The following is a 57,671-nucleotide window of genomic DNA, read 5'->3' as shown; positions in this document are numbered from 1 at the left end:
AGCCTCCTGTCGCGGCAGGTCACCTACTGGCGGGAGACGCTCGCGGGTGCTCCCGAGGAGTTGAGCTTGCCGACTGATCGGCCGCGGCCGGTGGTGGCCAGTCATCGGGGTCACACGGTGCCGTGGCGGGTTCCTGCGGAGGTGCATCGCCGGGTCGCCGTGCTGGCGCGTGATGAGGGCGTCACGGTGGTGATGGTGTTGCAGGCGGCGTTGATGGTGCTGTTGTCGCGGCTGGGTGCGGGTACCGATGTGCCGATCGGTTCGCCGACGGCGGGGCGTACGGATGAGGCTCTGGATGATCTGGTTGGTTGTTTCGTCAATATGTTGGTGATCCGGGCGGATCTGTCGGGGGATCCGGAGTTCCGGCGGGTGCTGGGTCGGGTGCGTGAGGCGAGTCTGGGTGCGATGGCGCATCAGGATGTGCCGTTCGAGCGGTTGGTGGAGGAGTTGGCGCCGTCGCGGTCGATGGCGCGGCATCCGTTGGTGCAGGTCGTGATGACCGACACCGGCCGCACCAGGGATACGACGGCCGGCTCCGCGGAGCTCGACGACCCGGCGCAGACGATGGTCAAGTTCGACCTCTACGTGCCCGTCAACGAGCTGTTCGACGAGCAGGGCGGCCCGGCCGGGATCCGCGGTGCGGTGACGGTGGCCGCGGACCTGTTCGACGCCGCGACGGCGGAGCGCGCGGCCGGTTGGTTCGTGCGGGTGCTGTCGGCAGTCACCGACGATCCCGGCGTACGGCTGCACGAAGTGCCCGTGGCAGACGACGCCGAACGGGATCTGGTGCTGCACCGGTGGAACGACACCGCGACCGAGGCGCCGGACTCCAGTGTGGTCGGGCTCTTCGAACGGCAGGCCGCACTCGCTCCGGACGCCGTGGCGCTGGTGGCCGATGGCGTGCCGGTGACGTATGCGGAGTTGGATGCTCGGGCGAGCCGGCTGGCGCGGTACTTGAGTCGTAGCGGTGTGGGTGCGGAGTCGGTGGTCGGGCTGTGCTTGCCGCGGGGTGAGCAGATGGTCGCGGCGATTCTGGGGGTGTGGAAGGCCGGGGCGGCGTATCTGCCGGTGGATCAGAAGATGCCGGTGGAGCGGATCGCGTTCCTGCTGGCGGACAGCCGTGCGTCGCTGCTGGTCGGTGATCAGGACGTGTTGGACGACCTGCCGGCGGGCCGGGTCCGGATGATCGCGGTCGATGACCCGATGGTGCTGGCCCACCCGGACTCGACGCTGGTGGCGCCGCCGCTGGCAGCCGACCGGCTGGCTTACGTGATTTACACGTCCGGGTCGACGGGTGTGCCCAAGGGCGTGGCCGTCACTCAGGGGTCGCTGGCCAACTATGTCGTCTCGGTGTCGCAGCGGTTGGGTTGGAGTTCGCCGGGGATGCGGTATGCGTTGTTGCAGCCGCAGGTGACCGACCTGGGTAACACGGTGTTGTTCGCGGCGCTGGCCACTGGTGGTCAGGTGCACGTTCTTGACTCGGACATGGTCGTGGACGCTGAGGCGGTCGGCGCGTATCTGGACCGTGAGCGCATTGATGCGGTGAAGGTGGTGCCGTCGCACGTGATGGCGCTTGGCGGTTTGCGTCCGAGGCGTTCGTTGGTGCTTGGTGGTGAGGCGGCTCCGGCGGGCCTGGTGGAGGAGCTGGCCGCCGACGGGTTGCGGGTGTTCAACCATTACGGGCCGACCGAGACCACGGTCGGCGTGGCCACGACTGAGGTGACGGGTGGCGTCATCCCGGTCGGGCGACCCTTGGCGAACACCCGTCTGTTCGTGTTGGACGATGCGTTGCAGCCGGTGCCGCCGGGTGTGACCGGTGAGCTGTATGTAGCCGGTGCGCAGGTCGCACGCGGCTATGTCAGCCGTCCCGGGCTGACCGCGCAGCGGTTCACAGCGTGCCCGTGGGGCGGGCGGATGTACCGTACCGGCGACCTCGCCAAGTGGACCGCCGACGGACAGGTCGTCTTCGCCGGCCGCGCGGACGACCAGGTGAAGGTGCGCGGGTACCGGATCGAGCCCGGCGAGGTGCAGGCCGTGCTCACCGCCCACCCAGCGGTGACGCAGGCCGCCGTCATCGCACGGGACGACCGGTTGATCGCCTACGTCGTCGCCTCCGACACCGACGGCTTGCGCGAGTACGTCGCCGAGCGGCTGCCGGAGTACATGGTGCCGGCCACCGTCGTCGCGCTGGACGCCCTGCCGTTGACCGGCAACGGCAAGCTCGACCGCAAGGCGCTGCCCGAGCCGGACTACGCCGCGGCCGCTGCCGCCACGAAACGAGCGCCCGGCACCCCCGAGGAAGCCGCTCTCTGCGACGCCTTCGGCCACGTCCTCGGCCTCGACGAGGTCGGTGCCGACGACAACTTCTTCGACCTCGGCGGGCACTCCCTGCTCGCCGTCCGCCTCGTCTCGCGCATCCGGGCCGCCCTCGGCGTCGATGTCGAGATCCGCACCGTGTTCGAGGCGCCCACGCCGGCTCTGCTCGCGGAGAGGCTCGGCACCCGCAAGACAGCTCGACCGACGTTGCGCCCGATGCGTAAGGAGACCAACTGATGATCCCGTTGTCGTTCGCGCAGCGTCGGCTGTGGTTCCTCAGCCGGCTGGAGGGGCCCAACCCCACCTACAACCTGCCCCAGACCGTCCGGCTCAGCGGCGACCTCGACGTCGCGGCCCTCGGCCTGGCGCTGCGCGACGTGCTGGAGCGCCACGAGTCGCTGCGGACCGTGTTCGCGGTCGCCGACGGCGAGCCGTACCAGCGGATCCTCGCGCCGGACGAGCTGGACTGGGAGCTCGAGGTGCGGCAGGTGCCGGCGGCGGAGCTGGGCGCGGCCATCGACGAGGCGGCCTGGTACGCGTTCGACCTGGCGGCCGAGATCCCCATCCGCACGACGCTGTTCCGGACGCCGGCGGACGAGGACGGGCCGGGGGAGAACATCCTGCTGCTGGTGGTGCACCACATCGCCGGCGACGGCTGGTCGTGGGCGCCGCTGAGCCGGGACCTGTCGACCGCGTACGCCGCGCGCGCCCGCGGCGAGGCCCCGGGCTGGACCCCGCTGCCGGTGCAGTACGCCGACTACACGCTCTGGCAGCGCGAGCTCCTCGGCGACGAGGCGGACCCGGCGAGCCTGCTGCGGACCCAGGTGGACTACTGGCGGCGGACCCTCGCCGGGGTCCCCGAGGAGCTGAGCCTTCCGGTGGACCGTCCCCGGCCGCCCGCGGCCAGCTACCGCGGCCGCCGGGTCACGCTGTCCGCGCCCGCCGACGTGCACCGGCGGCTCGCCCGCCTCGCCCGGCAGGAGGGCGCGAGCCCCTTCATGGTGTTGCAGGCCGCGCTGGCGGTGCTGCTGTCCCGGCTCGGCGGCGGCACCGACATCCCGATCGGCGCGCCGGTGGCGGGCCGCACCGACGAGGGCCTCAGCGACCTCGTCGGGTTCTTCGTCAACACCCTCGTCATCCGGACGGACCTCTCCGGCGACCCGTCGTTCCGGCAGGTGCTGCGGCGCGTGCGGGAGGCGAGCTTCGGCGCGTTCGAGCACCAGGACGTGCCGTTCGAGCGGCTCGTGGAAGAGCTTGCCCCGGCCCGGTCGCTGGCCCGGCACCCGCTGTTCCAGGTGCTGCTGACCGTCCAGAACAACCAGCGCGGCACGCTCGAGATGCCGGGCCTGCGTACCGGTGGAGGGCGGGCGGGTGACCAGCGCGAGCCGATGGTCCCGGCCCGCTTCGATCTCGACGTGTCCGTGCGGGAGCTGTTCGACGAGCGGGGACGACCGGCCGGGCTGCGCGGCTCGATGACCGCCGCCGCAGACCTGTTCGACCTCGACTCGGTGGAGGCACTGGCGGAGCGGTGGGTGCGCGTGCTCGCGGCGGTGGTCGCCGAGCCGGATGTTCCCGTACGCGCCGTGCCGGTGCTGGACGACGCCGAGCGGGAGCAGGTGCTGCACGGCTGGAACGCCACGGCCGCCGAGGTTCCGCCCGACAGCGTCGTCGACCTGTTCGAGCGTCACGTGCTGGCCCGCCCGGACGCGGCGGCGGTGCTCGCCGACGGGCAGTCGCTGACCTACGCCGAGCTCGCCGGTCAGGCGGACCGGATCGCCGGGTATCTGCGCGGCGCGGGTGTGGGCGCGGAGTCGGTGGTCGGCCTGTGCCTGCCGCGCGGCGCGCGGATGGTGGCCGCGATCCTGGGTGTGTGGAAGGCGGGTGCTGCCTACGTACCGTTGGATCCGCAGTTGCCGGCCGACCGCCTGGAGTTCCTGATCGCCGACAGCGGGGCCGGCCTGGTCCTGGCCGACGGTGCGCAGCGGCTGGCGGTGTCGGTGGTGGCCGTCGACGAGGCGCTGGCGGCCGCCCCCGCCGGTCCGGTGCCGGTGCTGCCGGGCCAGCTGGCCTACGTCATCTACACGTCCGGGTCGACCGGTGTGCCCAAGGGCGTGGCCGTCTCGCACGGCTCGCTGGCGAACCTGGCCGCGGTCTTCGCCGTGGAACCCGGCGTCGGGGTGCTGCAGTTCGCGTCGTTCAGCTTCGACGCCTCGGTGCTCGACGTGGCCGTGGCGCTGACCTCGGGCGCCACGCTGGTGATCGCGGCCGAGCGGGAGCGGCAGGAGCCCGGTCTGCTGGCCGGGCTGCCGGTCCAGGCGGCGAGCGTGGTGCCGTCGCTGCTGCGGGTGCTCGACCCGTCGGATCTGACCGACGTGCGCCGGCTGCTGGTCGGCGCGGAAGCCATCGACGAGGCGACGGCGCGGGCCTGGGCGCAGGGCCGCGAGCTGGTCAACACGTACGGTCCGACGGAGGCGACCGTGATGGTGGCCTCCGGCGTCGTGGAGGCGGACCGGGCCGGCGCCGTGCCGTTCGGCCGTCCGGTCGCCAACACCAGCCTCTTCGTGCTCGACGACGCGTTGCAGCCGGTGCCGCCCGGCGTCGTGGGCGAGCTGTACGTGGCCGGCGTCCAGGTGGCGCGCGGATACGCCGGCCGGTCCGGGCTGACCGGCGAACGGTTCGTGGCCTGCCCGTACGCGGCCGGGAAGCGGATGTACCGCACCGGCGACCGGGTGAAGTGGACCTCCGACGGGCAGCTGGTGTTCGCCGGGCGCGCCGACGAGCAGGTCAAGATCCGCGGGTTCCGGGTGGAGCCGGGCGAGGTCGAGGCGGTCCTCGCGGGGCATCCGGCGGTGGCGCAGGCGGTGGTGATCGTCCGCGACGAGCGGCTGGTGGCTTACGTGGTGCCGGCGGGTGACACGGTGCCGGACCTGCGGGAGTTCGCCGCCGAGCGGCTGCCGGAGTACATGGTGCCCGCCGCGGTGGTGACGCTGGCGGCCATTCCGCTGACGGCCAACGGGAAGCTGGACCGGTCGGCGCTGCCGGCTCCGGAGTACGCCGGCACCCGCAGCCGGGGGCCGGAGACGATTCAGGAGGAGATCCTCTGCCGGGTCTTCGCGGAGGTGCTGGGTCGCGAGTCGGTCGGCGTCGACGACAACTTCTTCGAGCTCGGCGGGCACTCACTGCTGGCGGTGACGCTGGTGGAGCGCCTGCGGGCGGCGGGCGTCTCCGTGCCCGTACGCGCCCTGTTCGAGTCGCCGACGCCCGCCGGTCTGGCCGGCCGTACGGCACCGGACGCCGTGCCGGTGCCCGAGAACGCCATCCCCGAGGGCGCGCAGCACATCACGCCGGAGATGCTGCCGATGGTGTCGCTGACGCAGCCCGAGATCGACCGGGTGGTGGCGGCCGTCGAGGGCGGCGCGGCGAACGTTGCGGACATGTATCCGCTGGCGCCGCTGCAGGAGGGCCTGCTCTTCCACCACCTGCTCGCCGCCGGTGGCGCCGACGCGTACGTGACGATGCGGGTGCTCGAGTTCGACTCGCGCGAACGGCTGGACGCGTTCGTGACCGCGTTGCAGCTCGTCGTCGACCGGCACGACATTCTGCGTACGGCGGTGGTGTGGGAGGGGTTGTCCGAGCCGGTTCAGGTCGTGTGGCGGCGCGCGCGGGTGTCGGTGAGCGAGGTGGAGCCGGTCGGCCCGGGTGCCGGCCGGTTCGGTGAGCTGATCGCGGCCGTCGGGTCCGGGATGGACCTCGGCCGGGCACCGCTGATGGATCTGCACGTCGCCGAGGCCGGCGACGGGCGCCTGCTGGGCCTGGTCCGGATGCACCACATGACCCAGGACCACCTGGGCATGGACGTGCTGATGGCCGAGCTGCGGGCGGTGCTGGCCGGACGGGAGGCCGAGCTGGCCCCGGCGAAGCCGTTCCGCAACTTCGTGGCGCAGGCGCGCGGCGGCGTGTCGCGGGAGGAGCACGAGCGCTACTTCGCCGAGCTGCTGGGCGACGTGACGGAGACGACGGCCCCGTTCGGGCTCACCGACGTCCACGGCGACGGCATGCAGGTGGACCAGGTGGTCGTCCCGCTCACGGCGGCCTTGGCGACGGAGGTACGCGACGTCGCCCGCTCGCTCGGGGTCAGTCCGGCCACCGTGTTCCACGTGATGTGGGCACGCGTCCTCGGCGTGCTGGCGGGCCGCGACGACGTCGTGTTCGGGACGGTGCTGTTCGGCCGGATGAACGCCGGCGAGGGCGCCGACCGGGTGCTCGGCCCGTTCATCAACACACTGCCGGTGCGCGCCGGCACCCGGCTGAGCGTGCGCGCCGCGGTGGAGGGCATGCGCGGGCAGCTGGCGGCCCTCCTGGAACACGAGCACGCCCCGCTCGCGGTGGCGCAGCAGGCCTCCGGGCTGGCCGGGAGCACGCCCCTGTTCACCTCGCTGTTCAACTACCGCTACCACCTCCGCGGCAAGCCGGGTGAGACCGGCCGCCCGACCGGTGACGCGGGCGGCATCCGTGCCGTGTACACCCGGGGCTACACCAGCTACCCGGTCGCCGTCGCCGTCAACGACCACGGCGGCGACGAGCTGAGCTTCACCGTGGAGGCGGTCGACTCGGTCGACCCGCGCGCGATCGGCCGGATGATGCTGACCGCCACCGAGCATCTCGTCGCGGCCCTGCGCCAGGACGGCGACGTCGCCCTGGACAGGGTCGCCGTGCTGGGCGAGGCGGAGCAGGACCAGCTGCTGCACGCCGGGAACGGGACGACGGCCGAGCCTGCGGGCGGCAGTGTCGTCGAGCTGTTCGAGCGCCGGGTCGCGGCTGCGCCGGACGCTCCCGCCGTCCTCGCCGACGGGGTGTCGCTGTCCTACCGGGAGCTCGACGCCCGCGCGAACCAGCTCGCCGGCTACCTGCGCCGCTTCGGTGTGGGCGCGGAGTCGCTGGTCGCGGTGGCGATGCCGCGCGGCGTGGATCTGGTCGTGTCGCTGCTGGGTGTGCTGAAGGCCGGCGCCGCCTACCTGCCGGTCGATGTGCGGCAGCCCGCGGACCGCATCGCGTTCATCATCGGCGACAGCCGCGCGATCGTGGTGCTGGGTACCGAAGAGGTGCTCGACGACCTGCCGCTGCGCGGGGTGCTGACGGTCGATGTCGCCGACGTGTCGGGGCCATCGGACAAGCCGGACGCGATCGTGCGCCCTGATGGCCTGGCGTATGTCATCTACACGTCGGGGTCGACGGGAGTGCCCAAGGGTGTGGCGGTCTCCCATCGCGGTGCGGTGAACCTGGTGACGGCACAGGCGGACCGGTTCGAGGTCGGTGGCGGCGACCGGGTGCTGCAGTTCGCGTCGCCGAGCTTCGACGCGGCGGTCTCCGAGGTGCTGGTCACCTGGTGCGCCGGTGCCGCGCTGGTGCTGGCTGAGGCGGATCGGTTGCTGCCGGGCAACGGCCTGGTCGAGGTGCTGCAGCACTTCGACGTGTCGCACGTGACGCTCCCGCCGGCGGTTCTGGCGGTGCTCGAACCCGAGGCGTTGAGCACCGTGCGGACTTTGGTGTCCGCCGGTGAGGCACTCCCGCAAGCGGTTCTGTCGCGGTGGGCGGGCGGCCGGCGGTTGATCAACGCGTACGGGCCGACGGAGACGACGGTGTGCGCGTCGATGTCGGCGCCCCTCACCGCGGGCGATGCGCCGGTCATCGGCCGGCCCCTGCCGAACACCCGCGTGTTCGTGCTCGACGACACCCTGAAGCCGGTGCCGGCCGGCGTCGCCGGAGAGCTGTACGTGGCCGGTGCGCAGCTGGCGCGCGGGTACACGGGCCGGGCCGGGCTCACCGGTGAGCGGTTCGTGGCCTGCCCGTACGGGTCCGGCGAACGCATGTACCGCACCGGCGACGTGGCCAAGTGGACCCCGGACGGCGAGCTCGTCTACGCCGGCCGGGCCGACGACCAGGTGAAGGTCCGCGGCTACCGGATCGAACCCGGCGAGATCGAGGGCGTCCTCACCGAGCATCCGGTGGTGGGCCAGGCCGCCGTGATCGCGCGTGAGGACAGCCCCGGGGACCTCCGACTCGTCGCCTACGTCGTGCCGTCCCGCGACCTGCCGTCCGCCGGCGACGAGCTGCCGCTGGACGACATCCGGGCGTACGTGGCCGCGCGGCTGCCGGACTACATGCTTCCCGCGGCGATCGTCGTCCTGGACGCCCTTCCCCTGACGGTCAGCGGGAAGCTCGACCGCAAGGCCCTGCCGGCGCCCGACTACGCCGGCCAGGGCGGTGCGGGCACCGGCCGCGCGCCCGGTACGGCCGAGGAATCCCTGCTGTGCGACGCGTTCGCGTGGGTCCTGGGCGTCCCGGCGGTCGGCATCGACGACAACTTCTTCGAGCTGGGCGGGCACTCCCTGCTGGCCGTGCGCCTGGTCTCGCGGGTCCGTGCGGCCCTCGGAGTCGACCTCGAGATCCGTACGCTGTTCGAAGCGCCCACCGTGGCCGAGCTGGCGGCACGCCTCGCCGAGGCGCGTGCGGGCGGGGCCCGGCCGGCGATCGGCACGGCGGAGCGCCCGGAGCGGATCCCGCTGTCGTTCGCCCAGCGCCGGCTGTGGTTCCTGGCGGAGCTCGAGGGCCCCAACGCGACCTACAACAACCCGGTGACCGTACGCCTGAACGGCGCGGTGGACGTCGAGGCCCTGCAGGCGGCGGTGCGCGACGTGCTCGGCCGGCATGAATCCCTGCGGACGGTGTTCCCGGCGGTCGACGGCGAGCCGTACCAGCGCATCCTCGACCCCGCCGAGCTCGACTGGGCCGTCGAGGAGGTCGAGGTCGGCGCCGGCGAGCTGCCCGGACGGGTGGCCGAGGCGTCGGCGTACCGGTTCGACCTGTCGCGCGAGGTGCCGGTCCGGGCGTGGCTGTTCCGCGCCGGCGCGGACGAGTGCGTCCTGCTGCTGGTGCTGCACCACATCGCGACCGACGGCTGGTCGACGGGCGCGCTGAACCGGGACCTGACGGTCGCGTACGCGGCCCGCAAACGCGGCGAGACCCCCGACTGGGCACCGCTGCCCGTGCAGTACGCGGACTACGCGATCTGGCAGCGGGAGCTGCTGGGCGCGGACTCCGATCCGGACAGCCTGCTGTCGCGGCAGGTGGCGTACTGGCGGGAAGCGCTGGAGGGCGCCCCGGAGGAGCTGGCGTTGCCGGTGGACCGGCCCCGCCCGGCGGTCGCGTCGCATCGGGGCTACCGGGCGCCGCTGCGCGTGCCGGCCGAGGTGCATCAGCGGCTCGTGGACCTGGCCCAGGCCGAGGGCGTCACCACGTTCATGGTGCTGCAGGCCGCGCTGGCCGTGACGTTGTCGCGGCTCGGCGCCGGCACGGACATCCCGATCGGGTCCGCGGTGGCCGGTCGCTCGGACGAGGCCCTGAACGACCTGGTCGGGTTCTTCGTCAACACGTTGGTGATCCGTACGGATCTGTCGGGTGACCCGGAGTTCCGGGAGATCCTCGGGCGGGTGCGGGAGACGACGCTGGGTGCGCTGGCGAACCAGGACGTGCCGTTCGAGCGGCTGGTGGAGGAGCTGGCGCCGTCGCGGTCGCTGGCGCGGCACCCGCTGTTCCAGGTGATGCTCACCGTGCAGAACCTTGAACGGCAGGGTGGAACCGCCCCGGCCGAGGACGTCACCACGGGAGCGGCCCGGTTCGACCTGGACCTCGCCGTCACCGAGATGGTCGGCGAGGACGGCCGCCCGGCCGGTCTGCGCGGCATGGTGATGGTCAGCGCGGACCTGTTCGACGCCGGCTCGGCCGAGACCCTGGCGCGGCGGTTCGCCCGGGTGCTCGACGTCGTGACGGCATCGCCGGAGACTCCGGCCCACGCGGTGCCTGTGCTGGACGCGGTCGAGCGGGCACGGGCGCTGCACGAGTGGAACACGCCTGTTGTAGATGTTCCGGATGTCACGATCCCGGAGTTGTTCGCGCGTCAGGTGGCGGCGAGGCCGGGTGCGGTGGCGGTGGTGGCTGACGGGTTGTCGTTGTCTTATGCGGAGCTGGACCGGCTGTCGAACCGGGTGGCCCGGCACCTGATCGGGCAGGGGGTGGGTGTCGGTTCGTTCGTCGGGGTGCTGCTCGAGCGTGGCGCTGATGTGGTGGTGGCGTTGCTGGCGGTGTTGAAGACCGGCGCCGCTTACGTGCCGATCGACCCGCGGACCCCCGCCGGGCGGGTGGACGTGATCCTGTCGGACGCGTCGGTGGCGGCAGTCCTGACCAGCGTGTCGTTCGAGGAATCCGATGCCCCGCTGCCGGTGGTCGGGGTGCCGGATCAACCGGCGTATGTGATCTACACGTCGGGTTCGACGGGCACGCCCAAGGGTGTCGTGGTGTCGCACCGCAACGTGCTCGGACTGCTGTCGGCGGCTCAGGACTTGTTCGGGTTGGACGCGGGGGATGTGTGGTCGTGTTTCCATTCGTTCGCGTTCGACGTGTCGGTGTGGGAGTTGTGGGGTGCGCTGTTGCACGGCGCCCGCGTGGTGGTGGTGCCGTTCGACGTTTCCCGCAGTCCGCAGGAGTTCGCGGAGCTGCTGGAGCGGGAGCGGGTGACGGTGCTGAGTCAGACACCGTCGGCGTTCTATCAGCTGACGGCGGTGCCGGATTCGGTGCGTCTGGTCGTGTTCGCCGGCGAGGCGTTGGAGCCGTCGCGGGTGTCCGGCTGGTTGTCTGAGGGCGGCCCGCGGTTGGTGAACATGTATGGCATCACCGAGACGACTGTGCATTCCACGCATTGGGAGCTGACCGGAGTCGAGGTCGGCAGTGTCGTCGGTCGTGGCCTTGCGGGCACGCAGATGCTGGTTCTGGATGAGGCGTTGCAGCCGGTGCCGCCGGGGGTGGTCGGTGAGTTGTATGTGGCCGGGGTGCAGGTGTCGCAGGGCTATCTGGGCCGGCCGGGGTTGACCGGGCAACGGTTCGTGGCGAACCCGTTCGCTGTCGGGCAGCGCATGTACCGCTCGGGGGACTTGGCGAAGTGGAACGCGGACGGGCAGCTGGTGTTCGCCGGTCGGGCGGATCAACAGATCAAGATCCGTGGGTTCCGCATCGAGCCGGGTGAGGTCGAGGCCGTCCTGACGGCGCATCCGGCGGTGGCGCAGGCCGCGGTCATCGTGCGTGATGATCGGCTGGTCGCTTATGTTGTGGCCTCGCGAACCGATGGGTTGCGGGAGTATGCGGCGCAGCGGTTGCCGGAGTACATGGTGCCGGCAGCGGTGGTTGCCCTGCCGGTGCTGCCGCTGACCGTCAACGGCAAGCTCGACCGGCGCGCGCTGCCCGACCCCGAGTACGCCGGGAGTGCCGGCCGGGAACCCGCGACGGTGCAGGAAGAGCTGCTGTGCGGCGTGTTCGCGCAGGTTCTCGGCGTCGAGTCGGTCGGCGTCGAGGACAGCTTCTTCGACCTGGGCGGGCACTCGCTGCTCGCCGTACGGCTCATCTCCCGGGTTCGGGCGGTGTTCGGCGTGGAGCTGCCGCTGCGAGCGCTGTTCGAGGCACCGACCGTGGCGCAGCTGGCCGCCCGGCTGACCGGGCCCGGCGTCGACACCCGGGTGCGCCTCGGCCTGCGCGCCGTCGAGCGCCCCGAGCGGGTGCCGCTGTCGTTCGCGCAGCGCCGGCTGTGGTTCCTGACCGAGCTGGAAGGCCCGAGCACCACCTACAACCAGCCGCTCGTGCTGCGGCTGCCCGCCGACCTGGATGTGGCGGCGCTGCAGGCGGCGTTCCGGGACGTGATCGGCCGGCACGAGTCGCTGCGTACCGTGTTCCCGGCGGTCGACGGCGAGCCGTACCAGCGGATCCTCGCCGTGGACGACCTCGACTGGGACGTCGAGGTCGTCGAGGTCACGAAGGACGGCCTGGCCGCGGCGGTCGCCGAGGTCACGGCGTACGCGTTCGACCTGGCGAGGGAGGTGCCGGTCCGGGCGTGGCTGTTCCGCGCGGGCGGGGACGAATGCGTGCTCGTGCTGCTGCTGCACCACATCGCCACGGACGGCTGGTCGTCGGCGCCGCTGACCCGCGACCTGTCGGCGGCATTCACGGCACGCTCGCGCGGCGAGGCCCCGGTGTGGGAGCCGCTGCCGGTGCAGTACGCCGACTACGCGATCTGGCAGCGGCAGCTGCTGGGGGAGGAGTCCGACCCGGAGAGTCTGCTGTCGCGGCAGGTGGCGTACTGGCGGGAGGCGCTGGCGGGTGCGCCCGAGGAGCTGGCGTTGCCGGTGGATCGGCCGCGTCCGGCGGTGGCCTCGCATCGGGGCCACCGAGCGCCACTGACCGTGCCGGCGGAGGTGCACGAGCGGCTCGTCGAGCTGGCCCGCGCCGAAGGCGTCACGACGTTCATGGTGTTGCAGGCGGCTCTGGCCATCACCTTGTCGCGGTGGGGTGCGGGCACGGACATCCCGATCGGCTCGGGTGTGGCGGGGCGTTCGGACGAGGCGCTCAACGACCTGGTCGGGTTCTTCGTGAACTCGCTGGTCATCCGCACGGATCTGTCGGGTGACCCGGACTTCCGCCAGGTACTGGCTCGGGTACGGGAGACGAGCCTGGGCGCGCTGGCGCATGCGGATGTGCCGTTCGAGCGCCTGGTCGAGGAGCTGGCGCCGTCGCGGTCGTTGTCGCGGCACCCGATCTACCAGGTCGTGCTCACCCTGCACAACAACGAGCGGGCTGTCCTGGACCTGCCGGGCGCGCGGGCCGGGAACGTGTCGGCGATGCTCGACGCGGTGGTCCGGTGCGACCTCGATGTGATGGTCGGCGAGGTGTTCGACGCGGACGGTCGCCCGGCCGGCCTGCGGGGCTCGATCACCGTCGCCGCCGATCTGTTCGACGGGCCCATGGCGCAGCGGGTGGCGGGCTGGCTCGCGCAGGTGCTCGCCGCTGTGACCGAGGCGCCGGAGCTGCCGGTCCGCGCCGTGCGGCTGCTGCAGACGGCCGAACGGGACCTGGTGCTGCGCGAGTGGAACGACACCGGCGCTGACGTGGAGGCCGGCAGTGTGGTGGAGCTGTTCGAGCGTCGGGTGGCGGCTGCGCCGGACGCTTTGGCGGTTCTGGCCGAGGGTGTGTCGCTGACCTACCGGGAGCTGGACGCCCGTGCAGACCAGCTCGCGGGTTACTTGCGCCGCTTCGGCGTCGGGGCGGAGTCGTTGGTGGCGGTGGCGATGCCGCGCGGTGTGGATCTGGTGGTGTCGCTGCTGGGTGTGTTGAAGGCGGGCGCTGCCTACCTGCCGCTCGACGTCAAGCAGCCCGCCGAACGGATCGCGTTCATGATTGCCGACAGCCGCGCGATCGTGGTGCTGGGGACCGAAGAGGTGCTCGACGACCTGCCGCTGCGCGGGGTGTTGACGGTCGACATCGCGGATGTGGACGGGCCCGCGGACAAACCGGACACGGTTGTGCGCCCTGATGGCCTGGCGTATGTCATCTACACGTCGGGGTCGACGGGTGTGCCCAAGGGTGTGGCGGTCTCCCATCGCGGTGCGGTGAACCTGGTGACGGCACAGGCGGACCGGTTCGAGGTCGGTAGCGGTGACCGGGTGCTGCAGTTCGCATCGCCGAGCTTCGACGCGGCGGTCTCCGAGGTGCTGGTCACCTGGTGCGCCGGCGCCGCGCTGGTGCTGGCTGAGGCGGACCGGTTGCTGCCGGGCAACGGCCTGGTCGAGGTGCTGCAGGACTTCCAGGTGTCCCATGTGACGTTGCCGCCTGCGGTGCTGGCGGTGCTCGACCCGGCGACGCTGGGCACTGTGCGGACGTTGGTGTCCGCTGGTGAGGCGCTCCCGCAGGCGGTTGTGTCGCGGTGGGCGGCGGGTCGTCGGTTGATCAACGCGTACGGGCCGACGGAGACGACGGTGTGCGCCTCGATGTCGGCACCGCTCCTGGCCGGGGATGCCCCGGTGATCGGTCGGGCGATCGCGAACGGCCGGGTGTTCGTGCTGGACGGTGCGTTGCAGCCGGTGCCGGTTGGTGTCCCGGGTGATGTGTATGTGGCGGGTGTGCCGCTGGCTCGTGGTTATGTGGGTCGGGCCGCGCTGACGGGTGAGCGGTTCGTGGCGTGCCCGTGGGGTTCCGGCGAGCGCATGTACCGCACGGGTGATGTGGCGAAGTGGACCGCCGAGGGGCAGCTGCTGTTCATCGGCCGCGCCGACGACCAGGTGAAGCTGCGTGGCTACCGGATCGAGCCGGGTGAGGTCGAGGCGGTGCTCACCGGGCATCCGGCGGTGGTGCAGGCGGCGGTGGTCGTCCACGACGAGCGGCTGGTCGCCTATGTGGTGGGTGAACAGGCCGACGGGTTCCGCGAGTTCGTCGCGCAGCGGTTGCCGGAGTACATGGTGCCGGCCGTGATCGTCCCGCTGGACGACCTGCCGCTGACGGCCAACGGCAAGGTGGACCGCAAGGCGCTGCCTGCCCCGGACTTCGCCGCCGGTGGAGGAGATGCGGCAGCTCGGCGCGCGCCGGTCACCGAGCAGGAAGTACTGCTGTGTGACGCCTTTGCGCAGATCCTGGGTGTCGAGGCGGTCGGTGTGGACGACAGTTTCTTCGACCTGGGTGGGCACTCGCTGCTCGCGGCCCGGCTGGTGTCGCGGATCCGGGCCACCCTTGGCGTCGACCTGGAGATCCGCACTCTGTTCGAGGCGCCGACGGTGGCTGGGCTGGCTGCCCGGCTGGCGGAAGCGGGAGCGGAGCAGGCCCGGGCGGCGCTGCGGGCGGTGGAGCGGCCCGAGCGGGTCCCGTTGTCGTTCGCGCAGCGGCGGTTGTGGTTCTTGGCCCAGCTCGAAGGACCGAACGCGAACTACAACGGTCCGCTCACGCTGAAGCTGGGCGACGCCGTCGACGTCACGGCCCTCGACGCGGCACTGCGGGACGTGGTCGGCCGGCACGAGTCGCTGCGTACCGTGTTCCCGGCCGTCGACGGTGAGCCGTACCAGCGGATCCTCGGCATGGACGAGCTCGACTGGGGTCTCGAGGTGACCGACGTCGCCGCCGAGGAGCTGGCCGGCGCGGTGGTCCGGGCGTCGACGCACGCCTTCGACCTGTCGTGCGAGGTGCCGTTCCGGGCGTGGCTGTTCCGGGCCGGTCCGGGCGAGTCGGTGCTCGTACTCCTGCTGCACCACATCGCCACCGACGGCTGGTCGACGGCACCGCTGGCCCGGGACCTGTCGGCCGCGTACGCGGCACGCTCGCGCGGGGAGGCCCCGGTGTGGGAGCCGCTGCCGGTGCAGTACGCCGACTACGCGATCTGGCAGCGGCAGCTGCTGGGGGAGGAGTCCGACCCGGAGAGTCTGCTGTCGCGGCAGGTGGCGTACTGGCGCGAGACGCTCGCGGGCGCGCCGGAAGAGCTCGCCTTCCCCGTCGACCGGCCGCGGCCGGCCGAAGCGAGCCACCGCGGCTACCGGGCATCGTTGAACGTGCCCGCCGAGGTGCACCAGCGTCTCGTCGACCTGGCCCGCGCCGAAGGTGTCACGACGTTCATGGTGTTGCAGGCCGCCCTGGCCATCACGCTCTCGCGGCTCGGTGCCGGCACCGACATTCCGATCGGGTCGGGTGTGGCCGGGCGTGCCGACGAGGCGCTCAACGACCTGGTCGGGTTCTTCGTCAACTCGCTGGTCATCCGCACGGATCTGTCGGGTGACCCGGACTTCCGCCAGGTCCTGGCCCGGGTACGGGAGACTACTCTCGGAGCGCTGGCGCACCAGGACGTACCGTTCGAGCGCCTCGTCGAGGAGCTGGCGCCGTCGCGGTCGCTGGCGCGGCACCCGATCTACCAGGTCGTGCTCACCCTGCAGAACACCGAACGGGCCGCCGTCGAGCTACCGGGTGCGCGGGCCGGGAACGTGTGGGCGATGCTCGACGTGGCGGTCCGGTGCGACCTCGACGTGATGGTCGGCGAGGTGTTCGACGAGGACGGCCGCCCGGCCGGGCTCCGCGGCACACTGACGGTCGCCGCGGATCTGTTCGACGCCCCGATGGCCGAGCGGTTCGCCGACTGGCTCACCCTCGTGCTGGCCGGCGTCACCGAGGCTCCGGAGCTACCCGTCCACGCGGTTGCGCTGATGGACGACGCGGAGACCGACCGGCTGCTCCTGCGGTGGAACGAGACCGCGGCCGAGGTCGAGGCCGGCAGCGTCGTGGACCTGTTCGACCGCCGGGTCGCGGCTGCTCCGGATGCGCCTGCGGTTCTGGCCGACGGGGTGTCGCTGACCTACCGGGAGCTGGACGCCCGAGCGAACCGGCTCGCCGGCTACCTGCGCCGCTTCGGTGTGGGCGCGGAGTCGCTGGTCGCGGTGGCGATGCCGCGCGGCGTGGATCTGGTGGTGTCGCTGCTGGGTGTCTTGAAGGCCGGCGCCGCTTACCTGCCGCTCGACGTCAAGCAGCCCGCCGAACGGATCGCGTTCATGATCTCCGACAGCCGCGCGATCGTGGTGCTGGGGACCGAAGAGGTGCTCGACGACCTGCCGCTGCGCGGGGTGTTGACGGTCGACATCGCGGATGTGGACGGGCCCGCGGACAAACCGGACACGGTTGTGCGCCCTGATGGCCTGGCGTATGTCATCTACACGTCGGGGTCGACGGGTGTGCCCAAGGGTGTGGCGGTCTCCCATCGCGGTGCGGTGAACCTGGTGTCTGCGCAGGCGGACCGGTTCGAGGTCGGTAGCGGTGACCGGGTGCTGCAGTTCGCGTCGCCGAGCTTCGACGCGGCGGTCTCCGAGGTGCTGGTCACCTGGTGCGCCGGCGCCGCGCTGGTGCTCGCTGACGCGGACCGGTTGCTGCCGGGCAACGGCCTGGTCGAGGTGCTGCAGGACTTCGAGGTGTCCCATGTGACGTTGCCGCCGGCGGTGCTGACGGTGCTCGACCCGGCGGCGCTGGGGTCGGTGCGGACTCTGGTATCGGCTGGTGAGGCCTTGCCGCAGGGCGTGCTGTCGCGGTGGGCGGGCGGCCGGCGGTTGATCAACGCGTACGGGCCGACGGAGACGACGGTGTGCGCGTCGATGTCGATGCCGCTCGCCGCGGACGACAAGCCGGTGATCGGCGGCCCGATCAGCAACGGCCGGGTCTATGTGCTCGACGAGGCGCTCCGGCCGGTTCCCGCCGGGGTGGCCGGCGAGCTGTACGTGGCCGGCGTCCAGGTGGCTCGCGGATACGTGGGTCGCGCCGCGCTGACGGGCCAGCGGTTCGTCGCGTGCCCGTGGGGTTCCGGCGAGCGCATGTACCGCACCGGTGACCTGGCCAAGTGGACGGGCGACGGGCAGCTGAGCTTCCTCGGCCGCGCCGACGACCAGGTGAAGGTCCGTGGCTACCGGATCGAGCCGGGTGAGGTCGAGGCGGTGCTCACCGAGCATCCGGCGGTCGTGCAGGCGGCGGTGGTCGTCCACGACGAGCGGCTGGTCGCCTACGTGGTGGCCTCGGACACCGGTGGCTTGCGGGAGTTCGTTGCGCAGCGGCTGCCGGAGTACATGGTGCCGGCGATGATCGCCCCGCTGGAAAACCTGCCGCTGACGGCCAACGGCAAGCTGGACCGCAAGGCGCTGCCTGCCCCGGACTTCGCGGCGAGCGGCTCTGATGCGGGTGCGCGGCGCGTGCCGGCCACGCCGCAGGAGGAGCTGCTGTGTGACGCCTTCGCGCAGATCCTGGGTGTCGAGTCGGTCGGTGTGGACGACAGTTTCTTCGACCTGGGCGGGCACTCGCTGCTCGCGGCCCGGCTGGTGTCGCGGATCCGGGCCACCATGGGCGTGGACCTCGAGATCCGCACCCTGTTCGAGACCCCGACGGTGGCCGGGCTCGCAGCCCGGCTGGCGGGAGCCGAAGGGGAGCAGGCGCGGACCGCGCTGCGGGCGGTCGAGCGGCCCGAGCGGGTCCCGTTGTCGTTCGCGCAGCGTCGACTGTGGTTCCTGGCCCAGCTCGAAGGGCCCAGCGCGACGTACAACCAGCCGATGATCCTGCGGCTGAGCGGGCAGCTGGACGTCGCCGCGCTGCGGGCGGCGCTGCGGGACGTGATCACGCGGCAGGAGTCGCTGCGGACGGTGTTCCCCACGGTCGACGGCGAGCCGTACCAGCGCATCCTCGACCCGCGCGAGCTGGACTGGGACCTGGAGGTCGCCGACGTCGCGGTGCAGGACCTGCCGGCGGCGGTGGCCGAGGCGTCCCGTCATGCCTTCGACCTGGCGGTTCAGGTGCCGATCCGGGCATGGCTGTTCCGGGCGGGCGCGGCCGAGTCGGTGCTGGTGCTGCTGCTGCACCACATCGCCACCGACGGCTGGTCGATGGGGCCGCTCGCCGGCGACCTCTCGGCGGCGTACGCGGCGCGCCGCCAGGGCGACGCCCCGGCGTGGGAGCCGCTGCCCGTGCAGTACGCCGACTACGCCATCTGGCAGCGCGACCTGCTCGGCGCGGAGGACGACCCGGACAGCCTGCTGTCCCGCCAGGTGGCCTACTGGCGTGACGCCCTGGCCGGCGCCCCCGAGGAGCTGGAGCTGCCCGTCGACCGGCCGCGTCCGGTGGATTCGAGCCGCCGCGGCTACGGCGCGCCGCTGCACGTGCCCGCCGACGTGCACGAGCGGCTCGTCGAGCTGGCCCGCGCCGAGGGCGTCACCACCTTCATGGTGCTGCAGGCCGCGCTGGCCGTCACCCTGTCGCGGCTCGGCGCCGGCACCGACATCCCGATCGGGTCCGCGGTGGCCGGTCGTTCCGACGAGGCCTTGAACGACCTCGTCGGGTTCTTCGTCAACACCCTGGTCATCCGTACGGATCTGGCGGGTGACCCGGACCTCCGGCAAGTTCTGGCGCGAGTGCGGGAGACGACGCTGGGTGCGCTGGCGAACCAGGACGTACCGTTCGAGCGGCTGGTCGAGGAGCTGGCGCCGTCGCGGTCGCTGGCGCGGCACCCGCTGTTCCAGGTGATGCTCACCGTGCAGAACAACCAGCGGGCGAGCGTCCAGCTCTCCGGCGCCCGGGCCGACGGCGTGCCGACACCCGCGACCGGCGACTCGGCGGCCGTGTCGGCGCGCTTCGACCTGGAGATGGTCCTCGGCGAGCGGTTCGACGAGCAGGGTCGCCCGGCCGGGCTACAGGGTTCCGTCACGGCCAGCGCCGACCTGTTCGACGCCGCCTCGGCCCAGACCTTCGCAGGGCGGCTGGTCCGGGTGCTGCGGACGGTGACCGCGACCCCGGACCTTCCGGTACGCGCGGTGCCGCTGCTGGACGACGCCGAGCGGGAGCAGGTGCTGCACGGCTGGAACGACACGGCGGCCGAGCTGCCGGCCGGCAGCGTCGTGGAGCTGTTCGACCGGCAGGTGGCCTCGAACCCGGCCGCGGTGGCGGTGCTCGCCGACGGCGTACCGCTGACCTATGCCGAGTTGGGGGAGCGGTCTGCGCGTATCGCGGGTCATCTGCATGGGTCCGGCGTGGGCGCGGAGTCGGTGGTGGGGCTGCGTCTGCCGCGAGGTGCGGCGATGGTGGCCGCGATCCTGGGCGTGTGGAAGGCGGGGGCGGCGTACGTGCCGCTGGATCCGCAGCTGCCCGAGTCACGCCTGGAGATCCTTGCCGGCGCGACGTGCCTGGTTCTCGACGACGACACCCTCCAAGAGGCGCTGCACAGCGATCCGGCGGCGACCGGGCCGGTACTGCCGGGGCAGCTGGCCTACGTGATCTACACGTCCGGGTCGACCGGTGAGCCCAAGGGCGTGGCGGTCTCCCACGGCTCGCTGACGAACCTCATCGGGGTGTTCGCCCCCTGGCTGGGCACCGCGCCCGGTGTGGGGATGCTGCAGTTCGCGTCGTTCAGCTTCGACGCGTCCGTGCTCGACGTCGCGGTGGCGTTGAGCTCCGGCGCCACGCTCGTGGTGGCCACCGAGCGGGAGCGCCAGGAGCCCGAGCTGCTGGCCGGCCTGCCCGTCCAGGTGGCCAGCGTCGTGCCGTCACTGCTGCGGGTGCTCGACCCCGCCGCCCTGCCCGGCGTGCACGACATGGTGGTCGGCGCGGAAGCCATCGACGAGACCACCGCGCGGTCCTGGGCCCGCGACCGCCGGCTGCGGCACGCGTACGGCCCGACCGAGGCCACGGTCATCGTCGCCGCCGGCGAGGTCGACGCGGACCGGCCCGGAGCCGTGCCGTTCGGCGGCCCGCTGGCCAACACCCGGGTGTACGTACTGGACGACGCGCTGCAGCCGGTGCCCGCCGGTGTCGTCGGCGAGCTGTACGTGGCCGGCGTGCAGCTGGCCCGCGGGTACGCCGACCGGCCGGGCCTCACGAGCGAGCGGTTCGTGGCCTGCCCGTACGCGGCCGGGGAGCGGATGTACCGCACCGGCGACCTGGCGAAATGGACCGCCGACGGGCAGCTCGTCTTCGCCGGCCGGGCCGACCAGCAGGTGAAGATCCGCGGGTTCCGGGTGGAGCCGGGCGAGATCGAGGCGGTGCTCGCCGGGCATCCGGATGTCGAGCAGTCCGTCGTGGTCGCCCGCGACGAGCGGCTGGTGGCGTACGTCGTGGCGTCGCAGGTCGACGGCTTGCGGGAGTTCGTCGCGCAGAGGTTGCCGGAGTACATGGTGCCGGCGGCGGTGGTCCCGCTGGCGGCGATTCCGTTGACGCGGAACGGGAAGGTGGATCGGTCCGCGCTGCCGGAGCCACAGTTCAGTGCCGCAGGAGGCCGGGCTCCCTCGACGGTGCAGGAAGAGCTGCTGTGTGGGGTGTTCGCGCAGGTGCTCGGCATCGAGTCGGTCGGCGTCGACGACAGCTTCTTCGATCGGGGTGGGCATTCGCTGCTGGCGGTGCGGTTGATCTCGCGGCTGCGGGTGGTCCTCGGGGTCGAGGTGCCGCTGCGGGTGCTGTTCGAGGCGCCGACGGTGGCGCGGTTGGCGGCGCGGCTCGCCGGTTCCGGTGACACGGGTGTCAGGGCGAGCTTGCGGTTGGCGCAGCGTCCGGAGCGGGTGCCGTTGTCGTTCGCGCAGCGGCGGCTCTGGTTCATCCACCAGCTGGAAGGACCCAGCCCGACGTACAACCTGCCGATGGTGTTGCGGCTGGGCCGGGACGTGGACGCCGCGGCGCTGGAGGCCGCACTGCGCGATGTGATCGGGCGGCACGAGTCGCTGCGTACCGTGTTCCCCGCCGTGGACGGTGAGCCGTACCAGCACATCCTCGACCCGGGCGAGCTGGACTGGCGCCTGGACGTGGTCGAGGTCGCTTCCGGTGAACTGGCCGGTGCCGTGGCCGAGGCGTCGGCGTACGGGTTCCACCTGTCGACGGAGGTGCCGATCCGGGCATCGCTGTTCCGCAACGCCGACGAGTGCGTGCTGGTGCTGCTCATGCACCACATCGCCGGCGACGGCTGGTCCTCGGGGCCGCTGAGCCGGGACGTGTCGGCCGCCTACGCGGCGCGTACGCGTGGCGAGGCGCCGGTGTGGGAGCCGCTGCCGGTGCAGTACGCCGACTACGCCATCTGGCAGCGCGAGCTGCTGGGCGACGAGTCCGACCCGGAGAGTCTGCTGTCGCGGCAGGTCGCGTACTGGCGGGCGGCGCTCGCGGGCGTGCCGGAGGAGCTGGCGTTGCCGGTGGACCGGGCGCGGCCGGCCGTGGCGTCGAACCGCGGCCACCTCGCCCCGCTGCGGGTGCCCGCCGAGGTGCACCAGCGGCTGGCGGACATCGCGCGGGCCGAGGGCGTCACCGTGTTCATGGTGCTGCAGTCCGCCCTGGCGGTGCTGCTGTCGCGGCTCGGCGCCGGCACCGACATCCCGATCGGGTCGCCGGTCGCCGGGCGTACCGATGAAGCGCTGGACGACCTGGTCGGCTTCTTCGTCAACACCCTGGTGATCCGCACGGACCTGGCCGGCGACCCGCAGTTCCGGCAGGTCCTGGCCCGGGTCCGGGAGACGACCCTGGGTGCGCTGGCGCACCAGGACGTGCCGTTCGAGCGCCTCGTCGAGGAGCTGGCGCCGGCCCGGTCGCTGAGCCGGAACCCGCTCTACCAGGTCATGCTCACCCTGCAGAACAACGAGCGCGCGGCACGGCCCGGGAATGAGCGCGAGTCCGCGCCCGTGACCGCAAGCCCCGTGCTGGTGTCCACGACGGTCGACCTCGACGTGGCCGTCACGGAGCAGGTCGACGAGCAGGGCCGGCCGGCCGGGCTGCGCGGCTCGGTCACGGTGGCGGCCGACCTGTTCGAGCCGGCGGCCGCGCAGCGCTTCGCGGCCTGGCTGGTGCGGGTGCTGGACCTCGTGACCGCGACACCGGACCTGCCGCTGCGGGCGATCGACGTGGTCGAGCCCGCCGAGCGGGAACGGCTGCTGACCGAGTGGAACGACACCGCCGGTCCGCTTCCGGCCACGACGGTGCCGGCGATGTTCGAAGAACAGGTACGGCGTACGCCCGAAGCGACGGCCCTGGTGTTCGGCGAGTCGTTCCGGGGCTCGTTCGCCGACGTGAACGCGGCGGTCAACCGGCTGGCCCGGGTGCTGGTCGGGTCCGGAGTGGGCGCCGGTTCGATCGTGGCGCTGGCGTTGCCGCGCTCGGCCGACATGGTGCTCGCCGTCCTGGCGGTGTGGAAGGCCGGTGGCGCCTATCTGCCCGTGGACCCGGCGCTGCCCCGGGAGCGGATCGGCTTCCTGCTGCGCGACGCCGGGCCGGCGCTGGTCCTGACCGCCGGGTCCGAGCCCGCCGTCGACGGCGTGGTGCCGGACGGGACCGGCCGCCTGGTGCTGGACTCCCCGGACACGGTGGCGGCGCTGGCCGGCCGCTCGGCGGCGGACCTGACCGACGAGGAACGCGGGGACGCGCTGCGGCCGGGAAGCCCGGCGTACGTGATCTACACCTCCGGGTCCACCGGCGTGCCGAAGGGCGTGCTGGTGGAGCACCGCAGCCTGGTGAACATGCTCCTGCACCACCGCGGCGAGTTCGTGGCGGCGGCGGGGATCCGGCTGCGGGCGGCCCTGAGCGCCTCGTTCTCCTTCGACACGTCCCTGGAGGGCGTGCTGCTGATGGCCGACGGTCACGAGCTGCACGTGCTCGACGACGAAGTGCGGCTCGACCCGCGCGCGTTCGTGGACTACGTCGCGGACCGGCGGATCGACTTCCTCGACGTGACGCCGTCCTACGCCCGCCAGCTCGTGCTCGCCGGCCTGCTGACCGACGAGCGGCACCGTCCGCGGGTGGTCATGTTGGGCGGTGAGGCGGTCGACGAGTCGCTGTGGCGGGACTTCGCCGCGGCGGCGGACACCATCGGGTTCAACATGTACGGGCCGACCGAGTGCACGGTGGACGCCCTGTCCGTGCGGGTCGGCGGAGCTGTCCCGGTGGTGGGCCGCCCGATGCGCAACTTCCGCGCGTACGTGCTCGACGACGGCCTGGCACCGGTGCCGGCCGGGGTACGCGGCGAGCTCTACCTCGCCGGTGCGGGCGTGGCCCGCGGATACGTGGGCCGCCCGGGTCTGACCGGTACGCGGTTCGTCGCCTGCCCGTTCGGCACCGCCGGCGAGCGGATGTACCGCACCGGCGACCTCGTCAGGTGGACCGCCGACGGCCGGCTCGTGTTCCTGGGGCGGGTCGACCAGCAGGTGAAGGTCCGCGGGTTCCGCATCGAGCCCGGCGAGATCGAGGCCGTGCTGGCCGGGCATCCCGACGTCGCGCAGGCCGTCGTGATCGCGCGCGACGAGCGGCTGGTCGCCTACGTCGTGGCCTCGCAAGCCGACGGGTTGCGGGAGTTCGTCGCACAGCGGTTGCCGGAGTACATGGTGCCGTCGGCGGTCGTCGTCCTGTCCGAGGTGCCGCTGACGCCCCACGGCAAGCTGGACGTCCGGGCGCTGCCGGCACCGACGTACGCCTCGAGCGCGAGCCGGGCCCCGGCGACGGTGCACGAGGAACTGGTGTGCGCGGCGTTCGCGCAGGTGCTCGGCCTGGACACGGTCGGCGTCGAGGACAGCTTCTTCGCGCTCGGCGGCCACTCGCTGCTCGCGGTGCGCCTGATCTCGCGGATCCGGGCGGTGCTCGGTGTCGAGCTGCCACTGCGGACGCTCTTCGAGGCGCCCACGGTCGCGGGGCTGGCGGCCCGGCTCGCCGAGGCGGGGACCGGCGGCGCGCGCCCGGTGCTGCGGGCCGGTGTGCGGCCGGAGCGGGCGCCGCTGTCGTTCGCGCAGCGCCGGCTGTGGTTTCTGGCCCAGCTGGAGGGGCCCAGCCCGACGTACAACATGCCGGACGTGGTCCGGTTGCCGGGCGACGTCGACGCGGCGGCGCTGGAGGCGGCGTTGCGGGACGTCATCGCCCGGCACGAGCCGCTGCGGACGGTCTTCCCGGCCGTGGACGGCGAGCCGTACCAGCGGATCCTGGACCCCGCCGAGCTGGACTGGCGTCTCGAGGTGGCCGACGTCGCGCCCGGCGGGCTGGCCGGCGCGGTGGCCGAGGCGTCGGCGTACGCGTTCGACCTGTCGTGTGAGGTGCCGATCCGGGCGTCGCTGTTCCGCGTGAGCCCGGACGAGTGCGCGCTGGCGCTGGTGCTGCACCACATCGCGGCCGACGGCGGTTCGACGGGTCCGCTGGCCCGCGACCTGTCCCGGGCGTACCAGGCTCGCACGCGGGGCGAGGCGCCGGAGTGGGCGCCGTTGCCGGTGCAGTACGCCGACTATGCGCTCTGGCAGCGGGAGTTGCTGGGTGAGGAGTCCGACCCGGACAGTCTGATGTCGCGGCAGGTGGCGTACTGGCGGGATGCGCTCGCGGGTGCTCCCGAGGAGTTGAGCCTGCCGACTGATCGGCCGCGGCCGGTGGTGGCCAGTCATCGGGGTCACACGGTGCCGTGGCGGGTTCCTGCGGAGGTGCATCGCCGGGTCGCCGCGCTGGCGCGTGATGAGGGCGTCACGGTGGTGATGGTGTTGCAGGCGGCGTTGATGGTGCTGTTGTCGCGGCTGGGTGCGGGTACCGATGTGCCGATCGGTTCGCCGACGGCGGGGCGTACGGATGAGGCTCTGGATGATCTGGTTGGTTGTTTCGTCAACATGCTGGTGATCCGGGCGGATCTGTCGGGGGATCCTCAGTTCCGGCGGGTGCTGGGTCGGGTGCGTGAGGCGAGTCTGGGTGCGATGGCGCATCAGGATGTGCCGTTCGAGCGGTTGGTGGAGGAGCTGGCGCCGTCGCGGTCGATGGCGCGGCATCCGTTGGTGCAGGTCGTGATGACCGACACCGGCCGCACCAAGGAGACCGCGGCCGGCCCGGCCGATCTGGACAGCGCGGCGCTGACTCCGGTGAAGTTCGACTTCTGGGTGCCGGTGGCCGAGAGCTTCGACGAGCACGGCGGCCCGGCCGGTATCCACGGCACGGTCACCGTCGCCGCCGACCTGTTCGACGCCGCGACGGCGGAGCGCGCGGCTCGCTGGTTCGTGCGGGTGCTGTCGGCGGTGACCGAGGACCCGAATGTGCGTCTGCACCGGGTGTCGGTGGCCGACGACGCCGAGCGGGAGCTGGTGCTGCACCGGTGGAACGACACCGCGGCCGACGTGCCGGACGTGAGCGTCGTGGGATCGTTCGAGCGTCAGGTAGCGGCCTCGCCGGATGCCGTGGCTTTGGTGGCCGATGGCGTGCCGGTGACGTATGCGGAGTTGGATGCTCAGGCGAGCCGGCTCGCGCGGTACTTGAGTCGTAGCGGTGTGGGTGCGGAGTCGGTGGTCGGGCTGTGCTTGCCGCGGGGTGAGCAGATGGTCGCGGCGATTCTGGGGGTGTGGAAGGCCGGGGCGGCGTATCTGCCGGTGGATCAGAAGATGCCGGTGGAGCGGATCGCGTTCCTGCTGGGCGACAGCCGTGCGTCGCTGCTGGTCGGTGATCAGGACGTGTTGGACGACCTGCCGGCGGGCCGGGTCCGGATGATCGCGGTCGATGACCCGATGGTGCTGGCCCACCCGGACTCGACGCTGGCGGCGCCGCCGCTGGCAGCCGACCGGCTGGCTTACGTAATCTACACGTCCGGGTCGACGGGTGTGCCCAAGGGCGTGGCCGTCACTCAGGGGTCGCTGGCCAACTATGTCGTCTCGGTGTCGCAGCGGTTGGGTTGGAGTTCGCCGGGGATGCGGTATGCGTTGTTGCAGCCGCAGGTGACCGACCTGGGTAACACGGTGTTGTTTGCCGCGCTGGCCACTGGTGGTCAGGTGCACGTTCTTGACTCGGACATGGTCGTGGACGCTGAGGCGGTCGGCGCGTATCTGGACCGTGAGCGCATTGATGCGGTGAAGGTGGTGCCGTCGCACGTGATGGCGCTTGGCGGTTTGCGTCCGCGGCGTTCGTTGGTGCTTGGTGGTGAGGCGGCTCCGGCGGGCCTGGTGGAGGAGCTGGCCGCCGGCGGGTTGCGGGTGTTCAACCATTACGGGCCGACCGAGACGACGGTCGGCGTGGCCACGGCTGAGGTGACGGGTGGCGTCATCCCGGTCGGGCGGCCGTTGGCGAACACCCGTCTGTTCGTGTTGGACGATGCGTTGCAGCCGGTGCCGCCGGGTGTGACGGGTGAGTTGTATGTCGCGGGTGTGCAGGTGGCGCGCGGGTATGTGGTCCGGCCTGGGTTGACCGGGCAGCGGTTTGTGGCTTGTCCGTGGGGTGCCGGGGAACGCATGTATCGCACCGGTGACCTGGCGAAGTGGACCGCGGATGGGCAGGTCGTGTTTGCCGGGCGTGCGGATGACCAGGTGAAGGTGCGGGGGTATCGGGTCGAGCCGGGTGAGGTGCAGGCCGTGCTGACCGGGCATCCGGCGGTGGCGCAGGCGGCGGTGATTGCCCGTGATGACCGGCTGGTCGCGTATGTGGTGGCGTCGCAGACCGCTGGGTTGCGGGAGTACGTCGCTGAGCGGTTGCCGGAGTACATGGTGCCGTCCGCGGTGGTCGCGCTGGAGGCTTTGCCGTTGACGGCCAACGGCAAGCTCGACCGCAAGGCGCTGCCCGTCCCGGACTACGCCGGTGCGAGCGGCGCACAGAAGCGGCTGCCGAGCACCCCCGAGGAAGCCGCGCTCTGCGACGCCTTCGCGCACGTCCTCGGCGTCGACACCGTCGGCGTGGACGACAGCTTCTTCGACCTGGGCGGGCACTCCCTGCTCGCCGTCCGCCTCGTCTCGCGCATCCGGGCCGCCCTCGGCGTCGACGTCGAGATCCGCACCGTGTTCGAGGCGCCGACCGTCGCCGAGCTCGCGACCCGTCTCGACGTGCCGGGCACCGGCCCGGCCCGGGCGGCGGTCACCGCGGGACCCCGGCCGGAGCGGATCCCGCTGTCGTTCGCGCAGCGCCGGCTCTGGTTCCTCGCCCAGATCGCGGGCGCCACGGCCACCTACAACAACCCCATCACGCTGCGGCTGCCCGGCGACGTGGACGTCGCGGTGCTCGAAGCGGCGCTGCGGGACGTGATCGGGCGGCACGAGTCGCTGCGTACGGTGTTCCCGGCCGTCGACGGTGAGCCGTACCAGCGGGTGCTCGGCCTGGACGAGCTGGACTGGGGCATCGAGGTGGTCGAGGGCGGCGAGCCGTCCGCGGCCTCGGCGTACGCGTTCGACCTGTCCCGCGAGGCGCCGATCAAGGCCTGGCTGTTCCAAGCGGCGCCGGACGAGTGCGTGCTGGTGCTGGTACTGCACCACATCGCGACCGACGGCTGGTCGATGAGTCCCCTGAACCGGGACCTGGCCGCGGCGTACAAGGCACGCCGGCGCGGCGAGGCGCCGGTGTGGGAGCCGCTGCCCGTGCAGTACGCCGACTACGCCATCTGGCAGCGGCAACTGCTCGGCGACGAGAGCGACCCGGAGAGTCTGCTGTCGCAGCAGGTCGCGTACTGGCGCGAGGCGTTGGCGGGTGCGCCGGAGGAGCTGGCGCTGCCGGTGAACCGGCCCCGGCCCGCCGTTGCCTCGCACCGAGGTCACCTGGTGCCGTTGCAGGTGCCGGTGGAGGTGCACGAGCGGTTGGCGGAGTTGGCGCGGGCCGAGGGCGTCACCATGTTCATGGTGTTGCAGGCCGCGGTGGCGGTGATGCTGTCGCGTCTGGGTGCGGGTACGGATATCCCGGTCGGTGCGGCCGTAGCGGGGCGTTCGGATGAGGCGCTCAATGATCTGGTCGGGTTCTTCGTGAACTCGTTGGTGATCCGTACGGATCTGTCGGGTGACCCGGACTTCCGTCAGGTGCTCGCGCGAGTGCGGGAGACCAGCCTCGGGGCGATGGCCCACCAGGACGTGCCGTTCGAGCGGCTGGTCGAGGAGCTGGCGCCGGCGCGGTCGCTGGCGCGGCATCCGCTGTTCCAGGTGATGCTCACCTTCCAGAACATCGACCGCGTGGTGCTGGAGGGCTCTGCCGAACACCCCACGGGTTCCGAACCGGTACCGGTCGCGTCCCGGTTCGACCTCGACGTGATGGTCGGCGAGGTGTTCGACGGACAGGGCCGCCCCGGGGGCCTGCGCGGCTCGCTCACGGTCGCGGACGACCTGTTCGACGCGTCGATGGCGCAGCGGTTCGTGGACTGGCTCGCCAGGGTCCTGACGGCGATGGCCACCCAGCCGGACGGTCGGGCGCGCGCAGTGCAGCTGCTGGATGACGTTGAGCGTGATCAGGTGTTGCGGGTCTGGAACGACACTGCGGTGCCGGTTGCGGCGTCCAGTGTGGTGGAGATGTTCGCCGGGTCTTTCTACCGGGAGCTGGATGAGGCGTCGAACCGGCTCGCGCATTACCTGCTCAAGCAGGGCGTCGGTGTCGACTCGATCGTGGGGTTGTGCCTGCCCGCCGGAACGGAACTGATCACCGCGATTTTGGCGGTGTGGAAGGCCGGAGCGGCCTACGTGCCGATCGACCCGGCGTATCCGTTGGAGCGGATCACCTTCACGCTGGCCGACAGCAAGGCGGTGTTGCTGCTGACCGACGAGCAGACGTCGGAGGATCTGCCGGTGTCCGGGCTGGCCCGGATGGTGGTGCTCGACGACGCACTGGTGGCGATGCAGCTGGCCGCCGCGCCTACGACCGCGCCGCAGGTGGCGGTTGATCCGGCGTCGCTGGCGTATGTGATCTACACGTCGGGTTCGACGGGTACGCCGAAGGGTGTCGCGGTGACTCATGGCGGGCTGGTGAATTATGTCAGCTGGGCTGCCGACGCCTACGGGGTGTCGGGTGGTGGTGGCGCGCCGTTGCATTCGTCGATCGCGTTCGACCTGACGGTGACCAGTGTGGTGGTGCCGCTGGTGTCCGGGTCGCCGGTGGTGGTGAGCGACGATCTCGTCGAGCTGTTGCGAGATCGTGGCGGGTTCGAGCTGGTCAAGCTGGTCCCGGCGCATTTGGCGTTGTTGTCGGAGTCGCTGACCGATGCGCAGGTGGCTGGTGCCGCGCGCAGGTGGGTCGTCGGGGGCGAAGCGCTGCCCGGGCCTCTGGTGCGGTCGTGGCTGCAGCGGGCCCCGGGCTCGGTCGTGGTCAACGAGTACGGGCCGACCGAGACGGTGGTCGGGTGTTGTGTGTTCGAGGTTGCGGCCGGTGATGAGGTCGGGGCGTCGGTGCCGATCGGTCGGCCGATCGCCAACACCCGCCTGTACGTCCTCGATGACAACTTGCAGCCGGTCCCCCCGGGCGTGGCGGGTGAGCTCTATATCGCCGGTGCGCAGTTGGCGCGCGGGTATGTGGGCCGCGTGGGGTTGACCGCGGAGCGGTTCGTAGCTTGCCCGTTCGGCGCCGGGGAAAGGATGTATCGGTCCGGGGACCTGGCGAAGTGGGCCGTCGAGGGACAACTGGAGTTCCTGGGCCGTGCGGATGAGCAGGTGAAGATCCGTGGGTTCCGGATCGAGCCGGGTGAGGTCGAGGCGGTCCTGGCCGAGCATCCGGCGGTGGCGCAGGCGGTCGTGATCGCCCGTGACGACAGGTTGGTCGCTTACGTCGTGGCCGCGCAGACCGACGGCTTGCGAGAGTTTCTCGCGCGGCGGTTGCCGGAGTACATGGTCCCGGCGGTGATCGTGGCGTTGCCCGTGTTGCCGTTGACCACCAACGGCAAGGTCGACCGTGGTGCGCTGCCCGCTCCTGAAGCCACGGCCGGGCAGGGTCGTGCGCCGGAGACCGTCCAGGAGATGTTGCTGTGTGCGGCGTTCGCTCAGGTGCTCGGTGTCGAGTCGGTCGGGCTCGATGACAGCTTCTTCGACCTGGGTGGGCACTCGTTGCTGGCGGCTCGGCTGGTGTCGCGGATCCGGGCCACGCTGGGTGCCGAGGTTGAGATCCGTACGGTGTTCGAAGCGCCCACGGTGGCGCAGCTGGCCGTCCGGCTCGCGAGCGCCGGGTCGGAGCAGGCGCGGGTGGCGTTGCGGGCGGTCGAGCGGCCCGAGCGGATCCCGTTGTCGTTCGCCCAGCGGCGTTTGTGGTTCCTCGACCAGCTGGAAGGACCGAACGCCACCTACAACAGCCCGATCACCGTACGGCTGCCCGGCGACGTCGATGTCGCCGTGGTGGAGGCCGCGTTGCGCGACGTCATGGGCCGGCACGAGTCGCTGCGTACGGTGTTCCCGGCGGTCGACGGCGGAGAGCCGTACCAGAGAATCCTCGAGCCCGCCGAGCTGGACCGTCGCGTCGACGTCATCGACGTCGCCGCCGGGGAGCTGCCCGCACGGGTGGCCGAGGTGTCGCGGTACGCGTTCGACCTCGAACGTGAGGTGCCGATCCGGGCGTGGCTGCTGCGCGCGGGTCCCGACGAGTGCGCACTCGTGCTGCTGCTGCACCACATCGCGACCGACGGCTGGTCCACGGGCCCCCTGCGCCGCGACCTGGCGGCGGCCTTCGCGGCCCGCAAGCAGGGCGAGGCCCCGGCGTGGGAGCCGCTGCCCGTGCAGTACGCCGACTACGCCATCTGGCAGCGCGAGCTGCTCGGCGAGCCGGACGACCCGGACAGCGTGCTTTCCCGGCAGGTCGACTACTGGCGGCACACGCTGGCAGGCGCTCCGGAGGAGCTGGCACTGCCGGCCGACCGGCCCCGACCGGCCGTGGCCAGTCACCGCGGCCTGCGAGTGCCCGTGCAGGTCGCTCCCGAGGTGCACCAGCGGCTCGCCGCGCTCGCCCGGGACGAGGGCGCCACGGTGTTCATGGTGCTGCAGGCGGCGCTGGCGGTCATGCTGGCGCGGTCGGGCGCCGGCACGGACATCCCGACCGGGTTCGCGGTGGCCGGTCGTTCCGACGAGGCGCTCAATGATCTGGTCGGGTTCTTCGTCAACACGCTGGTGATCCGTACGGATCTGTCGGGTGACCCGGAGTTCCGGGAGATCCTCGGGCGGGTGCGGGAGACGACGCTGGGTGCGCTGGCGAACCAGGACGTGCCGTTCGAGCGGCTCGTGGAGGAGCTGGCGCCGTCGCGGTCGCTGGCGCGGCACCCGCTGTTCCAGGCGATGCTGACGCTTCAGAACACCGAGCGTGCGGTCGTGGAGCCGGCCGCTAGCCGGGGTACGGCCTCGGCGGCGGCCAAGTTCGACCTGGAGGTGTCGATCGGCGAGGTGGTCGACGACCAGGGCCGTCCGGCGGGTCTGCGCGGGTTCGTCGGCGCGTCGGAGGACCTGTTCGACGAGTCCACCGCGCGGCGCATCGCGGCCTGGTACGTGCGGGTGCTGGAGACCGTGTCGGCCGAGGTGCGGCTGCACGAGGTGTCCCTGCTCGATGCGCCGCAACGCGTGGTGAACGAGTGGAACACGCCTGCTGTGGACGTTCCGGACGCCACGATTCCGGAGTTGTTCGCGCGTCAGGTGGCTGCGGCTCCGGATGCGGTGGCGGTGGTGGCCGATGGGGTGTCGTTGTCTTATGCGGAGCTGGACCGGCGGTCGAACCGTGTCGCCCGGCATCTGATCGGCCAGGGCGTGGGTGTCGGTTCGTTTGTCGGGGTGCTGCTCGAGCGTGGCGCTGATGTGGTGGTGGCGTTGCTGGCGGTGTTGAAGACCGGCGCCGCCTACGTGCCGGTCGACCCGCGGACCCCCGCCGGGCGGGTCGATGTGATCCTGTCGGACGCGGCGGTGTCGGCGGTGCTGACGAGCGTCGCGTTCGAGGAGTCCGATGCGCCGCTGCCGCTGCTGGGAGTCCCCGATCAGCCGGCTTACGTCATTTACACGTCCGGTTCGACGGGCACGCCTAAGGGTGTCGTTGTGTCGCAACGCAACGTCCTGGGACTGCTGGCCGCGGCTCAGGACTTGTTCGCGCTGAACCCTGGCGATGTGTGGTCCTGCTTCCACTCGTTCGCGTTCGACGTGTCGGTGTGGGAGCTGTGGGGTGCGCTGCTGCACGGCGCCCGCGTTGTAGTCGTGCCGTTCGACGTCTCCCGCAGTCCCCAGGAGTTCGCCGAGCTGCTCGAACGTGAGCGGGTGACGGTGTTGAGTCAGACACCGTCTGCGTTCTATCAGCTGACGGCGGTGCCGGATTCGGTGCGGCTGATCGTGTTCGCGGGCGAGGCGTTGGAACCGTCGCGGGTCGCCGGGTGGCTGCGTGAGGGTGGGCCGCGGTTGGTGAACATGTATGGCATTACTGAGACGACGGTGCATTCCACGCATTGGGAGCTGACCGGCGACGAGGTTGGCAGTGTGGTCGGTCGTGGTCTGGCGGGTACGCAGATGCTGGTTCTGGATGATGCCTTGCAGCCGGTGCCGCCGGGTGTGGTCGGTGAGTTGTATGTGGCCGGGGTGCAGGTGTCGCAGGGCTATCTGGGTCGGCCGGGGTTGACGGGGCAGCGGTTCGTGGCGAGTCCGTTCGCTGTCGGGCAGCGGATGTATCGCTCAGGGGACTTGGCGAAGTGGAACGGCGACGGGCAGTTGGTGTTCGCTGGTCGGGCGGATCAGCAGGTGAAGGTTCGCGGGTTCCGCATCGAGCCGGGTGAGGTCGAGGCGGTGCTGACCGGGCATCCGGCGGTGGTGCAGGCTGCTGTCGTCGTGCGTGACGATCGGCTGGTGGCTTATGTTGTGGCGTCGCAGGCGGATGGGTTGCGGGAGTATGCGGCGCAAAGGTTGCCGGAGTACATGGTGCCGGCGGCGGTGGTCGCCCTGCCGGCGCTGCCCCTGACCGTCAACGGAAAGCTGGACCGCAGGGCCTTGCCCGCGCCTGACTACGGCGACGCGGCGCGCGGATGGGCGGAGGTGCGCCGCGGGTCCGCGACGGCGCTGGAAGGCACGGTGTGCGAGGCCTTCGCTGACGTCCTCGGCCTGGAGACGGTGGGGGTCGACGACGACTTCTTCGCCCTCGGCGGGCACTCCATGCTCGCGGTCCAGCTCGTCGCCCGGCTGCGCGAGAAGGGGTTCTCGACGTCGGTGCGCAGCCTCTTCGCGACACCGACGCCGGCCGGGCTCATCAGCCGGATCAGCCTGTCGGCGGTCAGCGGCGGACTGGGCACGGTCCTGCCGATCCGTACCGAGGGCAGCCGGCCCCCGTTCTTCTGCATCCATCCGGCCGGCGGGCTCAGCTGGTGCTACATGCCGCTGGCCCGGTTCGTCCCCGCCGACCTGCCGCTCTACGGGTTGCAGGCGCTCGGCCTCGACGGCGAGAGCCCGCTGAGCGGCTCCGTGCAGGACATGGCGGCCGCGTACGTGGAGCAGATCCGGGCGATCCAGCCGACCGGCCCGTACCACCTGCTCGGGTTCTCGTTCGGCGGCCTGCCGGTGCACGAGATCGCCGTGCAGCTGCGCGCCGCCGGGCAGGAGGTCGGCGCCCTCGTCGTCATGGACGCCTATCCCGACAAGGTGGGAGAGCGGCGGCGGGAACCGCACGAGGCCCCGGTGGACGGCCCACGCCCTTCCGGACAACCGGAGACGACGCCCGCCGAGCAGCTCGAGCGGATCACGGCGCAGCTGCAGGAGGAGTTCGGCGAGGTGCTCGGCGGCGTGTCCGAGCAGGAGCTGCAGGTCCTGGCCCGGGTGATCCAGAACAACGGTCAGCTGGGACGGACGCACCGGCCCGGCACGTACGACGGCGACATGCTGTTGCTGACCGCCGGCGTCGGCAAGGACGGCGACCAGGCGGAGCAGCCGCGCCTGGGCGGCGACCTGTGGCAGCCCTATGTGGACGGTGAGATCGCCGAGGTGGCTCTGCCGTGTCGGCACGCCGACATGATGCAGGCCGACATGCTCCGGCAGGCGTGGGACGCCATCTCCGCCTGGATGGCGGCCCGCTCGTGAGCTGACGCCGCGGACGTGGGCGTTCGACAGGGGTCCGCCGGCTCGGCGGGCCCCTGTTCGAGTGTGCAAAATCCGCAGCTGGACAGCCCGAGGTGTGCGATCAGCGCCTTGTCGAGCCGCCCGGCCGTGCGCTGCAATGGCGCCACCGGCCGGCGGATCGTCGTCGCCGTTCGCGGCCGTGACGAGCCGCCGTTGCAGGACGACAAGGGTGACCATGGGGGAGAACAGCATGGTGGCGACGGAGGCCGGCGCCGACGAGCTGACGGCCGGGCAGCTCGGCATCTGGAGTGCACAGCACCTCGCGCCCGAGAGCCCCGCGTTCCTCATCAGCGAGTACCACGACATCCACGGCGACCTCGACCCCGCCCTGCTGGTGCGGGCGATCCGGCACACGCTGGACGAGGCGCCGGCCTACCGCCTCCGGTTCCGCGTCGTCGACGGCGAACCCCGGCAGTACGTCGGCGGTGACGGCCACGGCCAGGTTCACGTGATCGACGTCAGCGACCGGCCCGACCCGTCGGCGGCCGCCGAGGAATGGATGCGCGAGGACGCGGCCCGCCCGCTCGACCTCCTCGGTGACCCGGTGTCCGTCCACGTCGTCTTTAGCGTCGGCGACCGGCGGCACTTCTGGTACCAGCGCTTCCACCACATCGCCGTGGACGGCTACAGCGGCGCGTTGTTCGGCGCGCGGGTCGCCGCCCACTACACCGCACTGGCAGAGGGACGGGAGCCCGCGGGACCGGAGCTCGAACCGCTGTCCGTGCTGCTCGACGCCGACCGGGCGTACCGGAGATCCGAAGGCCCCGACCGGGACCGGCGCCACTGGCTGGACCACCTCGCCGGCGCGCCGGAGCCGCGCCGGACCGGACGGCCGGCACCACGCTGGAGCCTCACCCGGCCGGCCCGGCACTCCTGGACCGTCGAACCCGGCATCGCCGCCGCCCTGCGCGACGTCGCCGCCCGCAGCGGCACCAGCCTGGCGGGTCTCGTCATCGCGGCGGCAGCGGCCTATCAGCACCGCCTCACCGGCGCGCAGGACCTCGTCGTCGGCGTTCCCGTCCTGGGCCGCACCGGGATGCGGGAACTGCGAGCTGTCGGCGAGACCACCAACCTGATGCCGGTGCGCCTCGCCGTGCGTCCGGGCACCTCCGTCGCCGAGCTGGCCACGCAGACCGTCCGGACGGTACGCACCGGCCTGCCGCACCAGCGCTACCGCTACGAGCAGCTGCTCCGCGACCTGAAGCTGTCCGACAGCCGGCCGCTGTACGCCGTGAAGGCCAACGTCATGATGTTCGACTACTCCGCCCGGTTCGGCGACTGTGTCTCCGTCGTCCGGAGCCTGACCGGCGGTCCCGTCGACGACATCGGCATCGACGTCTACGACCGCACCGGCGCGGGCGCCCTGCAGATCGACGTCGACGTGAACCTCGACCTGCACGACGCCACCGACGCCGAGGAGATCTCCCGGCGGTTCCTGCGCGTGCTGGAGGCGGTCGCCGCCGCCCCCGGCGACCCCGTCGACCGGATCGGCCTGCTCGACGCCGGGGAGCGCCGCCGGGTCCTGGCCGACTGGAACGACACCACCGCCGAGACGGCCGCCGGCAGCATCGTGGATCTGGTCGAGCGGCAGGTGGCGGCCGCGCCGGACGCCGTGGCGCTGATCGCGGACGGTGTATCGCTGACCTACGCGGAGGTGGACGAACGCGCGAACCGGCTGGCGTGGCATCTGCGCGGCCTCGGCGTGGGCGCGGAGTCGCTGGTGGCGGTCGCGATGCCGCGCGGTGCCGAGCTGGTGCTGGCGGTGCTCGGCGTCCTGAAGGCCGGCGCGGCGTACCTGCCGATCGACGTCACCCTGCCCGCCGAGCGGGTCGAGTTCATGATCGCCGACAGCAGGGCGATCGTGGTCCTGGGCACCGGCGACGTGCTGGACGGCCTGCCGTTGCGCGGCGTCCTCGCGGTGGACGCCGCCGAGGCGCAGGGCCCGGCGCACGCCCCGGACGTGACCGTCCATCCGGACCAGGTCGCCTACGTCATCTACACGTCAGGCTCGACCGGGACGCCCAAGGGCGTGGCGGTCACCCATCGGGGCGCGGCGAACCTGGCGGCGGCCCAGGCGCAACGCCTGGCGGTCGGCCCCGGCGACCGGGTCCTGCAGTTCGCTTCGGCCGGCTTCGACGCGGCCGTGTGGGAGCTGCTGATGGCGTGGGGCTCCGGCGCCGCGCTCGTCGTCACCGCGCCCGGCCGCCTGCTCGCCGGCGACGCCCTCGTCGAGATAGTGCGGCGGTTCGAGGTCTCGCATGCCACGCTGCCGCCCGCGGTGCTCTCGGCGCTGGACCCGGGCTCGCTCGAACCCGTACGCACGCTGGTGTCGGCGGGCGAGGCCATGGACCGGGAGCTGGTGTCCCGCTGGTCGGCGGGGCGGTCGCTGATCAACGCGTACGGGCCCACCGAGACGACCGTCTGCGCCACGATGTCGGCGCCGCTGGCCGGCGGCGACGAGCCGGCGATCGGCGGACCCCTGCTGAACACCCGCGCGTTCGTGCTCGACGACACGTTGTCCCCGGTCCCGCCCCAGGTGGCCGGCGAACTGTACGTGGCCGGCGTCCAGCTGGCGCGGGGCTACGTGGGCCGGCCGGGCCTCACGGCCGAGCGGTTCGTGGCCAGCCCGTACGGCGCCGGCGAGCGGATGTACCGCACGGGCGACGTCGTCCGGTGGACCGCAGACGGGCAGCTGATGTTCTCCAGCCGGGTCGACGACCAGGTGAAGGTCCGGGGCTTCCGGATCGAGCCGGGCGAGGTCGAAGCCGTGCTGGCCGCGCATCCGGCGGTGGCGCAGGCGGTGGTGGTCGCGCGGAACGACCGGCTGGTGGCCTACGTCGTGCCCGCCGAGGACGAGCTGCCGGCCGACCGGATCCGCGAGTACGCCGCCCAGCGCCTGCCCGAGTACATGGTCCCGAGCGCCGTCGTGCCCCTGACCGCCCTGCCGCTGACGGCCAACGGCAAGCTCGACCGCAAGGCTCTGCCCGCGCCGGAGTCGGCGTCCCGTGCGGGCCGGGGCCCGGCCACGGTCCAGGAGGAGCTGCTGTGTGACGCCTTCGCCGGCGTCCTGGGTCTCGACACGGTCGGGGTCGACGACAGCTTCTTCGACCTCGGCGGGCACTCGCTGCTCGCGGCGCGGCTGGTGGCGCGGATCCGGGCCACGCTCGGTACGGACGTCGAGATCCGGACGTTGTTCGAGGCGCCCACCGTGGCCGCCCTCGCCGCCCGCCTGGCGGACACCGGCGCCGGACGCACCCGGCCGGCCCTGCGGGCGGTGCCGCGGCCCGAACGCGTACCGCTGTCCTTCGCCCAGCGCCGCCTGTGGTTCCTCGGGCAGCTGGAAGGCCCCAACCCCACCTACAACATGCCCATGATCCTGCGGCTGGACGAGGACCCGGACACGGGCGCGCTGGAAGCGGCGTTGCGCGACGTGATCGGCCGGCATGAGCCGCTGCGGACCGTGTTCGCGGTCGCCGACGGCGAGCCGTACCAGCGGATCCTGGACCCGGCCGAGCTGGAGTGGGGCCTCGAGGTCGTCGACGTCGCGGCCGGCGGGCTGACGGACGCCGTGGCCCGCACCTCGCGGCACGCGTTCGACCTGGCGACCGACATACCGGTCCGCGCCTGGCTGTTCCGCGGGGAGGCGGGCGAGCGCGTGCTCGTCCTGCAGCTGCACCACATCGCCAGCGACGGCTGGTCGACCGGGCCGCTCGACCGGGACCTGGCCCAGGCGTACGAGGCGCGCAAGCGAGGTGCCGCGCCCGAATGGACCCCGCTGCCGGTGCAGTACGCCGACTACGCCATCTGGCAACGGGAGCTGCTGGGGGAGGAGTCCGACCCGGACAGCCTGCTGTCCCGGCAGGTGGCGTACTGGCGGCGCACCCTGGACGGTGCGCCGGAGGAGCTGCAGCTGCCCACGGACCGGCCGCGTCCCTTCGCCGCCAGCCACCGCGGCCACAGCGCGACCTGGCGGGTCCCCGCCGACGTGCACCGCCGGATCGCGAAGCTCGCCCGCGCGGAGGGCGTGACCACCTTCATGGTGCTGCAGGCGGCGCTCACGGTGATGCTGTCGCGGCTCGGCGCCGGCAGCGACATCCCGATCGGCTCGCCGACCGCCGGCCGCACCGACGAGGCGCTGGACGACCTGGTCGGTTGCTTCCTCAACACCCTGGTCATCCGTACGGACCTGGCGGGCGACCCGGAGTTCCGGCAGGTGCTCGCCCGGGTCCGGGAGGCGGGCCTGGGCGCCATGGCCCACCAGGACGTCCCGTTCGAGCGGCTGGTGGAGGAGCTCGCCCCGGCGCGGTCGCTGGCCCGGCACCCCCTCGTCCAGGTCGTCATGACCGACACCGGGCATGCCGCGCGGTCCGGCTCCGGCGCCTACTCCGAGCTGGACAGCGTCGCGCTGACCCCGGCGAAGTTCGACCTGTGGGTCCCGATCGCCGAGGCGTTCGACGACAACGGTGGGCCGGCCGGGATCGACGGCCTGGTGACGGTCGCCGCGGACCTGTTCGACGCCGCGACGGCAGAGCGGGTGGCGGGCTGGCTCATGCGGGTGCTGGAGGTGGCGACCGCGGACCCGGGCGTACGGCTGGGCGACGTGCAGCTGGTGGACGCGGCGGAGCGGGAGCTGATCCTGCGGGGCTGGAACGCCACGGCCTCCGCGGAACCGGCGCCCGGTGTGCTCGAGTCGTTCGCCGCCCGGGTGGCCGCGGATCCCGGCGCGGTGGCGATCGTGGCGGGCGGCGCCACGGTGACGTACGCGCAGCTGGACGCGCAGGCGAACCGGCTGGCCCGCTACCTCGCCGGCTGCGGTGTGGGGCGGGAGTCGGTGGTCGGCCTCTGCCTGCCCCGCGGCGAGCAGATGCTCCCGGCGATCCTGGGCGTGTGGAAGGCCGGGGCGGCCTACCTGCCGGTCGACGGGAAGCTGCCGGTCGAGCGGATCGCGTTCCTGCTGGCGGACAGCCGGGCGTCGGTGCTCGTGGGCGCCCAGGACGTGCTGGACGGTCTGCCCGCCGGCCGGGTACGGACGATCGCGACCGACGACCCCTCGGTCCTGGCTTGTTCCGGTGCACCGATGCCGGTTCCCGCGGCCGCGGCGGGACAGTCGGCGTACGTCATCTACACGTCCGGCTCCACCGGCCTGCCCAAGGGCGTCGCCGTGACGCACGGAGCGCTGGCCAACTACGTCGCGTCGGTGTCCGAGCGGCTCGGCTGGACGCGGCCGGGCATGCGGTACGCGTTGCTGCAACCGCAGGTCACCGACCTCGGGAACACCGTGGTGTTCACCGCCCTGGCCGGCGGCGGCGAGATCCACGTCCTGGACCCCGACGCGGTCGTCGACGCCGAGGCCGTCGGCGGCTACCTGCGGCGCGAGCGCATCGACGCGTTGAAGCTCGTCCCCTCGCACGCGATGGCCATCGGCGCCGACCGGCTGAGCCCCGCCCATTCGCTGGTCCTCGGCGGCGAGGCGGCCCCGGCGGAGTGGGTCGAGGAACTGGTGGCCCGGGGATGCCGCGTGTTCAACCACTACGGCCCGACCGAGACGACGGTCGGCGTGGCGGCCACCGAGATCTCGGCGCCGACCGCGGGCGTGGTCCCGGTGGGCAGGCCCCTGGCCAACACCTCGCTGTACGTCCTCGACGCGGGTCTTGCCCCGGTTCCGCCCGGCGTGGTCGGCGAGCTCTACGTGGCCGGTGCCCAAGTGGCGCGCGGCTACGTGCGCCAGCCGGCGCTGACCGGTCAGCGGTTCGTGGCGTGCCCTTACCGGGCCGGGGAACGGATGTACCGCACCGGCGACCTGGCGAAGTGGACCCTCGACGGGCAGGTCGTGTTCGCCGGGCGGGCGGACGACCAGGTAAAGGTCCGCGGGTACCGGATCGAACCCGGTGAGGTCGAAGCCGTCCTCACCGGACATCCCGCGGTGGCTCAGGCGGCGGTGATCGCCCGCGACGACCGGCTGGTCGCCTATGTCGTGCCCGACGACGACGTCGCGGCCGATGCCATCCGCGGCTACGCCGCCCAGCGGCTGCCCGACTACATGGTGCCCGCCGCGGTCGTCGCCCTGCCGGCGCTGCCGCTGACGAGCAACGGCAAGTTGGACCGCAAGGCCCTGCCCGCTCCGGACTACGCCGGCGGGGGCCACGCGACCGGGCGGCCGCCCAGCACCGTCGAGCAGTCCCTGCTGTGCGACGCCTTCGCCCAGATCCTCGGGCTCGGCACGGTCGGCATCGACGACAACTTCTTCGACCTCGGCGGGCACTCCCTGCTCGCCGTGCGCCTCGTCTCGCGCATCCGCGCCACCCTCGGCGTCGACATCGAGATCCGTACCGTCTTCGAGGCCCCGACCGTCGCCGAGCTGGCGACGCGGCTCGCCACGGCGGGCACGCGCCGGGCGCCGATCTCGGCGGGCGAGCGGCCCGGGCGGATCCCCCTGTCGTACGCCCAGCGCCGGCTGTGGTTCCTCGCCCAGCTGGAGGGCCCGAGCGCCACCTACAACAACCCCTTCACCCTGCGGCTGTCGGGTGCCGTGGACCTCGCGGCGCTGGAGGCCGCGTGGGCCGACGTGCTGGGCAGACACGAGTCCCTGCGGACGGTGTTCCCGGCGGTCGAGGGCGAGCCGTACCAGCGGATCCTGGACCCGGCCGACGTGGGCCGCCGGTTCGAGGTGGTCGACGTGGCCGCCGCCGAGGTGCCGGCCAGGGTCGCCGAGGTGGCGCGGTACGCCTTCGACCTCGCCGGCGAGCCGCCCGTGCGGGCCTGGCTGCTGCGGGTCGCGCCGGACGAGTGCGTCCTGGTGCTGGTGCTGCACCACATCGCGACGGACGGCTGGTCGATGGGCCCGCTGGGCCGGGACCTGTCGGCGGCGTACGCGGCCCGTACCCAGGGCGAAGCTCCGGCGTGGGAGCCGTTGCCGGTGCAGTACGCCGACTACGCGATCTGGCAGCGCGAGCTGCTGGGCGCGGACGACGACCCGGACAGCCTGCTCGCCCATCAGGTGGCGTACTGGCGGGAGGCGCTGGCCGGCGCTCCCGAGGAGCTGGCGTTGCCGGCCGACCGGCCGCGCCCGGCGCAGGCGAGCCACCGGGGCCGGCAGGCGCCGGTGGAGGTGCCCGGCGAGGTGCATCAGCGGCTCGTGGAGCTGGCCCGCGCCGAGGGCGCCACCGTGTTCATGGTCGTGCAGGCCGCGCTGGCCGTCACCCTGTCGCGGCTCGGGGCGGGACCCGACATCCCGATCGGGTCCGCCGTGGCCGGCCGCCTGGACGAGGCGCTCAACGAGGTCGTCGGCTTCTTCGCCAACACGCTCGTCGTCCGGACCGACCTGGCGGGGGATCCGGACTTCCGGCAGGTGCTGGCCCGCGTACGGGAGTCCACGCTGGGCGCGCTCGCGAACCAGGACGTGCCGTTCGAGCGCCTCGTCGAGGACCTGGCGCCGGCCCGGTCCCTGGCGCGGCACCCGCTGTTCCAGGTGACCCTGACCCTGCAGGACAACGAGCGCGCGAACGTGGAGCTGCCGGGCGTACGCGTGGCGGTCGCGGGCGCCGTCGAGGCCGCCGGCGACGAGACCGTGGCGCGTTTCGACCTGGAGCTGGCGCTCGCCGAGGTGCTCGACGAGCAGGGCCGGCCCACGGGACTGCGGGGCTTCCTGGTGGCCGCCGCGGACCTGTTCGAGGCACCTTCGGTACGGGCACTCGCGGACCGGTTCGTGCGGGTCCTGCGGACGGTGGTCGAGCAGCCCGGACTGCGGGTGGGCGCGGTGCCGGTGCTCGACGCCGCCGAGCGCGAGGAGATCCTGACCGGGTGGAACGGGACCGCACCCGAGGCCTCCGACCTGAATGTCGTGGCGCTGTTCGAGCGTCAGGTGGCGATGGCTCCGGACGCGGTGGCGGTGGTGGCCGGCGAGGTGTCGCTGACCTACGGGGAGCTGGACCGGCGGGCGAACCGGCTGGCGCGGCATCTGCGGGGGCTGGGTGCGGGCGCCGGGTCCTTCGTGGGCGTGGTGATGGAGCGGGGCGCGGACGTGGTCGTGGCCCTGCTCGCGGTGCTGAAGGCCGGCGCCGCCTACGTGCCGGTCGACCCGCGGACCCCCGCCCAGCGGGTCGCCGTGGTGCTGTCCGACGCCGCGGTCGCGGCGGTGCTGACCTCCACCTCCTGCGCGTCGCTGCTTCCGGACTCGGTTCCGGCTGTGGTCCTCGACGATCCGGGTACGGCCGAGACGCTCGCGCCGTTGTGGGACGCACCGTTGTCGACCGGGGTGTCTCCGGAGCAACCCGCCTACGTCATCTACACGTCGGGTTCCACCGGTACGCCCAAGGGCGTGATCGTGACCCACCGCAACGTGGTGGCGCTGTTCGGGGCGTTCGACCTGGGTGCGGGGGAGGTGTGGTCCTGCTTCCACTCGTTCGCGTTCGACTTCTCGGTCTGGGAGTTGTGGGGTGCGCTGCTGCACGGTGCTCGGGTGGTGGTGGTGCCGTTCGAGGTGTCGCGCAGCCCGCAGGAGTTCGCGGCGTTGTTGGCGCGTGAGCGGGTGACGGTGCTGAGCCAGACGCCGTCGGCGTTCTACCAGCTGCCGTCGTTGCCGGCATCGGTGCGGTTGGTCGTGTTCGGTGGTGAGGCGTTGGAGCCCTCCCGCGTCTCAGGCCGGCTGTCCGAGGGTGGTCCGCGTCTGGTGAACATGTACGGGATCACCGAGACGACGGTGCATTCGACGCAGTGGCAGCTCACCGGTGGTGAGGTGGGCAGTGTGGTGGGTCGTGGCCTGCCGGGCACGCGGATGCTGGTACTCGATGACCGGTTGCAGCCGGTGCCGGCGGGTGTGGCCGGTGACGTGTATGTGGCTGGTGCTCAAGTGTCGCGCGGGTATCTGGGCCGTCCGGGGTTGACGGGTCAGCGGTTCGTGGCGTGCCCCTATGGCAGCGGTGAGCGGATGTATCGCTCCGGGGATCTGGCGAAGTGGACGGCTGAGGGGCAGTTGGTGTTCCTGGGCCGGGCGGATGACCAGGTGAAGATCAGGGGCTTCCGGATCGAGCCGGGTGAGATCGAGGCGGTGCTCATCGCACACCCGGCCGTCGCTCAGGCGGCGGTGATCGCCCGCGACGACCGGCTCGTGGCCTACGTGGTCCCGGCCGACGAGACAGTGCCGGACCTGCGCGAATGGGCCCGCAAGTCGCTGCCGGAGTACATGGTGCCTGCCGCCGTGGTCGTCCTGCCGGTGCTGCCGCTGACGGTCAACGGCAAGCTCGACCGCAAGGCCCTGCCCGCACCGGACCACGCCCGCACCGGCTCGGCACCCGGGCGAGCGCCGAGCACCCCCGAGCAATCCGTGCTGTGTGAGGCGTTCGCGCACGTCCTCGAGCTCGACACCGTCAGCATCGACGACAACTTCTTCCACCTCGGCGGGCACTCGCTGCTCGTCGTCCGCCTCGTCGCGCGCATCCGCGCCGCCCTCGGAATCGACCTCGAGATCCGCACCCTCTTCGACCACCCCACGCCGGCGCAGCTCGCCGGCGAGCTGCACACGCGGCGATCCGACCGGCCGGTCCTGCGCCCCATGCCCAGAACCTGACGAACGACCCGCTACGGAGGACACGCATGGCCTACGACCTCGAGGACGTCCCGGACCTGGTCACCATGATGCGCCAGCACGCCGCCACGCGGCCGCGGTCCGAGGCACTGATCTTCCTCGCCGATCCGGACGACCCCCTCGAGGGCGCGGTCACCTGCACCTACGAGGAACTGGACCGGCAGGCCCGCGCCTGCGCCGCCTGGCTGCAGGAGCGGCTGCCACCCGGGTCCCGGGTGCTGCTGCTGCACCCCAACAGCATCGAGTTCGTCACGGCCTTCTTCGGCTGCCTGTACGCGGGCATGATCGCCGTGCCCGCACCGCAGCCCGGGCGCTACCGGCATCAGCGCAACCGCATCGCCACCGTGGCCGGCAGCGCCGGCGCGGCCGCGGTGCTCACCGATGCCGAGACCCTCACGGAGGTGCGGGAGTGGGCGGACGACACCGGCCTGGCCGACGTCATCGTCGACGCGAACGGCACCGCGGGCTTCGGCGACCCCGGCGCGTGGCGGCCGGTGCCGCTGAGCCGTGCCACGACAGCCCTGCTGCAGTACACCTCCGGCTCCACCGGCGATCCCAAGGGTGTCATCGTCCGGCACGGCAACATGCTCCACAACGTGCACTCGATGACGACCGAGATCGGCTGGTCCGCCGCCGTGCGCGTCGGCGGGTGGATCCCGCTCTACCACGACATGGGGCTCGTCGGCATGCTGATGTCCGCGGTCCTGCGCGGCGGCACCACCGTCCTCATGACACCGAGCGCCTTCATCCGCAGCCCGATCCGCTGGCTGCGCGCGATCGACCGGTACGGCATCAACGTGTCGTTCGCCCCCAACTTCGCCTACGACCTGTGCGTCAACCGGATCGACGACGCCGACGCCGCGAGCCTGGACCTGTCCCGCTGGCACATCGCGATCAACGCCTCCGAGCCGGTGGACCGCGCGGTGCTCGACCGCTTCGGCGAGAAGTTCGCCGCGGCCGGGTTCCGCCCGGAGGCGCTCGCCCCGGGCTACGGCCTGGCGGAGGCCACCGTGTACGTCACCTGCCGCACCGGCCGTCGCCCGGTGGTCCGCCGGCTCGATCCCGCCCGGCTGGCCGAGGGCGTGTTCGCCGAGGGCGGCGTGGGCGAGACCCGGGACGTCGTCAGCTGCGGCTCCCCGACGCCGGCCTGCGACATCCGGGTGGTCGATCCGGCCACCCGCGAGGTGCTGCCCGACGGGCGCCTGGGCGAGATCTGGCTGCGGGGCGGCAGCGTCTGCGACGGCTACTGGGAGCGCGACGACCTGGCCCACATGTTCCACGCCGCGACGGCCGGTGGTGAGGCCGGCTTTCTGCGTACCGGCGACCTCGGCGCGATCTACGAGGGCGAGCTGTACGTCCACGGCCGCCTGACCGACATGTTCATCGTCCGCGGCCGCAACCTCTACCCGCACGACGTGGAGCAGGAGCTGCGGATCACCCACCCCGAGCTGGGCCGTGCCGGGGCCGTGTTCGCGGTGCCGGGCGGGGACACCGCGCTCGCCACACAGGCCGTCGTGGTGACCCACGAGGTGGGCAAGGTGCCGCCGGAGCGGCTGCCCTCCCTCGCCACCGAGCTGCGGCTGACCGTCAGCCGGGAGTTCGGAGTCCCGGTCGCCGCCGTGGCGCTGCTGCGCCCCGGCACGGTGCAGCGGACCACGAGCGGCAAGGTGCAGCGCGCCGCCATGTCCGAGCTGTACCGCACCGGCCGCCTCAAGACGCTCTACCAGGACCCGTCCGCAGCGGACCGGTCACCGTCGATGGCGTGACCGCCAGCAAAGGAGTGCCATGTCCCTGCCCGGAACCAACACCGCCCGCACCGACCTGTGCGAGTGGCTGTGCGTGCAGCTCGCCAAGGAGCTGCGGCTGCCGCCGGCCACGATCGACCCGGACGAACCGATGGTGACCTATGGCCTCGACTCGCTGACTGCGGCCGCGATCCTCGCGGTGGTCGAGCAGCACGTCGGCTTCAAGGTCGACCCCAACGCCCTTTGGGACCACCCGACCGCGGCCGCGTTCGCCGGCTTCCTGGCCGCGGGGCCCGCCGCCGACTGACAAAAAGGCATCAGAAAGGGACCGCCCGGCCGGGCGGTCCCTTTCTCGATCGCCGCGTCAGCCGACCGGCTCCTCCTCCTGCTCCGCGAACTGGGTGCGATACAGGCGCGCGTAGCGACCGTCCGCGGTGAGCAGCTCCTCGTGGGTGCCGCGTTCACGGATCTGCCCCTGTTCGACGAAGAGGATCTGGTCGGCCTTGCGGATCGTCGAGAGCCGGTGCGCGATGACCAGCGAGGTACGCCCGGCGAGCGCGGTGACCAGGGCCCGCTGGATCGCCACCTCCGACGCCGAGTCGAGATGTGCGGTGGCCTCGTCCAGCACGACGATCGGCGGTGACTTGAGCAGCAGCCGGGCCAGGGCGATGCGCTGCTTCTCACCGCCGGAGAGCCGGTAGCCGCGGTCGCCCACGACGGTGTCCAGGCCGTCCGGCAGCGCCGACACCGTGCTCCAGATCTGTGCCGCCTCGCACGCCTCGACCAGGTCGTGCTCCGTGGCGTCGGGGCGGGCGTACAGCAGGTTGGCGCGCAGCGTGTCGTGGAACAGGTGGGCGTCCTGGGTGACCACGCCGACGTGGCTCGACAGGGAGGACAGCGTCAGGTCCCGGACGTCCTCGCCGTCGATGCGGACCGCGCCCGACACGACGTCGTAGAGCCGGGGGACCAGGTGGGTGATGGTCGTCTTGCCGGCGCCGGACGGTCCCACCAGGGCGGTCAGCTTGCCCGCCGGTACGCGGAAGCTGAGGTCGCGGAGGATCCATTCGTCGCTGCCGCGTTCCGCCGGGCCCAGCCGGGCGAGCTGGAGCGAGGGGATCGAGACGTCGCCGGCCCGCGGATAGCGGAAGGACACCTGGTCGAACTCGATCTCGGGCGCGGTGGCCCCGCCGGCGTAGCTGCCGTTCAGCGACCGTGCCTCGGGGCGCTCCGCGACGGAGGGTTCGAGGTCCAGCACCTCGAAGACCCGGTCGAAGCTGACCAGCGCGGTCACGAAGTTGAGGTGCAGGCTCGACAGCTGGTTGACCGGGCCGTACAGCCGCGCCAGCAGGGTCGCCATGGCCACGAGCGTCCCGAGCTCCAGCTCGCCCCGGACGACCAGGGCGCCGCCGAAGCCGTAGACCACGGCGTTGGTGAAGGAGGTGAGCAGCGTGACGATGATGCCCATCAGGGCGCCGATGGAGGCGGCCCGGATGGCCATGTCGCGGACCTTGCCGGCCCGGCTGGAGAACTCGGCGGACTCCTGCTGCGGCTGTCCGTAGAGCTTGGTGAGCAGCGCCCCGGCCACGTTGAAGCGCTCGTTCATCATCGTGCCCATCTCGGCGTCGAGGTGCATGCGGCGCCGGGCGAGCCGCTGCAGCACCCGGCCGATGAGCTTGGCCGGCAGCAGGAAGAGCGGGATCATGACCAGCGCGACGACGGTGATCTGCCAGGACAGGTAGAACATCGTGGCCAGGGTGAAGATGATCTTCAGAATCGTGTCGGTGCTCTGCGACAGCAGCGTGGTCGTCGCCTGCTGGGCGCCCACGACGTCGTTGTTCAGCCGGCTGACCAGCGCACCGGTCTGGGACCGGGCGAAGAACGCGACGGGCTGGCGCTGGATGTGGTCGAACACCCTGGTCCGCAGGTCGTAGACCACACCCTGTCCGATGCGGGCCGAGACCCAGGCCTGCGCGTAGCTGGCCCCCGCGTCCAGCACCGCCAGCGCGGCGATGAGCAGAGCGAGCCGCACCACCACCGGCGTGTGGCCGCCCTGGATGCCGTCGTCGATGATCGCCTTGAGGATCAGCGGGTTGGCCGACGTGACGCCGGCCGTGGCGAGGGTCAGGACCAGCAGGAGGAACAACGACTTCCGGTGTCGCAGGGCGTACGGCACGACGCGCCGTACGGTGCCGGGTCTGATCTTCTGGTCGGCCGGTGGGGGCGGGCCCGGACGCATCCCGCCCGGAGGCCCCGGCCGGGGGCCACCCATCATCGCCACAATTGTCCTCGCTCTCGCAGTCAGAACTTGTCGAAGAACTCGACGATCGCCGCGTTGACCAGGTCCGGCTCCTCGAGGTGCCCGAGGTGGCCGCAGCCGGGAATCTCCACCAGGTCGCCGTTCGGGATGGCGTCCGCCACCTCGGCGGCCAGATGGGGCGGGGCGATGACGTCGTCGCCGAAGGCGATCACCCGGCACGGCGCGGTGATCTCGCGCAGCCGCCGGCGGGTGTCCGCGTCGGTGTCGATCCACACCTGCCCGGACGGCCCGTCGCCGTCCGCGCTGAGCTCGAAGAGCTCGAGCCAGTTCCCCATCGCCGCGTCGTCGTTCAGGGTCCGGGGGGACAGCATCTGCAGCACCTGGTTGACGGCCTCGTACCGGGCCGGGAGGCGGATGCCGCTCTCCAGCAGGGCCCGGTCGGCCAGGGTCTGGGCCCGGCGCAGGGTGTCCGAGCGGGCCCGGGTCGCCATGAGGACCGCCGACCGCACCAGGTGCGGCGCGGTGACGGCCAGCTCCTGGGCGATCATCGCGCCCAGCGAGGTGCCGAGGATGCGGCAGGGCGCCAGGTCCAGCGCCTCGATGAGGCCTCTGGTGTCGGCGACCAGGTCGTCGAGCGCGTACCGGCCGGCGGGCGCGTCCGACGGGCCGATGCCCCGGTTGTTGAAGATGACGGTCCGGTAGCCGGCCTGACGCAGCGCGGGCGCCTGGTGCATGTCCCAGACGTGGCCGGCGGCTCCCGACCCCTGGATGAGCAGCACGGGCTCGCCCTGCCCCGCCTGCTGGTACCAGAGTCGAATTCCATTGCTGTGCACATAAGACATGAATCGCCGCTCCTGTGAATACGGTGGCCCTACTATCGCATCGCGAGCGACTGTTTCATCGGCGCAGTTGTACGCGTACGCATCCTTGCTCCGGCGGTCACAGACAGGTCATAGTTGTCGCGGCCCTGCGTCATCCGGGCCAGCCCTTGTTACCGAAAGATTGGAAGGGTCCGGTGCCGAACCCGTTCGAAGATCCCGATGCGAGCTATCTGGTTCTGGTGAACGACGAGGGGCAGCATTCGCTGTGGCCCGTCTTCATCGACGTGCCGGAGGGCTGGTCGACCGTGTTCGGGGAGGCGTCGCGCGACGACTGCCTCGAATACATCGAGAAGTCCTGGACCGATCTGCGACCCAAGAGCCTCATCGAGGCGATGAAGGGATAGCGGATCCGCGTGAGGCCGGCGACCCGTGGGTCGCCGGCCCTTTTTTGTGTGTGCCTGAAAATGGCGCGAACCACTGCCGGCGCGCCTCGCACGCCGGCAGTGGTCGGCTATTTCACTGTCGCGAAGTCACCAGGTCCATTCGTTCTTGTTGAACAGGTGCCCGGCCGTGACGCCGTGATTGCCGCACCAGCCGAGGAATTCCTCGATCTGCTTCATCTGGTACGTGTCGGGGTTGTACGACGTGGCCATGACGTGGCCCTGCCAGCTCTCCTCGCCCATGGCGTAGATGTACGCCTCGTCCGAGCCGAGCTCCATCATGATCGCGGCGGCCTGCGCGGCGTTGGAGCCGGACAGCTTCCGCGAGTCGCTCATCTTCTTGGTCACGGGCCGGGTGAGCAGTCCCTGGTAGAGCCAGGTGAGCGGGGCGCCGTCGCACTCCATGCCGAGGAACGCCATGTCGACGTCGCCGAGGTGGCTGCGCATGTAGCGGTAGAGCGCCGGGTCGATGCCGGAGGAGTCGGCGCCCACGAAGACGGAGGCGCCGGCGACCTGGACGAAGTAGGTGGACTTCGCGCGGATGTCGAGGTCCGAGTGCTCGCCGAGGAAGGGCGTGGCGACGACGCGGCCACCGCCGGGCAGCGGGACCTCGTCGAAGTCGTTGACCTCGATCACGTTGAAGCCGATGGCCTTGAGGTACAGGCCGATCGAGGGGTCGCACAGGTTCCCTCGCGACGACCGCGGCACGACCACGGCGTCGATGCGTGAGCGCAGCTGCAGCAGGGTCTCCAGGACGATGTGGTCCTGGTGGCCGTGCGTGATCAGCACGAGGTCGATGTGGTCCGGCAGGTCGTCCAGCGTGTACCGGTCGCCGTGCCGGTTGTCGGTGCTGATGAACGGGTCGACGACCACCGCGGACTCCGGCGTCTGGAAGACCAGGCACGCGTGGCCGAAGTAGCGGATCCGGCCTCCGGAGGTGATGTGCCGGTCGGCGGAGAGGCTGGGCGCGTCGGTCAGCAGCCGGCTCAGCTGAGCCGCCTGCTCGTCGTCGAGCTGCAGGGCCTCGCGCAGCCGCGCCAGGGTGGTCGGCTTGGTCCGGGCGGCGAACAGCTCGTCCAGGCCGGGGTGGTGGAAGGGGATGTCCAGGTCCAGGACTCCGGGCTGCGGCAGCCGGGGGGTGCTCAGGATGAACGGCCGCTCCACCCCGTCGTCGAGGGAGAGCTGCACCGACTGCCGGGACACGTCGTAGATCGGGCTGGTGTAGGTCAGCGGCTCGATGAAGTGCACCGAGGGCTGGTTGCTCGTGTCGTACGCGAGCTCGACGAGGCCGTTGAGCGCCGGCGGGAGCTTCGGGTAGAGCGGGGTGAGGTCGAAGCCCGTGGCGCTCTGCCGGAGCATGTCGTCGGCCTGCGCGACCGCCGCCGCGAACTCGAGCATGTCGGCCCGGTCGCGCTTGATGGTGTCGAGCAGCGCGGCGACCTCCATGCTGCGCGCCTCTTCGATGTTGACGAAGTAGCCGCCGCGCAGCGCCGGGTTCGCGCTGGCCGTCGTGTGGATCTGCGGGTCCTGCAGGTACGACTCCAGGAGCGGTACCTGCAGGTTGGCGAGGTTCATCGAGGCCTGCACCGGCGCGAAGATGTGCATCCACGCGTAGAACCGGTCGACCAGTGGCTCCACGATCGCATTGGATCGCAGGAACACCGGGTCGTCGCTGCCGCCCATGGGAAATCCCTTTCTTCTTCGAGTGCGTCGGCCGCTGGTCTCGACGATGTGCCTGCGCGGCCAGGACTTGAGGAGGACGGCGGCCCGGTGGCATCGACGCCGGACTCAGGGGCCTGTCCCGTCAGCCATGATGGCGATACGGACCGCGTTCGGCGACCGCCGTGGCGGGCGCAGTTGCACATGCGCGGTCTCGCGTGAGCCGTGCGGACGGTTCCGCCGGCCGCTTCACAGTGGACCTCGGCCGGCCCGCAGGACGAGCAACGCCAGCTGTGTGCCGTCCGGGCCGATGCCGTGCCGGAAGCGCCGCATGATCTCCTGTTCGCGATGCAGGGCGAGGCGGGTGCCGCCCGCGGCCATCCGGACGGCACCGATCTGCTGGGAGAGCCCGGCCCGCTCCTGCCACAGCCGGATGATGGTCGCGTCGATCTCCTCGATGCGGGACCGCATCAGGGCGATGTCCTCAGCGGTGAACGCGCCGGCGGCCGGTGGTTCGGAACGGCTGCCGGATGTGCCGGTCGCCCGCGTTGTCTCGGTCACTTCGTTGTCCCCACGTCGGCAGAAACTCGGTCGGGCCGATTGTGGGGGGACACCGGTGACGCGCGACATGTGCGACTGGCTCGGCGGTGCAGTCGCACACGCCGTTCGCCCGTTGCGGAATACCGCAGAAGAAGCCGGCGCGGATGATTCGCCGCATGGTCATGGACGCACGACAATCTCTGCGGTCGGGTATCGGACGCGCCGTATTTGTTCCTTACTTACTCGGTTCCCTGGCCGCCGCCGCTGTTTCGCCGGTCGTCCGCGAAGGCCGGTCGCTGTCCGGCCGATCCCGTTCGGCCGGATCTCGGCGTCTGGAGTAACATGCCCGGATAGCACGGAAAATCGAGGGTCCGGCCGTTACATTTGGGCGGAGATGGCGGGTTGTGACCGGTGCTCGATCGCCTATCCGACGCGTTTTGGTGGCCAGGCGGAGGGCGATCGTTCCCGCCGGTGAGTCCCGGGCTCCCGGTCGCCGCCCCGGCTCGCCGAATCGATCAAGGCAATTGCATAACTGCTGGTCAGGCCTTTGCCGGGCGGGTGCGAGATCCCCTTACGATCGAGTAACTAATTGCGCCGACTTTGCGTCCTGGTCACGTTCGAGTGCGCACGGGAGCCAGTCGTACGGGGGTGTCTCCGTGTGGCGGAAAGACGTACGATCGTGCCTCGTGGTCCACGCGGCTGCTGTAAAGCGCTAGTGGGCCCGTTGTCTTGGGCAAGGGACTCTGCGGGGGCAGCCTTGAAACAAGCAAGTCTGGTTGACGGTGTCCTGGAAAATGCATCGACATTTCCTGCGGTGGCAGGCCGAACCGTCGTCGCGGCGCAGCCCGGCGATCAGGAAGTCCGGTGGTTGCCGATCTCGGCGCTGCTGCCGGCCGACTCGCCGCGACAGGGCGGCGAGGACATAGAGCACATCCGGATGCTCGCCGGCATCGGCGAGCCGCTACCTCCCATCATCGTTCACCGCGCCACGATGCGAGTGATCGACGGTATGCACCGGCTTGGCGCCGCCATATTGCGCGGCGACGAGTTGATCGAAGTTCGTCTGTTCGACGGTACCGACAAGGAAGCGTTTCTGCTAGCGGTGCAAAGCAACATCGCACACGGGCTTCCGCTTTCCCTGGCCGACCGGATCCGCGCCGCCGAGCGCATCGTCACCTCCCATCCCACGTGGTCCGACCGCGCCATTGCCGCCGTCGCCGGCCTCGGCGCGCGTACCGTCGGCACCATCCGCGGCCGGCTGCAGGTGGACATGGACCCCGGCGTCGGCCGGGCCCGGACCGGCCGCGACGGCCGGGTACGGCCGCTCGACAACGCCGAGGGCAGGCTCCGCGCGTCGGCCATCATCCAGGAACGGCCGAACGCGTCGCTGCGGGAGGTCGCCCGCGAGGCCGGCATCTCGCCGTCGACGGTGCGGGACGTACGCCAGCGCGTCGCGCAGGGACAGGATCCGGTGCCTCAGAAGTGGCGCCGCGGTCATGGCCCGAAGCCGGCCGACCCCCGCCACGGCGGACTGCTCGACCGGCCGGCCCTGGCCGAGATGCTGCAGGGCCTGCAGAGCGACCCGTCGCTACGGTTCACCGAGCAGGGCCGGATCCTGCTGCGCTGGATCTACGCCCGCGCCATCCGGCAGGACGAGCGTGTGGACGTCGTGGAGAAGGTGCCACCGCACTGCTCGTACATCATGGTCAACGTCGCACGGGCCTGTGCCGACGAGTGGCTGCAGCTCGCCAACGCCCTGGAGCGACGAACGGTCGCCGACTGAGTCGGCCGCCGGCCGGAGAAGAGGTACGCCGATGCACCCGTCCGGCCACGACGGCTTGGGCCCACTCCCGGAATTCCTCCACCACCGTGCCGGCGACGTGGTTCCCGTCGTCACGCCGGCCGGCGACCCGATGAAGCTCGTCCGCGACTACGCGCTCGGCCGCAGCGTGCTCACCGACGCCAGGTTCAGCCGTGCCGCGGCCGTGCAGCCGCACGCTCCCAAGCTCGTGGGGGCGGAACCGGTGTCCGCCTCCATGATGAGCATCGACGGGGCGGAGCATGCCCGGCTGCGGCGGATCGTGGCCGGCACCTTCACGTCGGGCCGGATCGCCGCCATGGCACCGGAGATCGAGAAGCTCGTCGACGGGCACCTCGACGACATCGAGGCGGCCGGGCCCGGTGCCGACGTGATGACGTTGCTGGCCGAGCCGTTGCCGTTGACGGTCATGTGCGCGCTGATGGGGGTGCCGAGGGAGGACAGCGAGCGGTTCCAGAGCTGGGTGACCGTCCTGTTCGACATCTCCGCCAGCACGCCGCAGGACAAGGTCCGGCACCGCGTACGGCTCGCCCGCTACATGACCGAACTGGTGGGGCGCAAACGGCGGGAGCCCGGGAGGGATCTGCTCACCGCGCTGATCCAGCGGCACGACGGCGGGGAGCTGTCGATGACCGAGCTGGTGACCATGGGCCTCGCCCTGCTGATGGCGGGCTACGAGACCACGATCGGCCAGATCGGACTGTCGGTGCTGTCGCTGCTGTCGGATCCGGCCCTGCGGGAGGCTTTCCTGCAGCGGCCGGAGCCGGCGCTGGAGGAGCTGCTGCGGCTGAACCCGAGCACCCCGGCCAGTTTTCCGCGGGTGGCCACGGAAACGGTCCGGCTCGGCGAGGCGACGATCGAGGCCGGTGAGGCCGTCCTGGTGTCGCTGATCGACGCGAACCGCGACGAGCGGGTGTTCGGTCAGCCGGCCGCCCCGCAGCGGCGCCGCGCCGCGCACCTCACCTTCGGGCACGGCCCGCATCGCTGCCCGGGCGCCCCCCTGGCCCGGCTGCAGGTGCGGACCGCCGCGGAGCGCCTGCTGCGCCGCTTCCCGGCGGTGCGCCTCGCTGAATCCGAGCCCGTGGTCTGGAGGGAGGGTCTGCTCACCCGTGGACTCACCCGACTGTCCGTGCAGTGGTGAACGACCGCATATTGTCGCTCGCGCGAGAATGCCCTTTCGTCTGATTGACCACGGTGGACGGATGAACGTCGCTGAAGCTCGAGCAATATACATCCGTACTGCAGGAATGGCGGCGCCGTGACGGCCTTTGCTGGTGGCAGCCCTGCAGACATCGACAAGCGTCACTTCCTGACCCATGCCGCACGAGAAATCCTTCATTTCGGCTCTAACGCGTGAAACGGTCCCATTGCTGGATTCCGTCGTGTTCGAGCGCGCCGTATGCGCAGTCGCACACGGTGTTCGGCGTCGGCTAACTTTCGCGATCACGAGCATCGATCGATCTCTGTTGGCGGGCAGAGGATCGGCGCGTTCGCCGAGGGTTGCACGGAACCGGGGGAGAGGTGGCAGCCGTGGAACACGCGAGTCTCGTGAGGGCGGCCGGGGAGACGCCGGAGCTCGCCGCCACGACGATGTGGGCGGCGCAGGCCGCGATGACGGAAACGGAATGGGTGCCCGTCGACCTCCTGGTGTCGGCGAACTCGCCGCGGCAGGGCGGAGAGGACATCAAGCACACCCGCATGCTGGCGAGCGTCGACCAGCAGCTGCCGCCGATCATCGTGTACCGGCCGACGATGCGGGTGATCGACGGCAATCACCGCCTCGGCGCGGCGATCCTGCGCGGCGACGAGATGATCGAGGTCTGCTTCTTCGACGGTACGGAGCAGGAAGCCTTCGTGCTCGCGGTGCAGACGAACATCGCCCACGGGCTGCCGCTGTCCCTGGCGGACCGCACTCGGGCGGCACAGCGGATCATCGCGTCGCACCCGAACTGGTCGGACCGCACGATCGCGTCGGTGACCGGGCTCGGTGCCCGTACGGTCAGCAACATCCGCCGCCGCACCCCGGTGGACGCCGGCACCGAGGTCCGCGCCCGCACCGGCCGGGACGGGCGGGTGCGGCCGCTGGACAACGCCGAAGGCCGGCTTAGGGCGTCGGCCATCATCCGGCAACGACCGCAGGCGTCCCTGCGGGAGGTGGCGCGCGAGGCAGGCGTGTCGCCGTCGACGGTGCGGGACGTCCGCAAGAGGATCGAGCGCGGCGACGATCCGGTGCCCCAGGTGCGGCGCGGGCGTGGCGACGTTCCCGCGGTCAAGCCGGCCGCCGGGCCGGAGGAGGGGCCGCAGCTCGCGTCGATGCTGCAGGGACTGCGCAGCGATCCCGCCCTCCGGTTCACCGAGTCCGGCCGGACGCTGCTGCGGTGGGTCATGTCGCGGGCGATCCAGTCGGACGAACGGGTCGATGTGGCGACCCGGGTCCCTCCGCACTGCACCTACATCGTCGCCAACGTCGCCCGGGTGTGCGCCGAGGAATGGCTACGGCTCGCCGAAGAGCTCGAACAGCGGTCGGAGGCCTCGCAATAGTGCCCGTGAGTGTTCGACTGCGCACCCCGGAATGCGTTTCTCACCGTACCCTTGCCTCACCTTGAGCCGTCGCGGGAGGAAGCATGATCGAAGTATCGGCGCCGGCGCTCGCGATCGTGCGGCTCACGATTTCCCGGGTGACGAGAATCGCGCCGAGAATGACGAGGCTGGTTGCCCGCGGACCGGCCGTGGCGCGATTCGATCCCGGTCCGTTCACCGACACCTACGTGCGCATCGTCTTTCCGGCGCCGGGCTTCACCTACCCGGAACAAACCGATATGCGGCGCCTGCACGCCGACTTTCCGCCGGCGGCCCGGCCGCGCACCCGCACCTACACCGTGCGCTCGCTCGACCCGGAGGCCGGCGAGCTCACCCTCGACATCGTCGACCACGGCTTCCCGGGGCTGACCCCGTCCTGGCTCGCCGCCCTGAAACCCGGCGACCCGGTGCTGATGCAGGCCCCGCGCGGTCTGTACCGCCCCGGCTCCCACGCCGACTGGCACCTGCTCGCGGGTGACGCCGTCGCCCTGCCGGCCATCGCCCGCACGCTGGAGGAACTGCCCCCGGGCACCCGCGCGAAGGTCATCGTCGAGGTCACGGACGCCCGCGACGAACAGAACCTGCCCACGGCCGCCGACGCGGAGATCCGCTGGATCCACCGGGCCCGCGGCGAGAGCCTGGCCGAGGCCGTCCGCGGGCTGGCGTTCGACCCCGGCGTCGTGCAGGCGTTCGTGCACGGCGAGGGCGGCGCAATGCAAGACCTGCGCCGCCACCTGCTGCACGAACGAGGCGTGGCCAGAGAGCTGCTGTCCATCTCGGGATATTGGCGCCGCGGTCTCAATGACGAGCAATGGCGCCGTGTCAAGGCCGCGACAGCGCGCCGCTGAACCGTCCAACCGAGCTGCTTGACCCTTTCACGAATCCACACCTACCGTCGCCGAGTCGGATTCGGTGACGAGAAAGGAACGTGTCCGATGACTACGGAATTCGTCAAGGAACTGGTGCGCAGCAAGCGCCGCATGTGGGGATGGATGTACCGATGACGATCACTTTGGAACGTCCCGCGGAATCCGTCGTCGAGGTGGCCCTGCCCGCTATTTCGCGAATGGTGGGTGTGGGTACGGCGACGACGGGGACGTCGGTGTCGCAAGCGGAGCTGCTGGATCTGTTCGGGATCGGTGACCCGAAGGTCCGGTCGGTGTTTCTCAACAGCGCGATCGACCGGCGCAGCCTCACCCTGCCGGCAGTCGACGCCGAGGGCCGGCGCCTCCCCGAACCGCAGGGTGCGCTGCTGGACAAGCACAAGCGCCTCGCCGTCGAGATGGGTGCTCAGGCACTGCAGGTCTGCCTCAAGAACGCCGGCGCGTCCCTCTCCGACCTGCGCCACCTCTGCTGCGTGACGTCGACCGGCTTCCTCACCCCCGGCCTGAGCGCCCTGCTGATCCGCGAGCTCGGCATCGATCCGCACTGCAGCCGCTCGGACATCGTCGGCATGGGCTGCAACGCCGGCCTCAACGCCCTCAACGTCGTCGCGGGCTGGTCCGCGGCGCACCCCGGCGAGCTCGGGGTGGTGCTGTGCGCGGAGGCGTGCTCCGCGGCGTATGCGTTGGACGGGTCGATGCGCACCGCCGTGGTGAACAGTCTGTTCGGTGACGGCGCGGCCGCCCTGGCGCTGGTCAGCGACGGCCCAGGCGAGGCGCGGCCGGGTCCGCGGATTCTGAAGTTCGCCAGCCTGTTGATCACGGATGCGATCGAGGCGATGCGGTACGACTGGGACAGTGACCTGGATCGGTTCAGTTTCTTCCTGGACCC

The 57,671-nt window shown here is 71.8% G+C and carries 14 protein-coding genes and 1 pseudogene (1 of these 15 running past the window's edge); 11 read left to right on the top strand and 4 right to left on the bottom strand.

What is annotated here, in order from left to right; translation table 11 throughout:
• The 5 genes from AB0J80_RS27370 to AB0J80_RS27350 form a co-directional block, all read left to right on the top strand.
• Nucleotides 1–2,553 carry the end of a non-ribosomal peptide synthase/polyketide synthase gene (locus AB0J80_RS27370; protein ID WP_364710300.1) on the top strand. Its footprint begins 37,401 nt before the window's first position, so only the last 2,553 of its 39,954 coding nucleotides appear in the window; its start codon lies beyond the left edge, outside the window; its stop codon occupies nt 2,551–2,553.
• Entirely contained in the window at nt 2,553–34,415 is a 31,863-nt protein-coding gene (locus AB0J80_RS27365; protein WP_364710297.1) for a non-ribosomal peptide synthase/polyketide synthase, read from the top strand. The genes AB0J80_RS27370 and AB0J80_RS27365 overlap by 1 nt, the downstream gene beginning before the upstream one ends.
• A gap of 229 nt (nt 34,416–34,644) precedes the next feature.
• Nucleotides 34,645–44,019 carry an amino acid adenylation domain-containing protein gene (locus AB0J80_RS27360; RefSeq protein WP_364710295.1) on the top strand — a complete coding sequence of 3,125 codons (9,375 nt, stop codon included), beginning with the start codon at nt 34,645–34,647 and terminating at the stop codon, nt 44,017–44,019.
• A gap of 26 nt (nt 44,020–44,045) precedes the next feature.
• A complete protein-coding gene (locus AB0J80_RS27355; RefSeq protein WP_364710294.1) occupies nt 44,046–45,803 on the top strand; it encodes a fatty acyl-AMP ligase in 1,758 nt (585 codons plus the stop codon).
• Between the two features lie 19 nt (nt 45,804–45,822).
• Entirely contained in the window at nt 45,823–46,089 is a 267-nt protein-coding gene (locus tag AB0J80_RS27350) for an acyl carrier protein (protein WP_364710291.1), read from the top strand.
• Between the two features lie 57 nt (nt 46,090–46,146).
• Here AB0J80_RS27350 and AB0J80_RS27345 read toward each other — a convergent pair whose 3' ends face one another.
• Both AB0J80_RS27345 and AB0J80_RS27340 read right to left on the bottom strand, forming a co-directional pair.
• A complete protein-coding gene (locus AB0J80_RS27345; protein ID WP_364710289.1) occupies nt 46,147–48,054 on the bottom strand; it encodes an ABC transporter ATP-binding protein in 1,908 nt (635 codons plus the stop codon).
• 26 nt (nt 48,055–48,080) lie between these two features.
• Nucleotides 48,081–48,881, bottom strand: coding sequence for an alpha/beta hydrolase (locus AB0J80_RS27340; protein WP_364710287.1), 801 nt, complete (start codon nt 48,879–48,881; stop codon nt 48,081–48,083).
• A gap of 173 nt (nt 48,882–49,054) precedes the next feature.
• On the opposite strand from AB0J80_RS27340, the gene AB0J80_RS27335 reads away from it, so the two are divergent.
• Nucleotides 49,055–49,264 (top strand): MbtH family protein, encoded by a 210-nt coding sequence (locus AB0J80_RS27335; RefSeq protein ID WP_364710285.1) that lies wholly within the window; start codon nt 49,055–49,057, stop codon nt 49,262–49,264.
• Between the two features lie 126 nt (nt 49,265–49,390).
• Here the strand turns inward: AB0J80_RS27335 and AB0J80_RS27330 are convergent, their stop codons facing one another.
• Entirely contained in the window at nt 49,391–50,983 is a 1,593-nt protein-coding gene (locus AB0J80_RS27330; RefSeq protein ID WP_364710283.1) for an MBL fold metallo-hydrolase, read from the bottom strand.
• A 225-nt stretch (nt 50,984–51,208) separates the two neighbouring features.
• The gene (locus tag AB0J80_RS27325) at nt 51,209–51,520 is read right to left on the bottom strand and encodes a chorismate mutase (RefSeq protein ID WP_364710282.1); all 312 of its coding nucleotides are present in this window, start codon (nt 51,518–51,520) and stop codon (nt 51,209–51,211) included.
• Between the two features lie 793 nt (nt 51,521–52,313).
• Between AB0J80_RS27325 and AB0J80_RS27320 the strand changes: the two genes are divergently transcribed.
• The 5 genes and pseudogenes from AB0J80_RS27320 to AB0J80_RS27300 all read left to right on the top strand — a co-directional run.
• Nucleotides 52,314–53,282 carry a ParB N-terminal domain-containing protein gene (locus AB0J80_RS27320; protein WP_364710281.1) on the top strand — a complete coding sequence of 323 codons (969 nt, stop codon included), beginning with the start codon at nt 52,314–52,316 and terminating at the stop codon, nt 53,280–53,282.
• Nucleotides 53,283–53,379: 97 nt separating this feature from the next.
• Nucleotides 53,380–54,459: a cytochrome P450 gene (locus AB0J80_RS27315; protein ID WP_364710278.1), complete on the top strand. Its 1,080-nt coding sequence runs from the start codon at nt 53,380–53,382 to the stop codon at nt 54,457–54,459.
• Nucleotides 54,460–54,848: 389 nt separating this feature from the next.
• Complete coding sequence (locus AB0J80_RS27310; RefSeq protein WP_364710275.1) at nt 54,849–55,859, top strand: ParB N-terminal domain-containing protein; 1,011 nt, start codon at nt 54,849–54,851, stop codon at nt 55,857–55,859.
• An 83-nt stretch (nt 55,860–55,942) separates the two neighbouring features.
• On the top strand, nt 55,943–56,746 hold the full coding sequence (locus tag AB0J80_RS27305) for a siderophore-interacting protein (protein ID WP_364710273.1): 804 nt from the start codon (nt 55,943–55,945) through the stop codon (nt 56,744–56,746).
• A gap of 152 nt (nt 56,747–56,898) precedes the next feature.
• Nucleotides 56,899–57,671, top strand: a pseudogene (locus AB0J80_RS27300) (hypothetical protein); the annotation flags it as partial.

The organism is Actinoplanes sp. NPDC049548, assembly GCF_040676695.1.
In the GTDB taxonomy this organism is placed as follows: Bacteria; Actinomycetota; Actinomycetes; order Mycobacteriales; family Micromonosporaceae; genus Actinoplanes.
The sequence above is the reverse complement of the archived record's forward strand: the minus strand, read 5'-3'. Positions and strand labels throughout refer to the sequence as shown.

Excerpts from the sequence above, each read along its gene's own strand:
- AB0J80_RS27360 (WP_364710295.1), top strand. The coding sequence starts at position 34,645 with ATGGTGGCGACGGAGGCCGGCGCCGACGAGCTGACGGCCGGGCAGCTC.
- AB0J80_RS27345 (WP_364710289.1), bottom strand. The coding sequence starts at position 48,054 with ATGATGGGTGGCCCCCGGCCGGGGCCTCCGGGCGGGATGCGTCCGGGC.
- AB0J80_RS27330 (WP_364710283.1), bottom strand. The coding sequence starts at position 50,983 with ATGGGCGGCAGCGACGACCCGGTGTTCCTGCGATCCAATGCGATCGTG.
- AB0J80_RS27305 (WP_364710273.1), top strand. The coding sequence starts at position 55,943 with ATGATCGAAGTATCGGCGCCGGCGCTCGCGATCGTGCGGCTCACGATT.
- AB0J80_RS27340 (WP_364710287.1), bottom strand. The coding sequence starts at position 48,881 with ATGTCTTATGTGCACAGCAATGGAATTCGACTCTGGTACCAGCAGGCG.
- AB0J80_RS27355 (WP_364710294.1), top strand. The coding sequence starts at position 44,046 with ATGGCCTACGACCTCGAGGACGTCCCGGACCTGGTCACCATGATGCGC.
- AB0J80_RS27350 (WP_364710291.1), top strand. The coding sequence starts at position 45,823 with ATGTCCCTGCCCGGAACCAACACCGCCCGCACCGACCTGTGCGAGTGG.
- AB0J80_RS27365 (WP_364710297.1), top strand. The coding sequence starts at position 2,553 with ATGATCCCGTTGTCGTTCGCGCAGCGTCGGCTGTGGTTCCTCAGCCGG.